General features: G+C 71.9%; 44 protein-coding genes. 31 read left to right on the top strand and 13 right to left on the bottom strand.

The window, feature by feature from the left end; all coding sequences use genetic code 11:
* Nucleotides 1-144 precede the first annotated feature (144 nt).
* From HMPREF9719_RS08260 to HMPREF9719_RS08240, 5 genes are all read right to left on the bottom strand, one after another.
* Nucleotides 145-1,404, bottom strand: coding sequence for a hypothetical protein (locus HMPREF9719_RS08260; RefSeq protein WP_004601541.1), 1,260 nt, complete (start codon nucleotides 1,402-1,404; stop codon nucleotides 145-147).
* A gap of 64 nt (nucleotides 1,405-1,468) precedes the next feature.
* Nucleotides 1,469-1,891, bottom strand: coding sequence for a DUF2304 domain-containing protein (locus tag HMPREF9719_RS08255; protein ID WP_004601540.1), 423 nt, complete (start codon nucleotides 1,889-1,891; stop codon nucleotides 1,469-1,471).
* The gene (locus HMPREF9719_RS08250; protein ID WP_004601539.1) at nucleotides 1,888-2,613 is read right to left on the bottom strand and encodes a glycosyltransferase family 2 protein; all 726 of its coding nucleotides are present in this window, start codon (nucleotides 2,611-2,613) and stop codon (nucleotides 1,888-1,890) included. The genes HMPREF9719_RS08255 and HMPREF9719_RS08250 overlap by 4 nt, the downstream gene beginning before the upstream one ends.
* 9 nt (nucleotides 2,614-2,622) lie before the next feature.
* Nucleotides 2,623-3,495: a glycosyltransferase gene (locus tag HMPREF9719_RS08245; protein WP_004601538.1), complete on the bottom strand. Its 873-nt coding sequence runs from the start codon at nucleotides 3,493-3,495 to the stop codon at nucleotides 2,623-2,625.
* A 44-nt stretch (nucleotides 3,496-3,539) separates the two neighbouring features.
* Nucleotides 3,540-4,790 carry a hypothetical protein gene (locus HMPREF9719_RS08240; RefSeq protein ID WP_004601537.1) on the bottom strand — a complete coding sequence of 417 codons (1,251 nt, stop codon included), beginning with the start codon at nucleotides 4,788-4,790 and terminating at the stop codon, nucleotides 3,540-3,542.
* Nucleotides 4,791-5,000: 210 nt separating this feature from the next.
* Between HMPREF9719_RS08240 and lpdA the strand changes: the two genes are divergently transcribed.
* The 7 genes from lpdA to HMPREF9719_RS08205 all read left to right on the top strand — a co-directional run bounded on the left by lpdA (nucleotide 5,001) and on the right by HMPREF9719_RS08205 (nucleotide 12,797).
* On the top strand, nucleotides 5,001-6,413 hold the full coding sequence (gene lpdA, locus HMPREF9719_RS08235) for a dihydrolipoyl dehydrogenase (RefSeq protein WP_004601536.1): 1,413 nt from the start codon (nucleotides 5,001-5,003) through the stop codon (nucleotides 6,411-6,413).
* Between the two features lie 395 nt (nucleotides 6,414-6,808).
* On the top strand, nucleotides 6,809-7,567 hold the full coding sequence (locus tag HMPREF9719_RS08230) for a succinate dehydrogenase cytochrome b subunit (RefSeq protein WP_004601535.1): 759 nt from the start codon (nucleotides 6,809-6,811) through the stop codon (nucleotides 7,565-7,567).
* Between the two features lie 79 nt (nucleotides 7,568-7,646).
* Nucleotides 7,647-9,674, top strand: a complete 2,028-nt coding sequence (locus tag HMPREF9719_RS08225) for a fumarate reductase/succinate dehydrogenase flavoprotein subunit (RefSeq protein ID WP_004601534.1) — start codon at nucleotides 7,647-7,649, stop codon at nucleotides 9,672-9,674.
* Nucleotides 9,674-10,423, top strand: a complete 750-nt coding sequence (locus HMPREF9719_RS08220; protein WP_004601533.1) for a succinate dehydrogenase/fumarate reductase iron-sulfur subunit — start codon at nucleotides 9,674-9,676, stop codon at nucleotides 10,421-10,423. Before HMPREF9719_RS08225 ends, HMPREF9719_RS08220 begins: the two co-directional genes overlap by 1 nt.
* Before the next feature lie 106 nt (nucleotides 10,424-10,529).
* Entirely contained in the window at nucleotides 10,530-10,916 is a 387-nt protein-coding gene (locus HMPREF9719_RS08215; RefSeq protein WP_004601532.1) for a hypothetical protein, read from the top strand.
* Between the two features lie 187 nt (nucleotides 10,917-11,103).
* On the top strand, nucleotides 11,104-12,378 hold the full coding sequence (locus HMPREF9719_RS08210) for a DUF445 domain-containing protein (protein WP_004601530.1): 1,275 nt from the start codon (nucleotides 11,104-11,106) through the stop codon (nucleotides 12,376-12,378).
* Between the two features lie 110 nt (nucleotides 12,379-12,488).
* Nucleotides 12,489-12,797, top strand: a complete 309-nt coding sequence (locus tag HMPREF9719_RS08205) for a DUF2516 family protein (RefSeq protein ID WP_407636370.1) — start codon at nucleotides 12,489-12,491, stop codon at nucleotides 12,795-12,797.
* Nucleotides 12,798-12,891: 94 nt separating this feature from the next.
* On the opposite strand, the gene HMPREF9719_RS08200 is transcribed toward HMPREF9719_RS08205, so the two are convergent.
* Nucleotides 12,892-13,746, bottom strand: coding sequence for an LmeA family phospholipid-binding protein (locus HMPREF9719_RS08200; RefSeq protein ID WP_004601528.1), 855 nt, complete (start codon nucleotides 13,744-13,746; stop codon nucleotides 12,892-12,894).
* Here HMPREF9719_RS08200 and HMPREF9719_RS08195 point away from each other — a divergent pair.
* Nucleotides 13,745-14,914 (top strand): UDP-N-acetylmuramate dehydrogenase, encoded by a 1,170-nt coding sequence (locus HMPREF9719_RS08195; protein ID WP_004602002.1) that lies wholly within the window; start codon nucleotides 13,745-13,747, stop codon nucleotides 14,912-14,914. The two genes, HMPREF9719_RS08200 and HMPREF9719_RS08195, sit on opposite strands and share 2 nt — an antisense overlap.
* 30 nt (nucleotides 14,915-14,944) lie before the next feature.
* On the opposite strand, the gene HMPREF9719_RS08190 is transcribed toward HMPREF9719_RS08195, so the two are convergent.
* Entirely contained in the window at nucleotides 14,945-15,124 is a 180-nt protein-coding gene (locus HMPREF9719_RS08190; RefSeq protein WP_004601526.1) for an acyl-CoA carboxylase epsilon subunit, read from the bottom strand.
* 57 nt (nucleotides 15,125-15,181) lie between these two features.
* Nucleotides 15,182-16,792, bottom strand: coding sequence for an acyl-CoA carboxylase subunit beta (locus HMPREF9719_RS08185; RefSeq protein ID WP_004602003.1), 1,611 nt, complete (start codon nucleotides 16,790-16,792; stop codon nucleotides 15,182-15,184).
* 170 nt (nucleotides 16,793-16,962) lie between these two features.
* Here HMPREF9719_RS08185 and HMPREF9719_RS08180 point away from each other — a divergent pair, with 170 nt between their 5' ends.
* Entirely contained in the window at nucleotides 16,963-18,747 is a 1,785-nt protein-coding gene (locus HMPREF9719_RS08180) for an acetyl/propionyl/methylcrotonyl-CoA carboxylase subunit alpha (protein WP_004601524.1), read from the top strand.
* 40 nt (nucleotides 18,748-18,787) lie between these two features.
* On the opposite strand, the gene acpS is transcribed toward HMPREF9719_RS08180, so the two are convergent.
* Nucleotides 18,788-19,180: a holo-ACP synthase AcpS gene (acpS, locus tag HMPREF9719_RS08175; RefSeq protein WP_174269541.1), complete on the bottom strand. Its 393-nt coding sequence runs from the start codon at nucleotides 19,178-19,180 to the stop codon at nucleotides 18,788-18,790.
* Between the two features lie 130 nt (nucleotides 19,181-19,310).
* Between acpS and HMPREF9719_RS08170 the strand changes: the two genes are divergently transcribed.
* The 5 genes from HMPREF9719_RS08170 (at nucleotide 19,311) to HMPREF9719_RS08150 (ending at nucleotide 28,471) form a co-directional block, all read left to right on the top strand.
* Nucleotides 19,311-21,494 (top strand): DUF6541 family protein, encoded by a 2,184-nt coding sequence (locus HMPREF9719_RS08170; protein WP_004601522.1) that lies wholly within the window; start codon nucleotides 19,311-19,313, stop codon nucleotides 21,492-21,494.
* Between the two features lie 856 nt (nucleotides 21,495-22,350).
* The gene (locus tag HMPREF9719_RS08165; protein ID WP_118788011.1) at nucleotides 22,351-24,786 is read left to right on the top strand and encodes a DUF6923 family protein; all 2,436 of its coding nucleotides are present in this window, start codon (nucleotides 22,351-22,353) and stop codon (nucleotides 24,784-24,786) included.
* 276 nt (nucleotides 24,787-25,062) lie between these two features.
* Nucleotides 25,063-26,634: a SpaH/EbpB family LPXTG-anchored major pilin gene (locus HMPREF9719_RS08160; RefSeq protein WP_004601520.1), complete on the top strand. Its 1,572-nt coding sequence runs from the start codon at nucleotides 25,063-25,065 to the stop codon at nucleotides 26,632-26,634.
* Between the two features lie 152 nt (nucleotides 26,635-26,786).
* Nucleotides 26,787-27,686, top strand: coding sequence for a class C sortase (locus HMPREF9719_RS08155; RefSeq protein WP_004601519.1), 900 nt, complete (start codon nucleotides 26,787-26,789; stop codon nucleotides 27,684-27,686).
* Nucleotides 27,683-28,471, top strand: coding sequence for a SpaH/EbpB family LPXTG-anchored major pilin (locus HMPREF9719_RS08150; protein ID WP_004601518.1), 789 nt, complete (start codon nucleotides 27,683-27,685; stop codon nucleotides 28,469-28,471). Before HMPREF9719_RS08155 ends, HMPREF9719_RS08150 begins: the two co-directional genes overlap by 4 nt.
* A 293-nt stretch (nucleotides 28,472-28,764) precedes the next feature.
* Here the strand turns inward: HMPREF9719_RS08150 and HMPREF9719_RS08145 are convergent, their stop codons facing one another.
* Nucleotides 28,765-37,857: a type I polyketide synthase gene (locus HMPREF9719_RS08145; protein WP_004601517.1), complete on the bottom strand. Its 9,093-nt coding sequence runs from the start codon at nucleotides 37,855-37,857 to the stop codon at nucleotides 28,765-28,767.
* Between the two features lie 308 nt (nucleotides 37,858-38,165).
* Nucleotides 38,166-39,884, bottom strand: a complete 1,719-nt coding sequence (locus HMPREF9719_RS08140) for a long-chain-fatty-acid--CoA ligase (protein ID WP_004601516.1) — start codon at nucleotides 39,882-39,884, stop codon at nucleotides 38,166-38,168.
* 203 nt (nucleotides 39,885-40,087) lie between these two features.
* Here HMPREF9719_RS08140 and mshA point away from each other — a divergent pair, with 203 nt between their 5' ends.
* The 4 genes from mshA to HMPREF9719_RS08120 are packed head-to-tail and all read left to right on the top strand — an operon-like array spanning nucleotide 40,088 to nucleotide 44,123.
* Nucleotides 40,088-41,362 carry a D-inositol-3-phosphate glycosyltransferase gene (mshA, locus tag HMPREF9719_RS08135; RefSeq protein WP_004601515.1) on the top strand — a complete coding sequence of 425 codons (1,275 nt, stop codon included), beginning with the start codon at nucleotides 40,088-40,090 and terminating at the stop codon, nucleotides 41,360-41,362.
* An 18-nt stretch (nucleotides 41,363-41,380) separates the two neighbouring features.
* Nucleotides 41,381-42,133 (top strand): phosphoglyceromutase, encoded by a 753-nt coding sequence (locus HMPREF9719_RS08130; protein ID WP_004601514.1) that lies wholly within the window; start codon nucleotides 41,381-41,383, stop codon nucleotides 42,131-42,133.
* Entirely contained in the window at nucleotides 42,130-43,431 is a 1,302-nt protein-coding gene (locus HMPREF9719_RS08125; protein WP_004601513.1) for a sensor histidine kinase, read from the top strand. Before HMPREF9719_RS08130 ends, HMPREF9719_RS08125 begins: the two co-directional genes overlap by 4 nt.
* Nucleotides 43,428-44,123: a response regulator transcription factor gene (locus HMPREF9719_RS08120; protein WP_004601512.1), complete on the top strand. Its 696-nt coding sequence runs from the start codon at nucleotides 43,428-43,430 to the stop codon at nucleotides 44,121-44,123. The genes HMPREF9719_RS08125 and HMPREF9719_RS08120 overlap by 4 nt, the downstream gene beginning before the upstream one ends.
* Before the next feature lie 112 nt (nucleotides 44,124-44,235).
* Here the strand turns inward: HMPREF9719_RS08120 and HMPREF9719_RS08115 are convergent, their stop codons facing one another.
* Nucleotides 44,236-45,165, bottom strand: coding sequence for a hypothetical protein (locus HMPREF9719_RS08115; RefSeq protein ID WP_004601511.1), 930 nt, complete (start codon nucleotides 45,163-45,165; stop codon nucleotides 44,236-44,238).
* A gap of 34 nt (nucleotides 45,166-45,199) precedes the next feature.
* Here HMPREF9719_RS08115 and HMPREF9719_RS08110 point away from each other — a divergent pair, with 34 nt between their 5' ends.
* The 5 genes from HMPREF9719_RS08110 (at nucleotide 45,200) to HMPREF9719_RS09455 (ending at nucleotide 48,728) form a co-directional block, all read left to right on the top strand.
* Nucleotides 45,200-46,129 (top strand): Ppx/GppA phosphatase family protein, encoded by a 930-nt coding sequence (locus HMPREF9719_RS08110; protein ID WP_004601510.1) that lies wholly within the window; start codon nucleotides 45,200-45,202, stop codon nucleotides 46,127-46,129.
* Between the two features lie 15 nt (nucleotides 46,130-46,144).
* Entirely contained in the window at nucleotides 46,145-47,098 is a 954-nt protein-coding gene (locus tag HMPREF9719_RS09340; protein ID WP_004601509.1) for a hypothetical protein, read from the top strand.
* 171 nt (nucleotides 47,099-47,269) lie between these two features.
* Nucleotides 47,270-48,097, top strand: a complete 828-nt coding sequence (gene proC, locus HMPREF9719_RS08100; protein WP_174269537.1) for a pyrroline-5-carboxylate reductase — start codon at nucleotides 47,270-47,272, stop codon at nucleotides 48,095-48,097.
* A gap of 184 nt (nucleotides 48,098-48,281) precedes the next feature.
* A complete protein-coding gene (locus HMPREF9719_RS08095) occupies nucleotides 48,282-48,473 on the top strand; it encodes a helix-turn-helix domain-containing protein (RefSeq protein WP_004601507.1) in 192 nt (63 codons plus the stop codon).
* 153 nt (nucleotides 48,474-48,626) lie between these two features.
* Nucleotides 48,627-48,728: a 30S ribosomal protein bS22 gene (locus HMPREF9719_RS09455; RefSeq protein ID WP_004601506.1), complete on the top strand. Its 102-nt coding sequence runs from the start codon at nucleotides 48,627-48,629 to the stop codon at nucleotides 48,726-48,728.
* A 137-nt stretch (nucleotides 48,729-48,865) separates the two neighbouring features.
* Here HMPREF9719_RS09455 and HMPREF9719_RS08090 read toward each other — a convergent pair whose 3' ends face one another.
* Nucleotides 48,866-49,939 (bottom strand): HAD family hydrolase, encoded by a 1,074-nt coding sequence (locus HMPREF9719_RS08090; RefSeq protein ID WP_004601505.1) that lies wholly within the window; start codon nucleotides 49,937-49,939, stop codon nucleotides 48,866-48,868.
* A 231-nt stretch (nucleotides 49,940-50,170) separates the two neighbouring features.
* On the opposite strand from HMPREF9719_RS08090, the gene HMPREF9719_RS08085 reads away from it, so the two are divergent.
* From HMPREF9719_RS08085 to HMPREF9719_RS09675, 8 genes are all read left to right on the top strand, one after another.
* Complete coding sequence (locus HMPREF9719_RS08085; RefSeq protein WP_038076172.1) at nucleotides 50,171-50,386, top strand: glutaredoxin family protein; 216 nt, start codon at nucleotides 50,171-50,173, stop codon at nucleotides 50,384-50,386.
* A 190-nt stretch (nucleotides 50,387-50,576) separates the two neighbouring features.
* The gene (locus tag HMPREF9719_RS08080; protein WP_004601503.1) at nucleotides 50,577-51,953 is read left to right on the top strand and encodes a glutamyl-tRNA reductase; all 1,377 of its coding nucleotides are present in this window, start codon (nucleotides 50,577-50,579) and stop codon (nucleotides 51,951-51,953) included.
* Nucleotides 51,950-52,858 carry a hydroxymethylbilane synthase gene (gene hemC, locus HMPREF9719_RS08075; protein WP_004601502.1) on the top strand — a complete coding sequence of 303 codons (909 nt, stop codon included), beginning with the start codon at nucleotides 51,950-51,952 and terminating at the stop codon, nucleotides 52,856-52,858. Before HMPREF9719_RS08080 ends, hemC begins: the two co-directional genes overlap by 4 nt.
* A 71-nt stretch (nucleotides 52,859-52,929) precedes the next feature.
* Nucleotides 52,930-53,319: a hypothetical protein gene (locus tag HMPREF9719_RS08070; protein WP_004601501.1), complete on the top strand. Its 390-nt coding sequence runs from the start codon at nucleotides 52,930-52,932 to the stop codon at nucleotides 53,317-53,319.
* A gap of 179 nt (nucleotides 53,320-53,498) precedes the next feature.
* Entirely contained in the window at nucleotides 53,499-55,382 is a 1,884-nt protein-coding gene (locus HMPREF9719_RS08065; RefSeq protein WP_004602007.1) for a bifunctional uroporphyrinogen-III C-methyltransferase/uroporphyrinogen-III synthase, read from the top strand.
* 106 nt (nucleotides 55,383-55,488) lie between these two features.
* Nucleotides 55,489-56,481, top strand: coding sequence for a porphobilinogen synthase (hemB, locus tag HMPREF9719_RS08060; protein WP_004601499.1), 993 nt, complete (start codon nucleotides 55,489-55,491; stop codon nucleotides 56,479-56,481).
* Between the two features lie 175 nt (nucleotides 56,482-56,656).
* Complete coding sequence (locus HMPREF9719_RS08055) at nucleotides 56,657-57,208, top strand: hypothetical protein (protein ID WP_004601498.1); 552 nt, start codon at nucleotides 56,657-56,659, stop codon at nucleotides 57,206-57,208.
* Between the two features lie 2 nt (nucleotides 57,209-57,210).
* The coding region (locus HMPREF9719_RS09675; protein ID WP_004601497.1) for a hypothetical protein at nucleotides 57,211-57,414 on the top strand (204 nt) is incomplete at its 3' end.

Genomic DNA, 57,414 nt, shown 5'->3' with positions numbered 1-57,414 from the left:
CGGCGCGCCCGCCGCCGGCGGCCGCGGGGCCGCCCGGGGCGCGGCTCCGGGGTGTTCGAGGTGTCCATCGTTGGGAAAGCTTACGGCACGCTCACCCGCCCGAGGCCGGCAGGGCGGCCCCGGGCGGATTCTGGGCGCTGGGCCCTAGCGGCCGCCGGAGGGGTTCTCGCGGGCGAGGATCACCGCGGCGAGCACGGTGAGCGCCGTGCCCGCGGCGAGCACCGCGATGTCGATCCAGCCGGGCACCCCGAGCTCGGCGAGCGGCTCGGGGTCGACGGCGCGGGCGATCGCCAGGCCCGCGCCCGCGACGAGCGCGACGATGCCGAAGACGAGCGCGGCGATCCAGCCGGGGCTCCGCCTCGGGCGCTCCTCGCCGGAAGCTTCGGGCGCCGCCTTAGGCTCCTCCTCGGCGGGCACGAGCCCCTCGTCGAACTGGGCGGTCTCGGCCTCGGGTCGCTCGGGCTCGCCGCCGGTGCGGCGGCCCGCCTCGAGCACGGTCGTGCCGTCGGGGTTCAAGGCGTAGCGCACCGGGGAGGTGATCGCGCGCAGCCGGCCGGTCTCGGTGGTGGCGATCCCCTCGGAGACGTCCTCGCCGACCAGGGTGAGCTTCCAGTTCCCGTCGGGGAGCTCCGCCAGGTCGGGGGAGTCGGCCTGCTCCTCGTCCCCGGCCGCGGGCCGGGCGTCGGGCAGGGGGCTGATCGGCGGCTCGAGCGCCGAGGGGTCGAGGTCGATCGTCGCCGCGGCGAAGAGGAAGAGCCGCCCCTCGGAGTTGGTCACCGCCCGGCCGACGGCCACGAGGTCGAGAGCCTCGTAGTGGGAGACGATGTCGCGGACGTCCGCGGAGTCCTCCGGGCCGAGCGAGCCGAGGGAGCCCTCCCCGGCGGCGAGCACCGCGATGCCGTCGATGACGGTGACCCTGGCGAGGTATTGCCGGCCCGGCTCGAGCTCGGCGGCGTCGCCGGTTGCGGTGTCGACCTCCCGGGCCGGGCCCTCGGGGAGCAGCGCCCACGGCTCCGCCGGCGGCGGGGTCGCGGGGATGACGAACGAGGGCCGCGGCAGCGCGAGCTCCCCGCGGATCGTGCCGCGCCCCGGCGTCAGCGAGATAAGAGCGCGCGCCTGGGGGCGCAGCTGCTGGCCGGTGAGCGTGTCGAGCTGCGGGTAGGCCTCGCGCAGCGAGGCGGGCAGCTGGCCGAGCTTCGATCGGCCGTGGAACACCTTGAGCCCGCCGCTCGCCGGGTCCGGCACGAGCGTGACGGCCGCCTGGCTAGGGCCGCCCGGGCCCTCCAGGCCGGGGGCGGCGGCGTCGAGGAGGTCGAACAGCGCGCCCTGGGCCGCGCCCTCGATGGCGACGGTCGCGCCGCCGAACGCGGCGCTCGGCAGGAGCGGGTAGGGCTGAAAACTCACTCTGGTGTTCCTTCCCGATGGTCGCGGCGGCGTCTGGCGGGGCGCAGGTGCTGTTTGGTGAAGCTTAGGTCGAGGAACCGGAATCGGTCACGGATTCCCCGCGACCGTTTCCGAGCTCGGGATGGGGAGCACCCGGGACGCGCGGCTCCTCGCCCGGGCGGAGCGCGTTTTGTAGGGCCACGGCCCGCGCCAGCCGCGCGTAGCGCAGCTCGTTCTCCCGGAACCTGATCCACGTCGAGACCGTCGTGAACATAAAGGCGATCGCCAGGGCGTAGAGCAGGAGGTCCGTGCCCCGGGAGACGCCGAGGAAGTTGGCGACGACGGTGAGGTCGTCGGGGCGCAGCACGCACCAGAAGATGACGATGATGAAGAACCCGAAGAGGATCTTCACCCACGCCTTGGCGCGGGCCTTGCGCCGGTTGAGGAGGAAGAACACGGCGAGCGCGACCGCCGCGACAAGGAGTAATGCCTGGATAGCGTTGGTCATGAGAGCCTCCCCGCGATGATCTCGTCGGAGATGATGTTCACCCCGTTGAAGAGCGACTGGCCCTTGGAGCGGGAGTAGTCGGTGTAGAGGATGTCGACGGGCTCCTCGGCGACGCGCCAGCCGTTCTTGTCTATGAGCCGCACGAACTCCGAGGCGTGCGACATGCCGTTCATCCGCAGGTTGAGCTCGCCGGCGACCTTGGCGTTGAAGACGCGCAGCCCGTTGTGCGCGTCGCTCAGCCCCAGGCGCCGCGTCCGCGGGGAGAGCGCCACCACGGTGCGCAGCACGATCCGCTTGAGCAGCGGAACCTGGGTCGGCTCGGTGTGGCCGTCGCCGAAGCGGGTGCCGATGATGATGTCGATGTCCTCGTCCTCGAGGCGGCCGAGCATCCTTTCCACGTCCTTGACCTGGTGCTGGCCGTCCGCGTCATACGTGACGAACCGGCGGGCGCCGTCCTGGGCGCGCGCGTACTCGACGCCAGTCTGCAGGGCTGCGCCCTGGCCGAGGTTCACCGGGTGGCGGACGAGGTGGGCGCCGGCCTTGCGGGCGCGGTCGGCTGAGTCGTCGCTCGAGCCGTCGTCGACGGCGACGATGTTCGGGAACGTCTGGCGGGCCTGGGCGATGACGTCGCCAACGACGGCGTCCTCGTTAAAGCAGGGAACGATGAGCCAGGTGTCGGCGTATGTGTCGCCCGGTCGCGCCGGGGTGGTGCGCTCGGTCACGGTGAAAAATTATACGTCCCTCGGGTCGCGCCGGTGGAATAAGAGTCCGTAGGCCCGCCGCAGCGCCGCCTCGGGCAGCATTCGGTAGCCGTCGCGCAGCGCGAGATTGAGGATCGCCCGAGGTCGGGACACCAGGCCGAGCTCGACGAGGGTGTTCTGGAGCGCCCGCTCGGAGGCCCGCACTTTTTTCCCGGTGCGGCGCTGAAACTGGGAGTCGCTCACCCGCAGCCAGGTGAGCGGCTCGGGGAGATTAGCGAATCGGCTGCCGCGGGCGATCATCCGGACCCACAGGTCGTAATCCTCGAGGAGCGGGACATCCCGATAGCCGCCAGCGGCCGCGACCGCGGCGGCGCGCACCATGACCGAGGGGTGGTTGACCGGCGAGTTGATGCGCGCGTAGCGGGCGATGGCCTCGTGGCTCTCCGGGAGGCGCCGGACCTGGCCGGCGACGCGGTGGAGCGCCTCCGGGTCGGACTCCGCTCCGGTGGGCAGTCGGTCGCCGTCGAATTCCTGGACCGCGGTGCCGACGACGTCGAGCTCTGGGTGGTCGGCGAAGTACGCGAGTTGCCGCTCGAAGCGTTCCGGCTCGGCGAGGTCGTCGGAGTCGAGGTTTGCGACGAACTCGGTGCCGGCCGCCTCGTGGCCGGCACGCAGCGCAAGTCCCAAGCCACGATTCTCTGACAGCGCGACGCGGGTCGCCTCGGAGTGTTCGGCAAGGAACTCGTCGACGACCTCGCGAACCTCTCCGGAGACAGGGCCGTCCTCGATGACGAGGATCCGGTCGGCGGGACGCGTTTGGCGAGCCAGCGACTCGAGCGCACCACGAAGCTCCGGGGCATTGGTCCCTCGGTAGCAGGTCACCAGGGCGGCGAGGCTGGGCACGGCGGCTCCTTAACTACATCGTTGGTCGGGTGGAATCGGGCGGCCTAGGCCGCGGGGCGCGCCGCGTCGGGGGCGGGGCGCATGCGGGCGAGCGCCACGCCGTGGAGCGCCATCCCGCTCAGCGGCCCGGCGATGAGCGCGAGACACACGCCGAGGTCGAGCGGCAGCGGCAGCGCGAGCACGCCGAATCCTACCGCACTGGAGAGCGCCCATCCCCCGACATAGAAGGAGTGGCGCTCCGCGGCGAGCGCCGCGCAGCCGGTGATCATGAGCGTGCTGGTGAACGCTCCGGCGAACGTCAGCGCCGCGAGCACGACGCCCGGGGCCTGCTGGGCGAAGAAAACCTCGAGCAGCCACGGGCCGATGAGCCACGCCAGGGCGGCACCCACCGCGCCGGCGGCGAGCGTCGCGCCGACCGGGAGGGCGAGCGCGCGGCCCGGGGAGCGGCGGCGTTCGACGAACCACACGACGAGCGCCGACTGGAGCCGCTGGAGCGGCATGAGGATCGGTGCGCGTGTCAACGAGACCGCCAGCAGTACCGCTGGCACCGTGAGCCCCGCGGCGAGCGGCTCCTGGGCTGTGTCCTCGGTGGCCTTGATGAACACCGGAAAGCCGGTGATCATCGCCGCGGACGAACCGGTGGCCAGCATCGCCGCGCCGGAGCGTCGCGCGAGCCTGTCGAGCGGAACGTCGCAGACGACACGGAGCGGCCCGCGGGTCTCCCCCGCGGCGAGCACCACGACCCAGGCGAGCGCGCCGACGACGGTCGCGATGAGGAAAGGCACGAGCCCGAGCCCCGCGGCCAACCCGCCGAGCGCGGCAATGACGCGCAGCGCGGCGTCCAGGGCGACGAGCCCCGCGTAGCGCCGCCACCGGCCTAGCCCGGAGAGCACCCCGCTCAGCGCGGCCTGGTAGGCGTAGAGCCCCAGCCCGGCGGCGAGGAGCCCCACCGCTGTGCCGCGATTGTCGTCGAGAAGCAGCGGAGCCCACAGCGGCCCCAGGAGGGCGGCGCCGAGAGCCGCGACCGCCGCCGCCGCGCCGGCGAGCCGCCACGGCGCGCCGGGTCGCCCGGGGTTTCCCTCCACGCCGGTTTCTGCTGTGACGGCGCACGCGGCGGCCACCGAGCGGGTCGTCTCCTGCGTGATCCCGTCGAGGACGCCCGCCAGCGCGAAGAACAGGCCCCAGAACGCCTGAAACTCCGCGAACTCCTCGCCGCTCAGCCCCCGGGACGCGATCATGAGGACGACGAAGCCGGAGAGCCCGGCCGCGATCGTCGCGGCGGTGAGCGCGCGCATGCGGCCACGTCCCTTCCCTGCTGAGCGCGGCCGGCGGGCCGCGGCGTCGTTTATCTGGCCGATTATTTTTCGACCGGCCTCGGAAATGGGGATTGTAGCGCCCCCGGGCTGAGGTTCCGGGCGGGGCGCGGGGACGGGGGTCTTGAATATGGCCGAGGACACGGAAATTGGGGGCGGACAACCCCGCGCGGCGCACGTATCCTGGAGGGCGTGACTGAGCAGCATTTTGATCTCGTAATTCTCGGCGCCGGCCCCGGTGGGTACGTCGCCGCCATCCGCGCCGCCCAGCTCGGCAAGAAGGTCGCTGTGGTGGAGAAGAAGTACTGGGGAGGTGTCTGTCTCAACGTCGGGTGCATCCCCTCGAAGTCGCTCATCAAGAACGCCGAGGTCGCCCACACGGTGACCAAGGAGGCGAAGACCTTCGGCCTCTCCGGCGACGTGTCGCTCGACTTCGGCGTGGCGCACAAGCGCTCCCGGAAGGTCTCCGAGGGCATCGTCAAGGGCGTTCACTTCCTCATGAAGAAGAACGACATCACCGAGGTCAACGGCCGCGGTGAGTTCACCGACGACCACACCATCGAGATCGTCGAGGGCGACGACGAGGGCACGACCCTCACGTTCGACAACGCGATCATCGCGACCGGCTCGGTGGTCAAGACCCTGCCGGGCATCGAGTTCAGCGACAACGTCGTCTCCTACGAGGAGCAGATCCTTAACGACGAGCTGCCGGAGTCCATCGTCATCGTCGGCGCCGGCGCCATCGGCGTGGAGTTCGCCTACGTGCTCGCGAACTACGGCGTGAAGGTGACCATCGTCGAGTTCCTCGACCGGGTGCTGCCCAACGAGGACGAGGAGGTCTCCAAGGCGATCAAGCGCGAGTACAAGAAGCTCGGCGTCAAGCTCCTCACCGGCTACAAGACCACCGCCATCCGCGACAACGGCGACTCTGTCGAGGTCGACGTCGAGCAGAAGGACGGCGACAAGAAGGACACGCTCACCGTCGACCGCGCGATGATCTCCGTGGGCTTCGCCCCGCGCACCGAGGGCTTCGGGCTCGACAAGACCGGCGTGAAGCTCACCGAGCGCGGCGCCATCGACGTCGACGACGACCTGCGCACCAACGTCGAGCACATCTTCGCGATCGGCGACGTCACCGCGAAGCTCCAGCTCGCGCACGTCGCGGAGACCCAGGGCGTCCACGCCGCCGAGGTCATCGCGGGCGCCGAGACCGAGCCGCTCGGCGACTACCAGATGATGCCGCGCGCGACGTTCTGCAACCCGCAGGTCGCGTCCTTCGGCTACACCGAGGCCGCCGCGAAGGAGAAGTGGCCGGACCGCAAGATCAAGACCGCGAGCTTCCCGTTCTCCGCGAACGGCAAGGCCGCCGGCCTCAACGAGACCGCCGGCTTCGCGAAGCTCGTCGCCGACGAGGAGTTCGGCGAGCTCCTCGGCGGGCACCTCGTGGGCTCCAACGTCTCGGAGATGCTCGCCGAGCTCACGCTCGCGCAGCGCTACGATCTCACCGCCACCGAGATCGGGCGCAACGTTCACATCCACCCGACGCTCTCCGAGGCCATCAAGGAGGCCGCCGAGGGCATTGAGGGCCACATGACCAACCTCTAGGTCGAGGCCCAGCTTCCCCCGGGCGGGGGAGCGTAAGGCGACGGCCGGGTCCGGCGCGACGGCGCGCCGGGCCCGGCTTTTCGCTGCCCGGGCCGCCCCCGAAACGGCCGGCCGAGGGGGCGCCTCCGCCACCACCGAAAGAATGACGCCGTTCGGGGCGAGTGGGCTTACGGTTCGCGCAATACGTGTCGCATCACACATTTGGTCGCGGGCCGCCGGCGGGCGCGCGGAGGCGCTGCGTAGCGCCTGGCAAGGCGCGTAAAGAGAGCCGGAAAACCCAGGTCAGGCTGGCCATATGTGGGCGGTTCGGGCCGGTCACGGGCCTGTGGCGCGGCCGGCAAATAGGAGGCCTCGCGGGGCGGGAATACAGTTAGGCACCAACTACTGGAGGTGCGATGACTGTTAGAGACGTGAACGCCGAGGCGCTCCGCCACGGCAAGATCACCGAGGAGCCGCTGCGCGACAAGCCACGGATCCCGTCGTGGGCGCTCAAGCTGGCGATGGCGATCACGGGCCTCATCTTCGGGGGCTTCGTGCTCGTGCACATGGCCGGGAACCTGAAGGTCTTCAACGGCGACGGCGGCGCTGGCGAAGCCGACATCGACGTCTACGGCGAGTTCCTGCGCACCGTCGGCGAGCCGCTTTTGCCCCGCGAGGGGCTCCTGTGGATCGCCCGCCTCGTGCTGCTCGCGAGCCTCGTCATCCACATCTACGGGGCGATCGCGCTGCGCGGCCGCTCGCGGCACTCCCGCGGCAAGTTCAAGCGCACCAACCTCATGGGTGGCCACCACTCGTTCGCGGCGCGCACGATGATGGTCACCGGCGTGGTGCTCCTGCTCTTCATCATCTTCCACATCCTCGACCTCACCCTCGGGGTGCCGCCGGCCGCGACCGACGTGTTCGAGCACGGCGAGGTCTACGCCAACATGATCGCGAGCTTCAGCCGCTGGCCCGTGACGATCTTCTACGTGCTGAGCATGCTCGTGCTCTTCCTCCACCTCTCGCACGGCATCTGGCTCGCGGTGAGCGACCTCGGCATCACCGGCAAGCGCTGGCGCGCGGTGCTCTCCGTCGTGGCCTACCTCGTCCCCGCCGTGGTCATGGTCGGAAATATCCTCATGCCGCTGGCGATCGCCACCGGCCTGCTCGACTAGCCGGGCCGCCCGCCGCCGTTTTAGCGGCGGGTCCGGCCCCGACCACCCCGCCGCGTCGCTAAGCAAAGGATGACAAGCATTGAGTACTGAGACTTCCAGCCACCCCAGGGAGAGCTTCACCGCCCCGCAGTCGAGCGTCGAGGGCGTGAGCGTCGGCTCCGTTCTCGATAGCCACGAGCCCCACGGGGTCCCCATGCGCGAGATGTGGCAGCACCAGAAGGACCACATGGAGCTGGTCTCCCCGCTGAACCGCCGCAAGTTCACCGTGCTCGTCGTGGGCACGGGGCTCTCGGGCGGGGCGGCCGCCGCCGCTCTCGGCGAGCTGGGCTACAACGTCAAGGTCTTCACCTACCACGACGCGCCTCGGCGCGCGCACTCCATCGCCGCGCAGGGCGGCGTGAACTCCGCCCGCGGCAAGAAGGTCGACAACGACAGCGCCTACCGCCACACCAAGGACACCGTCAAGGGCGGCGACTACCGCTGCCGCGAGTCGGATTGTTGGCGCCTGGCGTACGAGTCGGTGCGCGTCATCGACCACATGAACGCCATCGGCGCGCCGTTCGCCCGCGAGTACGGCGGCACGCTCGCGACCCGCTCCTTCGGCGGCGTGCAGGTCTCCCGCACGTACTACACCCGCGGCCAGACGGGCCAGCAGCTGCAGCTCTCCACCGCGTCGGCGCTGCAGCGCCAGATCCACCTCGGCTCGGTGGAGATCTTCACCCACAACGACCTCCAGGACCTCATCGTCACCGAGGAGGAGGACGCCGACGGCAACGCCGCGAAGCGCGTGCGCGGCATCGTCACCCGCAACCTCATCACCGGCGAGCTCAACGCCTTCCGCGGCCACGCGGTCGTGCTGGCCACCGGCGGCTACGGCAACGTCTACGGGATGACGACGCTGGCGATTAACTCCAACGCCTCGGGCATGATGCGCGCCTACGAGCGCGGCGCCTACCTCGCGTCCCCGGCGTTCGTGCAGTTCCACCCGACGGGCCTGCCTGTGAACTCGGACTGGCAGTCGAAGACGATCCTCATGTCGGAGTCGCTGCGCAACGACGGGCGCATCTGGCTGCCGAAGGACAAGGACGACGACCGCGAGCCGAACTCCATCCCGGAGGACGAGCGCGACTACTTCCTCGAGCGCCGCTACCCGGCGTTCGGAAACCTCGTGCCGCGCGACGTCGCCTCGCGCGCGATCTCCCAGCAGATCAACGCCGGCTACGGGGCGGGCCCGAAGCGCAACTCGGCCTACCTCGACTTCCGCGACGCGCTGGAGAACCTCGGCCGCGACACCGTCGACGAGCGCTACTCCAACCTGTTCAAGATGTATCAGGACGCCATCGGCGAGGACCCGCACGAAACCCCGATGCGCATCGCGCCGACGGTGCACTTCACCATGGGCGGGCTGTGGACCGACTTCAACGAGATGACCTCGATCGACGGCCTGTTCGCCGCCGGCGAGTGCTCGTGGACCTACCACGGCGCCAACCGGTTGGGCGCGAACTCGCTGCTCTCGGCGTCGGTGGACGGCTGGTTCACCCTCCCGTTCACGGTGCCCAACTACCTCGCCGGGCACCTCAACGAGGAGCTCATCGACGAGGACGACCCGGCCGTCGGCGAGGCGCTGAAGCGCTCCGAGGAGAAGATCGCCCGGCTCATCGGCAACGAGGGCCCCGACCCGCACGGGCCGGAGTACTACCACCGGCAGCTCGGCGACATCCTCTACCGGCACTGCGGCGTCGCCCGCAACGTCGACGACTTGGCCGAGGGCATCGAGAAGATCCGGAAGCTGCGCGCCGACTTCAAGGAGAACGTGCGCATCCCCGGCGACGCCGACGACATGAACCAGGTCCTCGAGCGCGCCATCCGCGTGGAGGACTACTTGAACCTCGCGGAGCTCATGTGCGTCGACGCGCTCGACCGCGACGAGTCGTGCGGCGCGCACTACCGCGAGGACCACCTCTCCGAGGACGGCGAGGCGGAGCGCGACGACGAGAACTGGTGCTTCGTCTCCGCGTGGGAGCCCGACGGCGAGAACCGGTTCGTGCGCCACGCCGAGCCCCTGTACTTCGATTCGATCCCGCTGATGACAAGGAACTACAAGTAATGAAGCTGCATCTTGAGATCTGGCGTCAGGCTGGCCCGACCCGCGAGGGCCACTTCGAGGGCATCGACGTCGACGACGCCGAGGAGCAGATGTCCATCCTCGAGCTGCTCGATCACATCAACGACAAGCTCATCGAGGACAACAAGGAGCCCTTCGCGTTCGCGTCCGACTGCCGCGAGGGCATCTGCGGCACGTGCGGGCTCATGGTCAACGGCCGGCCGCACGGCGCGGGGCAGAACGCGCCCGCCTGCCAGCAGCGCCTCTTCAACTACAAGGACGGCGACACCTTAGAGATCGAGCCGATGCGCTCGAACGCGTTCCCGGTGGTCAAGGACATGGTCGTCGACCGATCCGCGCTCGACCGCGTCATGCAGCAGGGCGGCTACGTCTCGATTATGGCGGGCACCGCGCCCGACGCGGACACCCTGCACGTCAACCACGAGGCCGCCGAGACGGCGCTCGACCACGCGGCGTGCATCGGCTGCGGCGCGTGCGTCGCGGCCTGCCCGAACGGCGCGGCCCACCTGTTTACCGGCGCGAAGCTCACCCACCTCGCGCACCTGCCGCTCGGCCAGGAGGAGCGCGGCAAGCGCGCCCGCCAGATGGTCGACGAGCTCGAGACGAACTTCGGCAGCTGCTCGCTCTACGGCGAGTGCGCCGACGTCTGCCCGGCGGGCATCCCGCTCACCGCGGTCGCCGCGGTGACCAGGGAGCGGGCGCGTGCCGCGCTGCGCGGCAAGGACGACTAGAATAGCCACGTGAGCGCCTAAAAAGCGCGGCGGCCCAAGGGGGCCGGCCGCGCGGGCGGGCGCCGGATCTCACGTAAAGAACGAGAAAGCGAGCGGAGTTCACGCCATGTCTACCTCCCCGGCGACGGCCGCGGCCCGTGAAGAGGTCGCCGACACCCGCAACGAGTCCTTTCCCGCCTACGACGGGCAGATGCGCTACATCGAGGGCTACGACCCGGTGAGCTACGAGGCCCCGCACTCCTCGCTGCTGCGCGCCGAGACGTGGATCGGCATGGGGCTCGCGCTCATGGTCACGCCGTTCCTCGGAACCCTCATGTGGGTCGGGGGCATGGCCACCATCGACAACGCCGGCGTGAGCGACCTCAACCTCGGGGTGCTGCTTACCATCGGCATCGTCGGCACCGTGTTCTTCGTTGCGGCCGCGGCGCTCGCGATCCGCTTCGGGCGGCGCTACTACTTCAAGTACCGCCGCGAGACCGGCCGGCTAAACTAGGCCACAAGCGCCCCGCGCGCACCGCGCACGCCCCGGTTCCACGCACCACGAGGGAGCCGGGGCGCGGCCGTCTCCGGGGCCGCCGCGCCGTCTAGGGTGGGGGAGCCATGGGCAGGAAAATCATCATCGTGTGCACCGCGCTCATCGCGGCGATCACCGGGATTCAGTTCATTCGCCTGGGGCTGCAGTGGCTGTAGGAGACACCCCGGGGCTCGCTAACGAGGCGGGCCGGCGCCGGGAGCTTAAGCGCCACAAGGCGGGCGTCACGGCGCTTCTCGCGGTCGCCGCCGCCATCTACCTCGCCGCCGAGGTCGCCGAGTCCCGCGGCGCCGGCGGCGCGTGGCTGGGGTATGTCTCCGCGGCCGCGGAGGCCGGCATGGTTGGCGGGCTCGCCGACTGGTTCGCCGTCACCGCGCTGTTTCGCCGCCCGCTGGGCCTACCCATCCCGCACACCGCGCTCATCCCGCGCAAGAAGGACCAGCTCGGCGACGCGCTCACCGGCTTCGTGCGGGACAATTTCCTCAAACCCGACCTCGTGACCAACAAGGTCGAGGCTGCCGGGCTCCCGAGGGAGGCAGGCCGCTGGCTCGCGGAGCGCCCCCACGCCGAGCAGGCCGCAGCCACGATCGCGGCGCTCGCGCGGCGCGCGCTCGCGGCCCTCGACCGGGAGGCCATCGGGGAGGCGGCCTTCGCGCTGGCGAGCCGCAAGGCCGCCGAGCCCACCTGGGCGCCGCCGCTGGGCCGCGGGCTCGAGCAGTTCCACGAGGCCGGCAAGACCGAGCCGCTCATCCAGGCCTTCCTCGACTGGGCGCTCATCCAGGCCCGGGGCTCAAGGGACACGATCGTCTCGCTCGTCGAGGAGCGCCGCCCCTCTTGGGCGCCCCGCTTCCTCGACGGCTTCGTCGGCGACCGCGTCTACCGGGAGGCGGTGCGCTGGCTCGGCGACGTCGCCTCGAACGCCGAGCACCCCGCCCGCGTCGAGCTGCGCCGCCGCATCCGGCAGCTCGCGTGGGACCTGCAGCGCGACCCGGAGACCATCGTCAAGGTCGAGGAGTGGAAGCGCGAGGCGCTCTCGAGCGCGGCGGTGCGCGACGCCTTCGACGACGCCCTCGCGCTCGGCTGGGAGGCCCTCGACGAGGCGCTCGCCGAGCGAGACTCCCCGCTGCGCCGCCGCCTGGCGGATGACCTCGCGCGGCTGGGCGGGCGGCTCGCCGAGGGCGGCGAGCTCTCCGAGTCCGCGAACCGGCGGCTCGCCGGGGCGGTGCGCTACCTCGCGGAGCGCTATGGCGCGCAGCTCACCGGAATCATCTCCGAGACGGTCCGCGGCTGGGACGCCCGGGAGGCCACCGACAAGATGGAACTTTTAGTCGGCAAGGACCTGCAGTTCATCAGGCTCAACGGCACCATCGTCGGCGCCCTGGCTGGCCTGGTGATTTATACTGTCACCCAGATTCTCGTCTAGCTCGCGCGTCCCGCGGGCCGGCGGGACAGACCAGTCAACTGCCGCTTCGCGCCGCGGGTATGACCGCGGCGCCGGGCGGCACCATTCGTGGAGAGGACCGGCCCGGCTTCGTGACGACGACGACCCTGCACGTGCTGACGTTTCTCAACCTCGTCCCGGCGGTGATCTACTTTCTCGTCGGGGTCGCGGCCATCATCGGGGCGATCAGCGCGGCGCGGATCCGTGAGGACGCCTTCGAGGTCGCCGACCGGCTGCCCAAGCACAACTGGGTGCTCATCCTGGGCGGCAGCGCGCTCGTGCTGCTCATCCTCCAGATCATCCCAATCCTGCCGTGGGTCGCGCTCGTCGCGACCGGCGTCTTCTGGTGGGACGTGCGCCCGCAGCTCAAGGAGATCGTCAGCGGCGCGAGCGGCTGGTAGCCGGCGCCGCCGCAGAGACAGAGAAAACGGGGCCGGGCGGGAGACCGCCCGGCCCCGTCGGCGTCCCCGCGGCCGAGGAGCCCGGCGCCCGGCCCTAGGAGGCGGCCGGGGGCTCCTCGCTCTCGTTGAGGAGCGGGACGATGAGCGCGGCGAAGCTGTCCTCGGTGAGCTCGCTGCCGCTGATGGTGACCTCGATGCCGCCCTCGGTGACCCCGATGTCGGTGAGCCCGAGGTGTCCCGGGCCCGGGTCGACGTAGGGTGCCAGCGCCTCCTCTAGGGCCTGGTTGATGTCGTCGAGGAGCGTCTCCGGCAGCGGGATGCCGATGGCGCGCACGTCCCGCACGGAGATGACGTCCTCGCCCGTGGTGTCGAGCACCGCGCGCAGCGCGCCCGGGCCGAAGGCCACCTCGATGGTGCCGGCCTGCGGGTCGGTGGTGAGCTCGCTGGGCTGGGCGAGGAGCTCGACGAGCTGGCTGCTGAGCTCCGCGAGGCCGCCGAAGTCCTGGAGGGCGTCCTCGATCGCGCCGCGCAGCGCGCTGCTGAAGACGTTCTCCGCGATGCCCAGCGCCGCGTCCGAGCCGATCTCGGTGCGCACCGTCGCCTTGCCCATCTCGAGCCCGCCGAAGGGCCTGACGTCCTCCATGTCGATGCTCGTGGCGGGCATGCCGGTGACCTCCGGGGCGGGGCCGTCGCCGCGGGTGACGACCATGGTGTCCGGGGTGCTCATGGTGATCTCCGGGACGGAGCCGGTGAGCGCCGCGAGGAGCAGGGGCGTGGCGCCGAAGGAGACGTCCGCCTTCCCGGGCTCCTCGGCGTCCTCGGCGGCGGCGAGGCCCTGGTAGAACTTGTCGACCTGGCTGCCCGCGTAGGCCCGCGCGCCGAACTCCGCGGCGACGAGCGCCGCGACCACCGCGAGCACACCGATAAGCACCTTCACAGACGTGCGCATGGCTCTTAAACCTCCGCCTTCCCTCGCCTGCCGGTTATCCGCCAGACTACCGTTGGGTGTCGTGAGCGACGATCTCTTCCCCGACCTCGAGAACCTCGAGCCCCTAGAGGGCCAGACGTTCGCGGACCTGACGACCCTAAGGCTCGGCGGGGCGCCCCGCGCCGCCGTGCGCGCCCGCAGCGCCGACGCGCTCGTCGAGGCCGTGCGCCGCCTCGATGACGCGGGCATCCCGCTGCTCGTCGTGGGCGGGGGATCCAACCTCGTCGTCGCCGATGGGCCCCGCGAGGAGGTCGCCGTCGTCGCCGGCAACGACGACGTCGACGTCGACGCCGAGACCGGGCTCGTGCGCGCCGGCGCCGGCGCCGTGTGGGACGAGGTCGTCCACGCCACCGTCGAGGCGGGACTGGGCGGGCTCGAGTGCCTCTCCGGGGTGCCGGGCTCCGCGGGCGCGACACCGGTGCAGAACGTCGGCGCCTACGGCGCGGAGGTCGCCGACGTTCTCACCCGCGTGCGGCTCTACGAGCGCGACACCGGGCGGGTGCGCTGGGTGCCCGTCCCCGCCCTCGAGCTCGGCTACCGCTACTCGAATATCAAGTTCACCCACCGCGCCGTCGTCCTCGAGGTGGAGTTCCAGCTCGACACCTCGGGGCTGTCTGCGCCGCTGCGCTTCGGGCCGCTGGCCAAGAGCCTCGGAGCGAAGGCCGCCGACGAGCGCTTCCCCGCCCCCGAGGTCCGCGAGCACGTCCTCAGGCTCCGCGCGGGCAAGGGCATGGTGCTCGACGATCAGGACCGCGACACGTGGTCGGCCGGCTCGTTCTTCACCAACCCCGTCGTGAGCCCCGAGGCGGCCGAGACCGTCCGCGCGGCGGCCCGCGAGCGCCTCGGCGACGAGGAGACCGCATCGATGCCGGCCTTCGACGTCGACGGCGGGGTGAAGCTCTCGGCGGCGTGGCTCATCGAGCGCGCCGGCTTCCCCCGCGGCTACCCGGGCGAGGGCGCGCCGGTGCGGCTCTCGACGAAGCACACGCTCGCGCTCACCAACCGCGGCGGCGCGACGACCGGGCAGCTCGCCGAGCTCGCCCGCGAGGTCCGCGCCGGGGTGCGCGCGGCCTTCGGGGTGACGCTCCACCCGGAGCCGCTGTGGGTGGGCTGCTCGATCGACGACTAAGCCGTCACGCCCTCGGCGGGCGCGAGGCTTTTACCCGCGGCGGTAGGTGACCCAGCGGCTCGGGCCGCGCTTGGCCCACGCGGGCCGGCGCGTCGCCGGGGAGGAGGGCTGCGCCTCGGGGGCGTCGCCCGCGGCGGAGGCGAGCGCGATGAGCGCGGCGAGCTCCTCGTCGGTGGGGTTGCCGGCGGTGACTGCGATATCGGGGGACAAGGGCGATCTCCTTTTCCTGAAGCGGGAAGCGCTGTAGCTGGGTGGTTCGGGCTCGGGCTAGAGCGGGATGTTGCCGTGCTTGCGGTCGGCGCGGACCTCGGCCTTGTCGCGCAGCAGGTCCAGCGAGGCCGCGACCCGCAGCCGGGTCTCCTCGGGCAGGATGACCTCGTCGATGAGGCCCCGCTCGGCGGCGAGGTAGGGGCTCAACATGTGCTCCGAGTACTCCCGCTCGAGCTCCGCGACGAGCGCGTCGACGTCCTCGCCGGCGTCGCGGGCGGCGGCGATGCGGCGGCGGTGGATGAACGGCACCGCGCCGCTGGCCCCCATGACCGCGATCTCCGCGGTGGGCCACGCGAGGTTGATGTCCGCGCCGAGGCCCTTGGAGCCCATGGCGCAGTAGGCGCCGCCGTAGGCCTTGCGCATCGTCACGGTGATCTTCGGGACGGTGGCCTCCGCGTAGGCGTAGAGCAGCTTCGCGCCGCGGCGCAGGATACCTCCCTTCTCCTGCTCGACGCCGGGCAGGAAGCCGGGTACGTCGACGAGCAGCACGAGCGGGATGTTGAACGCGTCGCACGTGCGCACGAAGCGGGCGGCCTTCTCCGCGGAGTCGATGTCCAGGCAGCCGGCGAGCTCCGTGGGCTGGTTCGCGACGAAGCCGACGACCTCACCGTCGACGCGGGCGAAGGCGGTCACCACGTTCGCGGCGCGGTCCTCCTGGATCTCTAGGTAGACGTCCTCGTCGGCGATGACCGAGATGACGTCGCGCACGTCGTAGGGCACCGACGCGGAGTCCGGGATGATCGAGTTGAGCTCCTCGTCCTGCGCGGTGATGCCATCCTCGGGCTCGGCGGGCTCGCGGGGCGGGAGCTCGCGGTTGTTGCCCGGCAGGTAGGAGACGAGCTCCTTGACCCAGTCGAGGGCGTCCTCGTCGTCCTGGGCGGTGTAGTGCGAGGCCCCCGAGGAGCCCATGTGGATCGACGCGCCGCCGAGCTCCTCCTGGGTGATCTGCTCGCCGGTGACGGTGGTAATGACGTCGGGGCCGGTGACGAACATCTTCGAGGTCTTATTCACCATGACGACGAAGTCCGTGAGCGCCGGGGAGTAGGCATTTCCGCCCGCGCACGAGCCCATGATCACCGAGATCTGCGGCACCACGCCCGAGGCCTGGACGTTCTGGAAGAACGTCTGGGCGATGAGGTCGAGCGAGACGGAGCCGTCCTGGACGCGCGCGCCCGCGCCCTCGTAGAGGCCGATAAGAGGCCGGCCGGTCTTCTGGGCGAGCTCCATGAGCTTGATCATCTTCTCGCCGTAGACCTCGCCGAGCGCGCCGCCGAAGACGGTGCCGTCCTGGGAGAAGACGCACACCCCGCGCCCGTCGATCGTGCCGTAGCCGGTGACGATCCCGTCGGTTAAGGGGCGGCGCGTCTGCATCCCGAAGTCGTGGGTGCGGTGCCTCGCGTCCCGGTCGAGCTCGACGAAGGAGCCCTCGTCTAGGAGGTAGTCGATCCGGTCCCGCGCCGGGAGCCGGCCCGCATCGCGCACCTTGTCGAGGCGGGCCTCCCCCATGGGGGCTGCGGCCTCCGCGCGGCGCTGCTTGAGCTCCTCGAGCCGCGAGGCGGTGGTCGGCGCGGCCGGCGCCGCCCCGGAAGAAGATGAGTCATCCGTCATGTTTGCCGACTCTAGCGCGCCCGGGCCGGCCGCGTCTTGCCGCCCCGCGAAAACGTGAGACTATACTCAGATTCTGCTCGGCGGGCGGGCCGGTACTCGCCCGGCGACCCGCCTTGTCCACCCGCCCGACCACCCGCGCCGAGAAAAACGTCTTGGAGGTTTGAAGAGCCGTGGCCACACCAACCCCGAAGCGCCGCGAGATCCGCACCGTCCTGGTCGCGAACCGCGGCGAGATCGCCGCCCGCCTCATCCGCGGCGCGCGCGACCTGGGCAAGCGGGCGGTCGCCGTCTACGCGGAGCCCGACCGCGACGCCCCGTTCGTCACGCTCGCCGACGAGGCCTTCGTGCTCGGCGGCGAGACCGCCAAGGACAGCTACCTCGACGGGGAGAAGATCATCGCCGCCGCACAGCGCGCCGGCGCCGACGCCGTCCACCCCGGCTACGGCTTCCTCTCCGAGAACGCCGACTTCGCCCGCGCCGTCACTGAGGCCGGACTGGTGTGGATCGGCCCGCCGCCCGAGGCGATCGCCGCGCTCGGCGACAAGGTCACCGCCCGCCACATCGCCGAGCGCGCCGAAGCGCCCATGGCTCCCGGCACCACCGAGCCGGTCGCCACCGCCGAGGAGATCGAGCGCTTCGCCGACGCCGAGGGCCTGCCGATCGCCATCAAGGCCGCGTTCGGCGGCGGCGGGCGCGGCATGAAGATCGTCCACGAGCGCGCGGGCATCCAGGAGGCCTTCGAGTCCGCGACCCGCGAGTCGGTCGCCGCGTTCGGGCGCGGCGAGTGCTTCGTCGAGCGCTACCTCGATCGGGCCCGCCACGTCGAGTGCCAGGTCGTCGCCGACACCCACGGCAACGTCCACGTCGTCGGCACCCGCGACTGCTCCCTGCAGCGCCGCTTCCAGAAGCTCGTCGAGGAGGCCCCCGCGCCCTTCCTCACCGACGAGCAGCGCGGGAGCCTCGCCGCGGCGGCGAAGCGGATCTGCGCCGAGGCCGGCTACGTCGGCGCCGGCACCGTCGAGTTCCTCGTCGGCTCCGACGGGCTCATCTCCTTCCTCGAGGTCAACACCCGCCTCCAGGTCGAGCACCCCGTCACCGAGGAGGCCTACGGCGTCGACCTGGTCGAGGAGCAGTTCCGCATCGCCGAGGGCGAGGAGCTCTCCATCCCGGACAACCCGGAGCCGGTGCGCCACGCCCTCGAGTTCCGGCTCAACGGCGAGGACCCGGCAGCGAACTTCCTCCCCGAGCCCGGGACCGTCACCCGCTACGAGGAGCCCGCCGGGCCCGGCGTGCGCGTCGACAGCGGCGTGCGTACCGGCAGCGTCATCGGCGGGCAGTTCGACTCCATGCTCGGCAAGCTCATCGTCGTCGGCCGCGACCGCGAGCAGGCCCTCGCCCGCGCCAGGCGCGCCCTCGGCGAGCTCGTCATCGAGGGGCTGCCCACCGTCGTGCCCTTCCACCGCGCCATCGTCGACGACCCGGCCTTTAGCGCTCCGGGCGGGACGTTCGGGGTTTATACCCGCTGGACCGACGAGGAGTGGGCCGGCCTGCCCGAGGGCGCGGCCCCCGCCGGAGCGGAGCCCGCCGAGCCCGAGGAGGAACCCGAGCGGCGCCGCCTCGTCGTCGAGGTCAACGGCCGCAGGGTCGAGGTCGCCCTGCCCGGCGGCATCAGCCTCGGCGGCGGCGAGCGGCCGAAGAAGAAGCGCCAGAAGCGCAAGAAGCGCTCCGCGCCGAAGACCGACGCCGGCTCGGTGGTCGCGCCCATGCAGGGCACCGTCGCGAAGGTCAACGTTGCCGACGGCGAGGAGGTCGCCGAGGGCGACGTGCTGCTTGTGCTCGAGGCGATGAAGATGGAAAACCCCGTCAAGGCGCACCGCGCGGGCACGGTCTCGGGGCTGAGCGTCAAGCCCGGAGAGACGGTCGCCAAGCACGCGAGCCTCGCGAGCATCGAGTAGCCGCTGGGGCCCGCGAGGACGGCGCGGGCGCCGGGCGGTCTTAGGGCCGGGCCACGAGGCACTGCGCGATCGCGTAGTCGCCGTCGTGGCTGATGCTCAGGCTGACCTCCCCGAGGCCGGCGGCAGCGCCCGCGACCGGCTCGTGGAGCTCGATCGCCACGCGCCCATAGGCGTCGGCGACGACCTCGATGGCGCTCATCGGGAACGAGTCCCTAGGCAGCAGGGGAGGGGCGCCGTAGCGCGACTGCGCCCACGCCTTGATGAACGCCTCCTTGGCGGCCCATCTGCCGGCCAGGTGCTCGGCCTCGTCGGGGGCGCGCCGGGCGCGGCGGCGCTCCCGGACAGTGAACGCGGAGTCGGCCCACGCGCCCGGCCGCGCGAGCTGCTCGCGCAGGCCGGAGACGTGGACGAGATCGGTGCCGATGCTGATCACAATGTCCACCATTGTCCCACGCGCCCCACGCGGCCGGGGAAAGCTGGCGGGCTCGGCCCCGGGCCTGCGATATACTTTCCGGCGCGTCGAGACCGACCGGCTGGCGCACACATTGATGCGAGGAGGCCCCGTGGGCGAAGTAGTGACCGTCTTGGAGATCGCCGCGGTCGTAAGCATCCCGGGCTTCGTCTTCGGTGCGCTCGCGGGGCTTCGGCTGCCGTGGGCCGCCGCCGCGGCGATGCCCGTGTCCTTCGGGCTCTACGGGCTCGCCGCCTACGTTTTCGGCCAGGCGAGCATCGAGTATCGCCCCGCGACCGTCTCTTTGTTCCTTGTCGCGGCGCTCTCCCTGGCGGCCGGGTGGCGAACCGCATTTCGCGGCTGGCGGCGGCCCAGACCATGGCGCCGCCCCCGCAGCCTGCGCGGATTTCTTAGCGACTATCCGTGGCTCATCCCGGCGCTTGGCGTGGGGGTCGGCTCGATCATCGCCGTGTGCCTCGGCGTCGGCTTCCTGGCCGACACCCAGCACTCCCTCGGCAGCGTGTTCCGCGGCTGGGACGTTCAGTGGCACACGAACATGGTGCGCTTCGGACTCGAGGAGGGGATGCTCGACCCGACACGGATGGGCGAGCTGCGCCACTTCGAGACCCACGCCTTCGAGTATTACCCCTCGGCCTGGCACGCCGGGCTCACGATCGCGGCGTCCCTCTTCGACATCCCCGCGGTTGTCGTGGTGAACGTCGGTTATTTCGTTACGGCCGGGATCGGCTTTCCGCTCGCGCTCGCGGCGCTGGCCTGGGTCATGGTCGACTCGCGCGGTCTCGTCGCACAGATCGGTTCGGGCATCGCCGGCACGATGGCGTTCGGCGCCCCGGTGTTTCTCTGGGTCGGGCACTTCGTCGGCGCCTGGCCGTACACGACGGCCACGGCGTTATCCGGGATCGTCGCAGCGCTGTTCTTTCTCGTTCCCGGAAACCCGATGGCCGTGCTGCCCGTCATCATCGCCTTCGCCGGGGTCGTCCAGATCCAGGCGGCGCCCGCTACGACGGTCGTCCTTGTTGTCGTCCTGTGGTGGGCGACCAGGCTGGTGTTTAAGCCCGCGCAGCGCGCCGCGGGCCCCAACGCCGGTCTTGTGGCCAGACTCAAGGACGTCGGGTTGCTCGCCGCGGCCGGGGGCGGGGCGCTCGTCCTGCTCCTGCCGCAGGTGCTTTCCGGCGGGGAGTTCGTCGATTCCGTGCGCGAGGAGTCGCCCGAGGACCAAGACATCTCCCGGGCGGAGAGCTGGGCGACCGCCCTGGGGATGCGCACCCTCCACGTCGACCAGTTCTTCCCCGACCTGACTCTCTGGCCGGTCTTCGTCGCGGCCGCGGCGGGTGCCGTCTACCTCATCGGGTGGCGCCGCAACGCGTGGGCGCCCCTGTTCTACCTGATCTCCGCGGCACTCACCGCGCACTCGTTGCTCACCTTCGGCGGCGTGCTCGCCTGGCCCATCGACGCCCTCGCGGGGCTGCACTACGGCACGCCGCACCGCCTCGTCATGCCGCTCGGGATGATCACGTTCGCCGCGGCGGGAGTCGGCATCGCAGCGGTCGTGTGCGGCCTGGCCAAACTGGTGACCCCCCGAACTGCGACGACCCTGGCGACGACCGTCTCACTGGTCGGAGGCCTCGGAGCGACGGTGGGCGTGGTCGCCTACCTCGCCGGCCAGGCGCGCCCCGGCATCGAGGACGAGGTGCGTTTACCCTACGACGAGCCGCTCGCCTTCCGGGAGCAGGAGCGCCGGGCCTACGAGTGGCTCTCACACCAGCCCGCGGCGTACGACGGGGTGATCTATGGCGCCGGGCAGGACGGCGAGGGCTGGGCCTACGCGCTCCACGGCCTGCCGACGTTCAACCGCCACTACACCCTGCCCGACACGTCGCCTGGCACCGATGCGGGTATCGTCCACAACGAGGCCGGCCTGCTGGGCGCTGGCGTCGACGGCGACCCCGGGCGGGCCAACCACGTCGACGACGCGGCCCGCCGCCTGGGCATCAACTTCTTCATCCTCGCCCCGCCCTCGTTCTGGGACGACCCGAACATCTACGGCGGCATGATGGGGGGCCTCCACGAGGCGCCGGGCACCACGATGGTCTACAAGGACGGCGGGATCGAGATCTTCGCGCTCAACGCCGCGTTCGGCGACCGCGAGCTCACCCAGATGCGCACCTCGGGCGGATCTCCCGATCCCTTGCCGCCAGTACCCACCCGCGCCGAGATGGGTGCCTTCGACGCCGACGGGAACCTGCCCTACTACCGCCGCCCGCTGATCGGTTAGCGAGTCTGCTCCATTCCTTGCCCCGGGCCTGCTGCGAAGCAGGGCCCGGGGCTTTCGTCGTGCGTGAAGAGGCGCGGCTCCCGGCCCCTCTCGGCGAGTGGTCCTGACCGCCCCAGCGTTCGTTGCTCGTCGGTGCCACCCTCACAGCCATTGATGGGTGAGCAATTGCGTCAAGCTGACGAATGGCGGCCCCGGCGCCCCTGTCGCGCAGCAGGCGCCGGATGCCGACTCGCTGCCGGGAGCGATTAGGGCTGGCGACCCACGGACCGACGTGGCGGTTGTTGTCGCGTGTGATTGGCGTGTCCGTATGGGCGACGCGTTCCTACTTTGGAATAGTGAGGGGGTAGTCGTCGGGGGGGGGGCGAATTTCACGGGGAATATGTCGCCGGTCACAAACACCTTGTTACCCGCGTCTCGTGTTGTTAGTAGTGAAAACCTTCGTCTGGGACTCACCTGGGAAAACGGACGTGAGGATTGAGTAAGTGTATGTAGAGTTCTCATTTTTATTCATTTCGACCGTGAGGGCACCGTTGAGGAAGCTGATAAGTTGCTGTCATCCAACGAAACGCGGGGGCGCTTCCCCGTGGACAGACATCGTTCAGCTCGACGGGAGAGTGACTGCGGATGCGGGCAAACGGGGCGACGAGGCGGGGCGCACGGGCGCTCGTACTTACTGGCGTTCTGGCGCTTGTCGCGGTGCTCGTCCTTGCGGCCTCCGTGGTCGAGGGATTCCTGCCCCGGGCCTCCGCCGCGGGCCCCGCCCCCGCGGGCAGCGACGAGCAGCCGCAGATCGCCTCCACGACGCACCCGACCGAGCACTTTGGCCTCGCCGGCGGGGGGGGGGCGCCCGCAGGGCGTGACGGTCACCGCCACCGCGGACCAGCCCGGCGAGATCGTCGCCATCGATATCCGCGGCAACCAGCCCGACTCCAACCGGAAACCCGCGCGGCAGTCCTGGGAGAAGCCCACCGCGGTCACCGTCGGCGGCCAGCAGGTCGGCGCGCGCGGCAAGATGTATCGGGCTGCCCCGAACGGCAAGGACGACTCCGTGCGCCTTGAGCTCGACGAGCCCCGCCACGTCAACGCCGGCGAGCAGGTCTCCGTGACCGTTATCGCGCCGTACGCGTGGGACCGCCGCGAGTACACCGTCACCCTCATCGGCGAGCCGCAGGGCGACGCCCCCGAGCCGCCCGAGGAGCCGGGCGGCGGCAACGAGGGCGAGCAGCCGGGCGGCGGTGAGGGCAACGACGGTCTCCCGCCGGTCGAGCACACCCCCGAGCAGGAGGCGATCCTCAACAAGGATCCGGGCAAGGAGAACCGCCAGCCTCCGCGCGAGGTCAACACCTGTGAGTTTGGTAGCAAGGTGTGGGTCGCCGCGAGCCGCGACCAGACCCCGAACCGCCAGCACACGAGCCTCTACCTGCAGGTGCAGGGCAGTGAGGAGTTCGAGCCGATCCTCGAGGACAGCCCCTGGGTCTACAACGCCCTGGCCTACAACCACGAGGACAACTGGCTCTACGCGATCAGCCAGCCGCGCATCGCGTGGAACTCCGACCAGGGCCTGGCCGCCGGCCGCGCTGTCGACGACCCCGACTACCCGGCCGGGCACCTGCTGCAGATCAACCCCGAGACCGGCGAGGTGCATAACCTCGGCAAGGTGCGGCGCCCGGGCCTCGGCAACAGCACCGGCTTCGCCGGCGAAAACGCGCCCGGCGGCCCAGTCAGCGACCTGTGGGGCGGCATCTCGACCGGCTTCTTCGACGGTCAGGGCCGCTACTGGGTGGCCAACGGCTCGAGGTCTGGCACGCACCACTTCTACGAGGTGAACCTCGATAACCGGCGCGCCTCGATGAAGCCGGCGGGCTCCAGGCTCGGCGACCTCAGCGGCAACCCGCCGGGGCGCTACGCCGCGCAGGCCAACGACCACGCGGTCCTCGGCGAGGCCCCGCACCTCGCGTGGGGTATCCGCATCCCCTTCGGGGACGCTGAGGACAAGGTCATCATCGAGCGCGTCAACATGGACACCGGCGCGGTCGACGCCTTCGACATCACCGACCTCGAGGTGCCCGGCACCGGCGAGACGATGCCGGTGAGCATCTACGGCACCGCCTGGACCTACGGCAACGGCAACCTCGGCTTCGGCGCCAACGACCGCGGCCGCAACTACCAGATCAAGATCACCGACCCAGAGCGCGGCGGCTCGAACCAGGCCGCCAGCGACGCGGGCGGGATCCTGTCCGGGATCGGCAACCTCATCCCCGGCGTCGTCGGCGACGTCATCGGCGGCATCGGTGACGTGGCCGGGGCCGTGGGCAACGTGAACACCGATTCCCCAACCTTCGAGCTCGTCGCGGCTGCGCCGTCGCCGACCTCGTACAACAACGACGCCGCGAGCAACGCGTTCGCGAACGGCGGCGCCGAGACCGACATGCGGATCGAGAAGACCCAGATCGAGAGCGAGGACGGGCGAGTGGCCTGGCGCATCACCGCCGAGAACAACGGCCCGTGTGGCTCCTCGGGCTTCAGCATCCGCGACGAGATCCCCGAGGGCTACGAGGACGCGACGATCGAGGACGCCGGCGAGGCCGTCGCCTCCAGCGGCGAGGTTGCGGTCGACGAGGGCGGCTTCCTCACCGCGACGTTCGGCCCGCTCGCGGCCGGCGAGTCGCAGTCGATCGTCATCTCGGCTCGGCCCTCGAACCCCGAGGTCTGCGAGGCGAACACCGCGTGGGTCATCGGCAACGAGGCCGACCCCGACGAGGGCAACTCCTCGGCCACCGCGGAGACCAACTGCGACCCGGAGGAGCCTCCCATCGAGGACGTCGGGCTGACGATCGTCAAGGTCGACCCGGACGGCGACGGCGACTTCCTCGACGGCGCGGCCTTCGAGATCGTCCCCGCCGGCCCGGACGGCGAGCCTGTCGGCGAGCCGATCCCCGTCGACGAGCTGGAGGCCGGCCGCTTCGGCGCCGCCCTGGCTCCCGGGAGCTACCTCCTCGTCGAGACCCGCTCCCCGCTGGGCTACGAGCTGCTCGCCCGGCCGGTGGCCTTCACTATCGGCTGGCACGAGGAGGACCCCGAAGCCCCCTTCGTCGAGCTCCTCGACCCCGACAACGACGGCCTCGTCGTCGAGGCGCAGGTCCGCGACGGGCACCCGACGCTCGCGGTCGCCGACGTTCGGCAGGGCACCCTGCCCGCGACCGGCGGGTGCGGGGTGGCCCCGGCCCTGGTGGCGGCGGTGCTGCTCTCCGGCGCCGGCCTGCTGCTCGGCAGAAGGGCGCTGCGCGGCTAGCCGGAAGCGCTAGCCCGCGCCTGGGGCGCGACGCATAAGCTTCACAAATCAATCGAACGGAGAAAATAAATGATTCCTGATAACCGGCCCCGCGCGGGCCCGGATTCCCGGCGGCGCGTTCTCGCCCGCTGAGCTCACAACTACGTACGTTTACCGCCCGCCCCGCGGCACGGCCGCGCGGCGGAATCCCAGGGCCGACGTCCCGAACAATTCGGATGATTCCGTCACACGGAATGCGGTCTTTACGGAAACTAGCTTTAGGAGTCTTTCACCACCATGTCTCGCACCTCTCTCACCCGTCGGCCCGTGGCGCTCGCGGCCGCCGGCCTCATGGCCTTCAGCTCCGTCGCGGTCGGCGCCACCGGCGCGCTCGTCCCGCAGGCCGTGGCCCAGGAGGCCAACGCCTCGACCATCGACGTCGACCGGGAGGGCTCGATCACGCTGCACAAGCGCCTCGACGCCGCCAGCGTCCAGGACGCGACGGGTAACCTCCAGCTCGCCGACGGCTCCCCGCTGCCGGGCGTGGTCTTCTCCATCCAGCAGGTCCAGGCCGATCTGTCGACCAACGACGGGCTGCGCGCCGCCCGCGCGCTGACCCCGGCGACCGCCGAGGACGACCCCGAGGGCGTCTCCGAGCAGAAGATCACCGACGAGAACGGTATCGCGCACTTCGGCGACCTCCCGGTCGGCGTCTACCGCGTCTCCGAGACCATCCCCGAGACCGTCGAGGGCACCATCCTCCCGGCCCGCGACTTCCTCGTGTGGGTCCCGCAGACCAACCCGGAGAACCAGACCGAGTGGAACTACGACGTCCAGGTCTACCCGAAGAACAGCTCCGCGAGCGTGGAGAAGGAGGTCGACGACGCCGACAAGAACGTCGACGACGAGATCGAGTACACGATCACCACGAAGATCCCGCGCGTCGACCAGCTGAGCAAGTACGTCGTCTTCGATGACCTCGACGAGGAGAAGCTCGAGCTCTCCGCCGAGCAGCGCGAGGGCATCACCGCGTCGCTGACCGCGGGCGACGTGGAGCTCGAGAAGGGCGTCCACTACAACGTTGAGGTCTCCGAGGACCTCGAGGTCGAGGTCGTCTTCACCGGCCTGGGCCGCGCCGCGCTGCTTGCCGCCCCGGCCGACGCCGAGGTCGAGACCACCATCCCCGCCACCCTTAAGGAGATCGGCGAGGGCAACGGCCAGGTCCTCAACCAGGCGACCAACATCATCAACAACTCGGGCTCGACCTTCCTGCCCGGCGACCCGGACGACCCGGAGAACCCGGATCCGGGCGACCCGAACGACCCGAACGAGCCGCCGGAGCCCCCGGAGCCCGACGTCGAGATCCCCTCCAACGAGGTGGAGACCCGCCTGGGCAAGCTGAAGATCGAGAAGAGCGGCGAGGACGACCAGCCGCTCCCGGGCGCGACCTTCGAGCTCTACCGCTGCGAGGACCCGCAGAACCTCATCGGCGACAACCTCACCGTTGCCGGCGAGGACTCGTGGACCACCGACCAGAGTGGTGAGGTCACCATCGACGGCCTGCACGTCACCGACTTCGAGAACAACGCCCCGATCGAGGAGAAGTACAAGTACTGCCTCGTCGAGGTTGAGGCCCCGCAGGGCTACCAGCTGCTCTCCACCCCGGTTGAGGTCGAGTTCACCACCGCCGCGGTGGGCAACACCCTCGACGGCACCGACGCGGTCACCCAGGTCGCGAAGATCGAGAACACCCGCTCCGGCTTCCTGCCCAACACCGGTGGCGCCGGCGTGGTGCTGCTGCTCATCGTCGGCGCGCTGCTCGCCGGCTCGGGCGTCTACGCCGCCGCCCGCAACGCGAAGAAGGCCTAACAAGCCCTTCGCTTAACGGCCGGCGCCGCGAGGCGGGCGCCGGCCCCCGGGAGGGGCCCAGCCGGTCCCTCCCGGGCTCCGCGGGGCGCGACGCGCCACGGGAATCAGCCCACATCGTCACTTCTTTAATTGAGGAGGATGGTCTCTCCGCCATGGCCAAGCACGCGATCGCCGCGCCGCCCGCGCCTTCGAGCGCGGACGACGCGCGCTCCCCGGTGCGGCTCGTGCTGCGCGTCGCGCTGCCCATCCTCCTCGTCATCGCGGGCCTGGCGGTCATGCTCTACCCGGTGGTCGCCACGCAGGTGAACAACATGCGCCAGAACGAGGTCGTCAACGACTACCTCACCGAGCTGGAGAACCGCGACCCCGTGGAGAACCTCCGCGCGGTCGCGGACGCCCGCCACTACAACGACACCCGCACCCAGGCGCCGATCCTCGACCCCTGGCTCGCGCGGGTGAGCGAGGACAACCACGACTACCAGGAGTACCTCACTCACCTCGCCGACGGGCCGGCGATGGCACACCTGAAGGTCCCGTCGATCGGCGTGTCGATCCCCGTCTACCACGGCACCACCGAGGAGGTCCTGCAGAAGGGCGTCGGCCACCTCTACGGCTCCTCGCTGCCGGTCGGCGGCGACGGCACCCACGCGGTGCTCACCGGGCACACGGGGCTGTCCACGGCGACGCTCTTCGACAACCTCACCGACGTGCGCGAGGGCGACGAGATCTTCGTCAACACCTACGGGGAGAAACTCAAGTACGTCGTCCACGACATCACCGTCGTCGAGCCCACCGAGGTCGATACCCTCGCCGAGGTGCCCGGCGAGGACCTCCTCACACTGGTGACGTGCACCCCGTACGGCATCAACACCCACCGGCTGCTCGTCACCGGGCACCGGGTCCCCCTCGACGAGGACGAGCGTTCCTTCGACCGGGATGGGCTTCACTGGCAGTGGTGGATGATCCTCGCGATCGCCCTGGCGGTCGCGGTGCTCGCCGCGCTGATCTGGTGGCTGAGAAAGATCGTGAAGAACAACAAGGAGAACCGATGAGCCATCGCTCCCGCACCTCGGCCGCGGCCACGATGATGGCCGGAGCGCTCGCCGCGGCGGCGCTGGCCGCCGCCCCCGCCCAGGCCCGCGTCGTCACCGGCGACACGGAAGGCCTTAACCCGGCGGAGATCTCCTGCGCCGCGGGCTCGCTGACCGTCAGCAAGCCGGCCGCCAACCCGTACGACGACGTTCCCGCCGGGGAGCTCCCGCCGGGCCCGGTCGCCGGCGCGACGTTTAGCCTCCACCCGATCAAGGGCGTGGACCTCTCCACCGAGGACGGTTGGCGGGACCTCGACGGTCTCGAGGCCGAGAGCATCGCCGAGGAGCGCCTCGGCGAGGAGCGCACCGCCGTGACCGGCGAGGCCGGCCAGGCGACGTTCGACGGCCTCGAGCCGGGCGCCTACCTCGTCACCGAGCAGCAGCGCGACAGCGACGAGTTCTCCTTCCGCTCCGCGGCGCCGTTCATCGTCACCGTGCCCACGGGCGCGCCGGATGGCTCTGGCTGGGTGTGCGACGTCACTGTCGTCGCGAAGAACAAGCCCGACACGCCGACCCCGGCCCCCACGCCGCCGGAGGAGACCACCCCGCCCGCGCCCGAGCCCGGCGAGCCGGGCACCCCGGGCGGCGAGGAGCCGCCGAGCCCCGGGGAGGACGGCGAGGGCCAGGGCCCCAGCCGCGAGATCCTCGCCAACACCGGCGTCGGCCTCATCGGCCTGGTGCTGCTCGCCGCCGGCGCGGTCGCCGCGGGCTACCTGCTGCGCTCGGTGAGCCGGCCCCAGTCTTAGCCGGCTCGGCCGCCGCGCGGCCCGGATAACAACAACACAAGGGCCCCGACCACGCTTGTCCTAGCGTGGCCGGGGCCCGTTGCCGTCCGTGTCACCGTGCTCTAGCTGTCGAAGCCCGCCGGCGGGCCGCGGTGCCGCTCGAGGGGTTTCGCGGAGGGGTCGCGCGGTCCGGGCCTGCCGCGGCCGCTCGGCGTCATCCGTGGAGAGACGACCCCGCCCCGCGGGCCCGGTGCGGACCCGCGGGGCGGGGTGGAGAGAGGCGGCGCCGGCTATCGGCGCCCGCCGCGCCGTTGTTACGGGGCGGGGTAGAACCCGTCCCCGCCAAGGCGGCCCTCCTTGTCGAGGAGGAGCGCGATCTCCGCGTCGCGGCCGCCGGCCGCCGGCAGGCGGCGCCCCTCGATGGGCTCGAAGAGCGGGCGCCTACCGATCATGCCCTGCTCGAGGTGCTTCGCGCCCGCCTGGAGGCGCTCCGTGGCGCGGCGCCGCCACGCCTCCGGGTCGCCGCCGGTGTTGGCGAGCGCCCGCTCGAAGACACCCGGGTGTGCGAGCACCACGAGCGCGGCGACGTGCCCGAAGCCCAGGGAGGTGAGCGCCGCGGCCTTCACCGCGCCGGCGCCGAGGTCGAGCGGCGCCTTGAGCCACACCGCCGGGCCCGCGAGATCCTCCAGGGCGGGGTCGACGCAGTCGAGCGACGCGTTCTGCGGCAGCCGGCCGCTGCGCAGCACCTCGACGAGTCCGCCGAGCTGGAAGATCGCCGCGCCGCCCTTCGCGTGGCCGGTGAGCGACTTCTGCGAGATGACGAACAGCGGGTTCTCGGCGCTGCGGCCGAGCGCGCCCCACAGGGTGGCGTGGAGCTCCGCCTCGTTGGGATCGTTCGCGTTGGTCGACGTGTCGTGCTTGGAGACCACGCGCACGTCGTCCGGCGTAAGCCCCAGGCGGCCCAGCGAGCGGGCGAGCTTCGAGTCGCGCCCGCCGCGCGCCGCGCCGAGGGCACCTAGGCCGGGCGCGGGGATCGAGGTGTGCGCCCCGTCCGCGTACGACGCGGCGTGCGCGACGACCGCGTAGACCGGCAGCCCCAGCCGCGCGGCGAGCGAGCCGCGGGCCAGCAGGATCGTGCCGCCGCCCTCGGCCTCGAGGAAGCCGCCGCGGCGCCGGTCGTTCGCCCGGGAGATGAACCGGTCGTCGATGCCCTTGGCGCGCATCGCGGCGGTCTCGGCGGTGGCGTTCATGTCGCCGAAGCCGGTGAGCGACTCCACCGAGACGTCGTCGATGCCGCCGGCGACGACGAGGTCGGCCTTGTTCAGAGCGATCTTGTCGACGCCCTCCTCGACCGAGACCGCCGCGGTGGCGCACGCGCCGACCGGGTGGATCATCGAGCCGTAGCCGCCGACGTAGCTCTGCATGGTGTGCGCGGCGACGATATTGGGCAGCGCCTCCTGGAGGATGTCGCTGGGGCGCTCCTCGCCGAGGAAGCGGGTGACGAACACCTTGTGCAGCGACTCCATGCCGCCAATACCCGTGCCCTGGGTGGAGGCCACGTCGCCGGGGTGCACCGCCTGGAGGAGCTCGATGGGGCTGAAGCCCGCGCCGACGAACGCGTCGACGGCGGTGACGAGGTTCCAGATCGCCATGCGGTCGGCCCCGTCGATGAGCGAGGCGGGAATGCCCCAGCGGGCGGGGTCGAAGTCGTCGGGCATCTGGCCGGCGACGCTGCGCGACAGCGTCGCGCGCCTGGGCACCCGCACGGTCGCGCCCGCGAGCCTGGTGATCGACCACTCGCCGTCCTCGGAGACGGAGATGCGGGTGCGCTCGGGGTCGGCGGCCTTGACGTCCTCGGCGACTTCCTGGGAGGGGACGGGCACGGTGACGTCGTGGTCGAGGAAGACCTCCACCTCGTCGATGGACGCGCCGTCGGTGAGCCGGAACTTGTCGCTTAAGGGCCTAATCCCGGAGCGGGCGACGACCTCGTCGCGGAAGCGCTCGTAGATGTCCTCCTCGGCGACGGGCTCGCCGTCGGCGTCGTACCAGCCCGGGGTGGGGTCCTCGGACCAGTGGACCAGCCCGGTCATCCACGCGAGCTCGAGCACGCCCGCCGGGGTGAGGTCAACGGAGCCGTCGCGGCCGATGCCGTACTCGGCCTCGGAGCGGGTGCGCCCGGAGCCCCAGGTGGACACCTCGCCAAGGCCGACGACGACGATCATGTCGTCGAGGTCGGTGGTGACCTCCCCGACGTCGACGGGCTTCGGCTGCGCGGCCGCAGCGATGGAGGGCAGCGCCTTGATGCGCGGCGCGGACTGCGCCGCGTCCGGCTCTCCGGCCTGCTCCTCGGCGGCGCGCTCCTGGGCGCGCCGGGCGAGCGCGGGAAGCGAGATCTCCGAGCCTCCCAGGCCCCCGGAGAGGTCCGCGGCAACCGGCGCGGTGCGGGCCTTCTCGCGGGTCTCCTCCGAGGCGAGCGCGACGAGCTCGTGGGAGATCTCCTCGGGATCCCAGACGTGGATGCCGGCGCGCTGCGCCTCGGGCACGAGCGCGTCGTTGCCGCCCATGAGGTTGGTGCCCGCGACCCAGCCGATCGTCGCCTGCGCCAGCGTGACGCCCTCGGGCCAGCCGGCCTCGGCGGACCACTTGTTGACGATCGCGTCGAGCGCGGCCTTCACCTCGCCGTAGGCGCCGTCCCCGCCGAAGATGCCCCGGTTCGGGGAGGCGGGCAGGACGACGTGGCAGCGGGTGTCGATCGCGCCGCGCGCCACCTCGCTGAGCGCCCCGATGAGGCGCTCGACGCTCCAGAGCAAGAGCCTGGTCTGGTTCTCGGCGGGCGCTCCTGCGTCCGCGAGCGAGCCGGCGACCGGCGGCGCGGCAAACGGGAAGAGCAGCGTGGGCACGAGCGCGGGCTTGACGACCTTCGTGGTCGCCCCGGCGGTCTCGGTCTGCTCGGTGGCGACCCAGTCGACGAGCGCGTCGACGTCCCGGTAGGACGACAGGTTCGCCGGCGCGAGCCACAGCTTGGCCGAGGGGGAGGCGTGGCGCGCGTAGAGGCGGCGCGCGAACTCCTTACGCTTCGTCGTGACCTTGGAGGCGGTGATGATCACGGTGGCGCCCTGCGAGAGGAGCCGGGCGGTGACCTCCGCGGCAATCGACCCGGGCGCCGCACCCGTCACCAGCGCGACGTCGGCGGCGAGCGGCTCCTCGGCGGGCTCCGCGGCGGCGGTGGCGATGCGGGCGAGCAGCTCCGGGTCGGTGGCGGGGGCGGGGTGCTCGGCCCACCAGCTGGCCTGCCCGGCGAGCCGCTCGCCGGTGCCGCGGAAGCGCGCGACGACCGCGGGCTCCTCGCTTAAGGCGTGGCGGCCCGTGGACTGGGCCTCCTCCCCGGCGAGGCCGGCGGCCTCGCCGCCGAGCAGCGCGAGGCGGGCGAGATCCTCGCGGGCGCCGGCCCAGCGGTCGTCGAAGAGCACCGCGCGGCGCGCGTCGAAGGCCGGCTCGACGAGGCCCGGCCAGTCGGAGCCGAGCTCCGCCTCGATGGTGCGGGCGAGCTCCGCGGCCGCGTCGTCGCCCTCCTCCGGCTCGGGCGTCTGGTCGAGCCCGAGGCGCGCGAGCGTCTCCCGGGCCAGCCCCGCGAGCACGCCGTTGTCGCCGGTGACCTTCTCGGCGAGCTCGTTGAGGGCGGCGGAGTCGACGACCTCGCCGCCGGCGCCGGCCCCGGCGCCGCCGGGGTTAAGGCTCACCTGGGTGCCGTTGGCCTGGGCGACCCGCTCGACGGCCTGGTCGATGATCTCGTCGAGCTCCGCGGCGGAGGAGACGCTCGGGGCGATCCCGCCGAGCTCCCCGCCGCGCACCGACTCGCCCTCGCGGGTGCCGAGCACGAGCTCGGCCTCGACGTGGCCGACCCAGCTCTCCGGCAGCCCGAGGTCCGCGGTGACGCGCTCGGCGACGCGGGCGGGCTTCTTGCCCGCCGCGGCGGTGAGGGTGCGCAGCCTCCCGGAGACCGCCTCGCCGAGCACCGGCCCGAAGGGCTTGTAGGTGGGCGCGGCGCCGCGCACGGTCTGCGACAGGGTCGCCATGTCCGCGTCCGAGGCCCCGTCGATCGCGGAGACCCCCAGCTCGGCGGACATGTCCATGAGTAGCTGGTTGCGCCTCGAGGACACGCCGTTGGTGAGGTCCTCGACGGTGTCGGTGCCGCTGATCTGGTCGACGCGGATCTTGTTCTGCAGCGCGATGAGTGCGTCGATGCCGGCGGCCGCGTCGAAGGGCAGCTCGGGGGCGCCGGCATTCGAGCCGCCGCCCTGCGGCGCCTGGGTGGCGCGCGCCGGCGCGGCCTCGGCCGCGGGCTCGGGCTGCGCGGGGGCGGGCTCGGTCTCGGCGGGCGAGCCGGAGCCGTCGCGGCCCTGGGGCGCGCCCTCCTCGGCGGGGGCCTCGGTGACCTCGGGGGTGGGCGCGGAGCGCTGGTCGCTCAAGGTGACGGCCTCGTGGTCGCGCTGCGCGTTGTAGACCGGCAGGGACTTACCCAGCACCTTGAGGGTGCGCCCGGCCATGGAGGTGAGCGTCGGCGAGTTCTCCAGGCCCACCTCGACGAGCTCCTCGACGGAGCCGATGAGCAGCTCCTGGGTCTCGATCCAGCGCACCGGGGAGGCGAACTGCCAGCTCAGGAGCTCGATCATGAGGAGGCGGGCGAGCCGGTGGGGCTCGTAGTCGGCGGCGTTGACCCCGGCGAGGCGCTCGGTGGGGACGGTCTCGCGGATCGCGTCGAGGAACTCGTCGGTGAGCTCGAAGGGGCGGGCCACGAGGTTGGGCACGTAGCGGCCGACGAGCGCGTCGAGGTCGAGGCGCTCGGGCAGCAGCTCGTCGAGCTTCGCCGCGAAGTCCGCCACACCCGGGCGCAGGACCCTGGAGTGGAAGGGCACGTCGATCCCGGAGAGCCGCACGAACGCGCGCGGGTTGGCGGCGTTGGCCTTCGCCTCGAGCGCGTCGAGGCCCGCCTTCGTGCCGGCCACGGAGTACTGCTGGCCGGGGATGTTGAGGTTGACGATCTCTAAGAACTCGCCGGTGTCCTCCGCGACGGAGGCGACGAAGCCCTGCACCTCGGCGGCGGACACGCCGATCATGTTCGGCCGCAGCGCGCCGAGCCCGTAGTTCGTGTTGCCCGCCTCGTCGCGGGGCACGAGCGAGTCCATCGCCGTGCCGCGCGAGTAGACGACGTCGATGATGTCCTCGAGGCCGAAGATCCCGCCCATGGAGGCGAGCGCGGTGTACTCGCCGAGCGAGTGGCCGGCGTACATCGCGCCGCTCGCGACGGCGCCCTCCTCGCGGAGCCGCTCGGTCTGGGCGTAAGCCACGACCGCGAGCGCCACCTGGGTGAACTGGGTGAGGTTGAGCACCCCGTCCGGGTGCTTGAACACGCGGCCGCGCACGTCCAGCTCGGTGGGATTCTCGTCGACGACCCTCCTGATCGAGAAGCCCAGCTTGGTGCGGGTGTGCTCCTCGGCGCGGCGCCACGCGTCGCGCGCCGCGGGGGAGGCGGCCCGGTCGGCCTCGCCCATGCCGGTCTCCTGGATGCCCTGGCCGGGGTAGACGTAGGCGACCTTCGGCTCGGCGACGATGCCGCGGCCGCGGGAGACGACGACGTCGTCGATGCGGCAGGTGACCTCGAGCGCGGCGTTAAGCCCGGCGCGCCCGGTGCGCTCGACGGTGATCTCCACCTCGTCGCCCAGCTGCACCATGCCGTACATCTCGTAGGTCCAGCCGATCACGCGGCCGGACTCGGCGGCGAGGTGCTGCGCCGTGGCGGAGAGCCACATGCCGTGGACGAGCGGGGCGTCGAGCCCGACGAGGCCGGCGGCGTTGGTGGAGGTGTGGATGGGGTTGTAGTCCCCGGAGACGATCGCGAAGGGCGTCATGTCGCCGGGCGCGGTGACGGTGCGCCGGTCGACAAACGAGCGTGGCGTCTCGGCGATCTCATCGGCGAGCCGCCCGCCGCCGAAGGGTGCTGCGGGGTCGGGGAGCGCCTCGCCCTCGGCGCGGCCGCGGATCGCGAAGCGCTCGGTGAGGTTCGCGACCGTCTCGCCGTTATCGGAGAGCGTGAGGGTGAGGGTGACGATCCGCCCGGAGCTCGACTCGTCGATGCCGATGCAGCGGCCCTCGACGTCGAGCTTGCGGCCGTCGGCGATCTCGGCAAGCGGCCGCTCGAGGCTCACCGTGTGGTCGAAGTGCACGGCGTTGAGGAGGCCCTCGATGACGGGGTAGTCGCCGGCGATGCGGCCGGTGCCGAGCGTGGCGTAGATCGCGGGCCACAGCGGGCCGACGAGCACGTCGGGCACGCCGGAGGCGTTGTCGGTGATGGCCGCGCCGCTGACGGTGGTGTGCTTCGCGAGCAGCGCCGCGGGGATCCGGACGCGGTCGCGCACCACCCCGAACGGCGAGCCCGCCTCGGGGGCGGCCTCGGGGAGCGCGGTGATCTCGCGCTCGGACTGGGAGGTCGAGCCCACGCCCGCGACGCCGGCGAGCAGCTCGTAGACCGCGCCGACGAGGCGCTCGGGGTCGACGACGGGGCTCGCGCCGGTCTCGGTGGCGGGCCCGAGGATGAGCGGGATGGAGACGCGCTCGACGTGGTAGGGGCGCTGCTCCTTCGGCAGGTTGTCCCACGCGGAGTCGGCGTTGACGACGACGTCGATGCGGCCCTCGCCGCGCTCGACGAGATCGAACGCGTCTCTCGGCAGCTCGTGGGCGGGGTTGGGGATGAGCCGGCCGTGCCAGAGGATCGTCGGCGCGGCGACGGCGAGCTCCTCGAGGCTCGTGGCGCTGTCGAGCCTGGAGACGAGCCGGAGCTCCTCCGGGTCGTCGAGGCGCTCGAGGGCGTGGGACTCGTAGCGGGCCAGCAGGTCGGCGACGGGCTCGTCGACGCGGTCGATGCCTGCCACGGACACGGGCCCGGGGATGACGCGCACCGCGTCGGCGGGGTAGCGCTCGTCCTGGGACTGCCACAGCACATCCAGCCCGAACCAGCGCTCGAGGTCCTGGTCGATGGCCGTGACCCACGGCATGGGCTTGTGGTGCTTGAGGTTGAGGCCCACCCACCAGGCGGCGTCCCGGGCGAGCACGCGGGTGGTCTCGGCCTCGGGGTAGGCGGCGGTGAGCTTCTCGACGACGGCGGGGCCGTCGAGGATGGACTCCTCGGTAGGGAAGAGGGTCTCGATCTCGCCGTGGCCCTCAGGCGCGAGGCGCGCCTCGATGCGGTGCACGAGGTCTAAGAACCGGTCGGTCCACGTGGGGTCCTGCCACGGGTAGGCGAGCTCCACGAAGTGGCGGATCCACTCGGCGTAGGTCATCTCGTCGACGTCGCCGAAGTAGGGCTTCGCCGTGCCGGCGAGCATCTCGACGATCTCGTCCTTGTGGTCGACGAACTCGGCCGGGTCCATGGCGGTGAGGTACTGGCTCACCCGGGAGAACGCGTTGTCCGCCTCGTGGAGGTCGGCGAGCAGGTGCGACTGGCTCGACGCCACGCCGCCGTCCGCGCCAAGCCTGGCGACCCAGCCGTCGTTGTGGGAGCGCGGGATGCCCGGGGTGTTCTTTAAGAGCTCCTTGACCTGCGGGGAGGTCTTCGCCTCCTTGGTGGTCATCGCCGCGGTGCCGACGAGCACGCCGTCGACGGGCATGGCGGGCAGCCCGTAGTCGGCGGCCCACTCGCCGGTGAGGTAGCGCGCCGCGACCTCGGGCACGCCGAGCCCGCCGCCCACGGTGAGCGACACGTTGCCGCGCCGCCGGATCTCCGGGTAGGTGGCGAGCAGCATCTCGTCGAGGTCGACCCACGAGTGGTGGCCGCCGGCGTGTCCGTCCTCGACCTGCATGACGATCGGGAGGCCGGGGTGGTGGTCGGCGATGTCGAGGGTCGCGCGGATCTGCTCGACGGTGCCGGGCTTGAACGAGATGTAGGTGTAGCCGTCGTCCTGAAGCTGGGTGACGAGCTCCTCGGCCTCCTCGGGCTCGGGCACGCCCGCCGAGACCGTCACACCGTTGATCGGCGCGCCCGCGGCGCGCGCCTTGGAGACGATGCGCTGCTGGCCGAACTGCAGGGCCCACAGGTGCCGGTCGAAGTACATGGAGTTGAACTGCGCGGCGCGGCCCGGCTCGAGCTGGCGGAGCAGCGAGTCCTTGTTGCGGTTGAAGACCTCCTCGGAGTACTGGCCGCCGCCGGCGAGCTCCGTCCAGTGCCCGGCGTTCGCCGCGGCGGCGACGATGTCCGCGTCCACGGTCGTCGGGGTCATGCCGGCGAGCATGATCGGGGAGAGCCCGGTGGTCTCCGAGAACTTGGTGTGCAGCACGCGCCTGCCGCTCGGCAGGGTCGCGACCCGAGGCGCGAAGCGCTCCCACGTCTCCGCCTCGGGGAGGCTCTGCCCCGGGGTGGCGAGCCGGTCGCGCTCGTCCGCGGTGGAGGCGTCGATGACGCGGGCGCCGGTGCCCGCGACGAGCGGCTCGGTGAGCCTGGCCAGCGAGCGGTCGAGGACGACGAGGTCGCGCGCGCCCGACTCGATGAGCGAGCGGACCTTCGCCGGCCAGTCCTCGGGCTCGACGAGGATCTCCTCGATAAGAGATGCGCGCGCCGCGGCGTCGAAGCCGGCGGCCGCGAACCACTCGCGGGTGAGCTCGGCGGCGGCGGCTGAGTCGGGGTGGTGGAAGGCGCCGGCGACGGGCAGCGGGTCGATCGCGAGCTCGATCGCGGAGCCGCCGATGCGCCGCTCCTCGAGCGCGTCGTTGTGCTCCTTTGCGGCGGCCTCGAGGCGGGACTGCGCCTCGGCGAGCTGCTCCGGGCTGCCAGACAGCGTCGCCTGGAGGCGGCCGTTGGCCACGGCGAGCGCCGCGTCCCCGCGGTGGGCGTCGATGAACTCGCGGGTCGCGCCGCCCACGGCGAGCATCCGCGGGCGGCGGTCCGTGCCGCCCGCCGTCTTAGCGGAGAGCGCCGCGCCGAGGACGATCGCGAGGCTGAGCGCCTCGAGCGGCTCGTCTGCTGCGAGCGCGCCGAGCGAGCCCTGCGAATACCCCACCAGCGGGGTCGAGCCGCCGAGCTCGAGCCCCAGCTCGCGGAGCTCGCGGTGGGCAGCGATCTGGCCGAGCACGATGCCCGGCACGGACACCGCGGGGCGCACGTCGCCGGGCCGGGAGGCGGGCGGCTCGCCCCCGGCGAGCAGCTCGTCGAGGCGCTCGCCCGCGCCGGGCGCGGCGATGGCGATCTCGCGGCCGACCGGGGCGGTGCGCTCCCGAGCGGCGGCGAGCAGGGTGGTGAGCTCGAGCGCGACGTCCGGGTTGGACGCCGCCTCGATGAGCGACTCCTGCCACCGCGAGGCCTGACCGGCGAAGACGAGCGCCGGCGCGGGAAGGGACTGCAAGGGGTTGGTAGCCATGTCTAGAGGTCTCGAGCCTTTCCACTGTGACCGGGATTCGGTGAGAGACCCCTCGCGCGGCAGGTCCGCCCCGGCCCCGCGGCGGCCGCGCGGCCGGCCGGGAACCGAAACAGAGAGATCCCTCATCTTCAACATGAGGATACACTCGGAAACGCTGCGCCCGGCAACCGCGGCGCCGGCGCGCCGGGGTGCGGATACGCGAAGGCCGGGGCGGGGAGGATCGGGGCCAAAGCGACGGTCGCGTTCGGGCCCCGGCAGCCTCCCCGCCCCGGCCGTGAAGACGGTGGGCGGGCCGCGCCGGGCGGGCTCTACTTGGAGCGCTCGCGCTGGAGCTTCTCGCGCAGCTCCTCGCGGACCTTGCGGCGCGAGATCTTGCCCGCGAAGTCCCGGTTGAGCTCCTCGAAGTGGTAGAAGGTGCGCGGCACCTTGTAGCGGGTGAGCCGCTCGCGGGCGTAGGCCTTGAGCCCCTCCGGGTCGAGCGCCGCGCCCTCGCGAAGCGTCACGCACGCGACGACGGACTCGGAGCCGTCCTTGCGGGGCAGCCCGACGACGGTGATGTCGTCGATGTCGGGGTGCTCGCCGATCGCGGCCTCCACCTCGGCGGGGTAGACGTTGAACCCGCCGGTGATGATGACCTCCTTGATGCGGGCGATGAGCTTGACGAAGCCGTCCTCCTCCATGACGCCCACGTCGCCGGTGCGGTACCAGCCGTCCTGGAAGGACGCCTCGGTGGCCTTCGGGTTGTTGAGGTAGCCCTTGAAGACCTGCGGGCCCTTCGCCTGGACCTCGCCCTCCTCGCCGAAGCCCAGCTCGCGCGACGGGTCCTCCGGGTCGGCGATGCGGATCTCCGTGTCGGGGAAGGGGATGCCGACATACCCCGGGCGGCGCTGCTCGGTCATGGGGTTGCCGCAGATGATCGGGGCGGTCTCGGTGAGCCCGTAGCCCTCGACGAGCAGCCCGTGGGTCATCGACTCCCAGCGCTTCACCGTGCTCACCGGCAGCGTCGAGGCCCCCGAGAAGGAGTTGCGCACCCCGGTGATGTCCACGCCCGCCTCGTCGGCGGCGCTGGCGATCTTCTCGTAGAGCGTCGGCACGCCCGGCACCCAGGTCGGCGTGTGCTTCTTCATGATCCTCAGCAGCAGCCCCATGTTCGGCGCGGGCACGAGGATGAGCTCCCCGCCGATCAAGAACGCCAGCGTGAAGTTCATCGTCATGCCGTAGGCGTGGAACGCCGGGATCGCCGCGAGCATCCGCTCGTCGCGCTCGCCCAGACCCGGCACCCAGTACTTGCCCTGGAGGATGTTCGCGAACAGGTTCCCGTGGCTGAGCTGCGCGCCCTTCGGCGCGCCCGTCGTGCCCGACGTGTAGAGCACGAGGGCGATGCTGTCGCGGGTGACAGACTCTTCCGAGACGATGTCCGAGCCGTCGCCGCCCAGCGAGGAGGACAGCAGCACCTCCCACGGCAGGGTGTTCGGCGCGGGCTCGGTGATCTTCGAGCGCAGCGAGCGGATCTTCGGCAGCGGCAGCTTGAGCGCCAGCCGGTAGGCCCTAGGCATCGCGTCGAGCATGTTCACCGCGACGATGGTCTCCAGCTCGGAGCGCTCCCTAATCGCCTCCGCGACGCCGGAGGCCTTGTCCCACACGATCGCGACCCGCGCGCCGTGGTCCTTGAACGGGCCGACGAGCTCGTGGGCGGTGTAGAGCGGGTTGTGCTCCACGACCGTGGCGCCCAGCTTGAGCACCGCGTAGAACGCGACGACGTGCTGCGGGCAGTTCGGCAGCGCGATCGCCACCCGGTCGCCCGCGCGCACCCCGAGGGCGCGCAGCCCCGCGGCCGCGGCGCGCACCTGGCTATCGACCTCCTGGAAGGTCTGCGTGCGCCCGAAGAACCACGTCGCCGGCTTGTTCGGGTTGCGCGCCAGGTTGTTGTCGTAAACGTCGAGCAGCGTCGTCTCGCCGTAGTCGAGCGCGTGCGGCGTCCACTCCGGGTAGTGCTGGAGCCACACCGCGTCCTTGCTTACCGCCATGGTCTTCTCCTTTATTTACGCCGCATAAAAGGACGTGTCCTCGTCGAGTTCTTTTCGGGTGCCGGCGGGCGAGGCCGGGCGACCGGCCTCGCCGGCTAGGCGCCGGGGACGCGGGCGCGCCGCGACCGCCATCGTAGCGGGCGCATAATAACATGAGCCCTCGGTCATATTCTCCCGGCGCGCCGGGCGGATAGCATGAGGCCATGCGCGTCGCGATGATCTCCATGCACACCTCCCCGGTCGCCCAGCCCGGCGCCGGGGACGCCGGCGGCATGAACGTCTACGTGCTCTCCAGCGCCAGGGAGCTCGCCCGCCGGGGTGTGGCGGTCGACGTGTTCACCCGCGCGACCCGCCCCAGCCAGGGCGAGGTCATCGAGCTTTCCGAGAACCTCCGGGTGATCAACATCGTCGCCGGGCCCTTCGAGGGGCTCACCAAGGAGGAGCTGCCCACCCAGCTCGCCGCGTTCGCCGGCGGGATCGTCATGTTCGCGCGCTACAACGACCTGTCTTACGACGTGGTGCACTCCCACTACTGGCTCTCCGGGCAGGTGGGCTGGCTGCTGCGCGACCTGTGGGAGGTGCCGCTCGTGCACACCGCGCACACGCTCGCGGCGGTGAAGAACGCGCACCGCTCCGCGGGCGATGCCGCCGAGTCGAATGCGCGGCGCATCTGCGAGCAGCAGCTTGTCGACAACGCCGACCGGCTCGTCGTCAACACCGCCGAGGAGGTCGGCGACCTGCGCCACCACTACGACGCCGACCCAGGGGTTATCGACATCGTCGCGCCGGGCGCGGATGTTGAGACGTTCAGCCCGGGCTCGGGGCGTTCCACGGAGCGCGCGCGCCGCGAGCTCGGCGTGCCGCTCAACGCGCGGGCGGTGGCGTTCGTCGGGCGGATGCAGCAGTTCAAGGGGCCGCAGGTGCTCATCCGCGCGGTCGCGCGCATCGCCGCCGAGCGCCCGGAGCTGCCCGTCGTGGCTCTTATCTGCGGGGGCGCGTCGGGTGCGGCGGCGACCGCCTCGTGGTGCCAAGACCTCGCCGCCGAGCTGGGCGTGAGCTCTAGGGTGCGGTTCTTCGAGCCGCGCCCCCCGGAGGAGCTCGCCGAGGTCTACCGTGCCGCGGACCTTGTTGCGGTGCCGAGCTACAACGAGTCCTTCGGGCTCGTCGCCTTAGAGGCCCAGGCCACCGGCACGCCGGTGGTCGCAGCACGGGTGGGCGGGCTTCCCACCGCGGTCGCGGACGGGGAGTCGGGCGTGCTCGTCGACGGCCACGACCCAGAGGACTGGGCGGCGGCGATCGGCGGGCTGCTCGCCGCGGACTCGACGCGCGCCGCGATGGGCAGGCGCGCCCGCGCGCATGCGAAGCGCTTCTCGTGGGCGGCGACGGCCGCGGGGCTCGAGGAGACCTACCGCCGCGTGCTCGATCGCCGGCGCCCCTCGTTCACCGACCGGCGGGCCAGCGGGTCGGCCGGCGCGTAGCGTGGCATGCTTGGTACCATGACTACTTCGAAGCCCGGCACGCTCGTCCTGCTGCGCCACGGGCAGAGCCAGTGGAACGCCACGAACCGGTTCACCGGCTGGGTGGACGTCGACCTCACCGAGAAGGGCGAGGCCGAGGCCGCCCGCGGCGGCACGCTGCTCGCCGCGGCGGGCATTAGGCCCGAGCGGGTGTTCACCTCGGTGCTGCGCCGCGCCATCAAGACCGCGAACATCGCCTTGGATGCTGCCGACCGGCTGTGGATCCCCGTGGAGCGCAGCTGGCGGCTCAACGAGCGCCACTACGGCGCCCTCCAGGGGCTCAACAAGGCCGAGACCAAGGAGAAGTACGGCGAGGAGCAGTTCATGGCCTGGCGCCGCAGCTTCGACACCCCGCCGAACCCCATCGACGAGGCCAGCGAGTACGCCCAGACCGACGACCCGCGCTACGCCGGCCTCGATGAGGTGCCCGCCACCGAGTGCCTGAAGGACGTCGTCGCCAGGCTCGTGCCCTACTACGAGAAGGCCATCGCCCCCAGGCTTTCCGCCGGCGAGACGGTGCTCGTCGCCGCACACGGCAACTCGCTGCGCGCGCTGGTCAAGCACCTCGAGGGCATCGGCGACGACGAGATCGCCGGGCTTAACATCCCCACCGGCATCCCGCGGGTCTACGAGATCGGCAGCGACGGCAAGCCCCAGGGCGAGGGCCGCTACCTCGACCCCGAGGCCGCCGAGGCGGGCGCCGCGGCCGTCGCCGCGCAGGGCGGCCAGTGATCCTCGCCCTGGCGAGCGCCTTCATCCTGGGCGTCGTCGCGGCCGGCGCGCTGGCCCCGGCGCTGCGGCGCGCGCGTCGCACCCTCTCCGGCGGCGTCGACCGCGTGGACGTCAACCGGGTCACGACGATCAGCCAGGTGCTCCACCTCGTCGTCCAGGGCTCGCCCACCGGCGTCGCGGTCGTCGGGCGCGACGGCTCGATCCTGCTGTCCAACCCGCGCGCCCACGAGACCGGAATCATCCACGGCTCCGAGATCCACCCGGAGATGTGGGACTACGCGGAGCTCGCGTGGGAGGACCACGACGAGCACGTCCTCAACGTGAAGATGGACGGCAGACGCGCCGGCTCCCGGGTCGTCGCGGTGCGCGCCGTCGTCAAGCCGCTCACCCCGGTCGACGACCGCTTCGCGGTGATCTACTCCACCGACGAGTCGGAGAACACGCGCATGGAGGCCGCGCGCCGGGACTTTGTTGCCAACGTCTCCCACGAGCTCAAGACGCCCGTGGGCGGCATGGCGCTGCTCGCGGAGGCGCTCACCGGCGCGGCCGAGGACCCCGAGCAGGTCGACTACTTCGGCCAGCGGCTCCACCGGGAGGCGCTTAGGCTCTCCGACCTTATTACCGAGCTCATCTCCCTCTCTAAGCTGCAGGGCGCGGAGGCGCTGCCCGACATGCAGCCGGTGCGCGCCGACGACCTCGTCGAGGAGGCCATCGCCCGCAACCAGCTCGCCGCGGAGAGCCAAGGAGTCTCGCTCGTCTCGGGCGACGAGTCGGGCGCCTGGGTCAAGGGCGACAAGTCGCTGCTCGTCACGGCGATCTCGAACCTCATCTCGAACGCGCTGCACTACTCGAAGGACGCGCTGCCGGTCTCCATCACCCAGGAGGTCGTGCCCAACCCCGAGCGCGCCGAGGGCCGCGGCGCGGCGGAGCCCGCCCGCGAGGGGATCCTCGACACCACCATCGACTCGGACGAGATCGTGCGCATCAGGGTCACCGACCGGGGCATGGGCATCGCCCCGGAGAACAAGCGCCGCGTCTTCGAGCGCTTCTTCCGCGTCGACAAGGCCCGCTCCCGCTCCACGGGCGGCACCGGGCTGGGCCTGGCGATAGTCAAGCACGTCGTCGCGAACCACGGCGGTAACATAACCGTGTGGTCGAAACTGGGCACAGGGTCGACCTTCACCATCGAGCTTCCGATTTACCACCCGGAGGGCTCGGGCGAGGAGCGCCAGCTCGAGCCGGCCACCGGCGCGCCGGCGCGCCGGTCGGGGATACGTCGAAAGGACACAACCGAATGACCACGATTCTCATCGTCGAGGACGAGGAGTCACTCGCCGATCCGCTCGCCTTCCTGCTCGGCAAGGAGGGCTTCGAGACGGTGCTCGCGCCCGACGGACCCACCGCGCTAGAGAAGTTCGCCGCCGAGGACATCGACATCGTCCTGCTCGACCTCATGCTGCCGGGCATGTCCGGCACGGACGTGTGCAAGCGGATCCGCGCGACCTCGGACGTGCCGGTCATCATGGTCACCGCCCGCGACTCGGAGATCGACAAGGTCGTCGGCCTCGAGCTCGGCGCCGACGACTACGTCACCAAGCCCTACTCCTCCCGCGAGCTCATCGCCCGCATCCGCGCGGTGCTGCGCCGCCGCCAGGCGCCCGCCCCCGTCGAGGACGAGGGCGACTACGAGGAGGTCCTCGAGGTCGGCCGCGTCGCCATGGACATCGACCGCCACACCGTCACCGTCGACGGGGAGGCGGTGAACATGCCGCTCAAGGAGTTCGACCTCCTCGAGTACCTGCTGCGCAACCCCGACCGGGTGCTCACCCGCAGCCAGATCATCGACCGGGTGTGGGGGCCGGGCTACCTCGGCGACTCGAAGACCCTCGACGTGCACGTCAAGCGCCTGCGCTCGAAGATCGAGGCCGACCCCAAGCACCCCGCCCAGCTGCTCACCGTGCGCGGCCTGGGCTACAAGTTCGAGAGCTAACAAACCGGCGGCGCCGCCCCGGGGCGCGGGCGAGCCCCTGGGCGGCGCATATATATAGGTATCCCCGCGTCGGCGCGGCGCGCGCCCGGGCAGAGAGGGAAAGCGGGGCCCGCTAGCCCGCCTGTCGGCGGCGCAGCGCCTCGCGGGTCGCGGGGTGGCCGGGCACAAGCTCCTCGGGGTCCGCGCCGCCGGCGATCGCCTGGCGGCGGCGCCGCTCCCGGCCCTCAAGCCGCCCGGCGAGCAGCTCGAAGGCGTCCTCGCCCATGAGCGCGCGCAGCTCGTTTTCCTGGCTGCGCCACACCGGCTCCTCCCCGACGTGGCAGGCGGGGTCCGCGGTGCAGTACCAGTCGAAGTCCTCCCCGCCGTCGCCCCACGAGCGGCGGTCGTACTCGCCGATCGTCGTGCGCAGCACCTCCCGGCCGGCGAGGTCCTCCCACTCCTCGGTGCGGCGCAGCGGCAGCTGCCAGCACACCTCGGGCTTCTCGACGGTGATGTCGAGGCCCTCCTCGAGGCACCACTGGTGCAGCGCGCAGCCGGCGCCCGTTCCCCAGCCGGCGCGGTTCGCGAAGATGCACGCGCCGCCGACGACCCTGGTCTTCAGGGCCGGCTCGGGCTCGCCGTCGTCCCCGTCGAGCTCGTCCCACTCGAGCCACGGCTCGAGCTCCGGGCCGCGGCCCGCGAGGAACTCGTCGGTCTCGGCGGGGCGGTTCTGCCAGAATTTCTTCGGCATCCGCCGCACCGAGTCCGCGAGCTGCTCCCGGTCGGCCTCGTCGGCCATGAACGCGCCGTGCACGCAGCAGCCCGCGTCGGGCTGCGCGGCGTCGATGCCGGGGCAGGCGGGCGTGCCGAACTGGCACTGCCAGTGCGACTCCAGCCAGGTGAGGTCGACGCTGAAGAGGTGGTCCTCGTCGGCGGGGTCGGTGAACTCGAACCACTCGCGCTCCACGTCGGGGTGGGTCTCCCGGCCCGCCTCGACGGCGCGGGCGGCACGAGTGCCGGCCGGGAAGCCGAGGAATACGGTGTGCGGGCGTGGCGGATTCACACCCCGAAAGGGTAGACCGTCTAGGCTGATACGCGTGCGACTGGGTGTAGTGGATGTGGGCAGCAATACTGTCCACTTCGTGGCGGTGGACGCCGAGCCGGGCGGCCGGCCGACGCCGATGAACGACTGGAAGACGTCGCTTCGGCTCGTCGAGCTCCAGGACAAGCAGGGCCGCATCAGCCAGAAGGGTATCAAGAAGCTCTGCCGGGCGGTCAAGGACGCCAAGGGCCTGTCCGAGGAGACCGAGTGCGGCGAGTTCCTCCCGTTCGCGACCTCGGCGATCCGTTCGGCGAAGAACTCCGCGGAGATCCTCGACGAGGTCGAGGAGCAGACCGGGGTGCGGCTGCAGATCATCTCCGGGGTCGAGGAGGCCCGCCTGACGTTCCTCGCCGCCCGGCGCTGGTACGGCTGGTCGGCCGGCCGGATACTAGGAATCGACATCGGCGGCGGCTCCCTGGAGATCGCCTCCGGCTCCGAGGAGCTGCCCGACGCCGCGTTCTCCCTCGACCTCGGGGCCTCGAGGCTCACCCACGAGTGGTTCGACACCGACCCGCCCGAGCGCAAGCGCGTCAACGAGCTGCGCGACTACATCGACGAGCAGCTCGCCGGGCCGGCGAAGGAGCTCGCTAAGGTCGGCCGGCCGCGTGTGGCGACCGGCACATCGAAGACGATCCGCACGCTCGCGCGCCTCATGGGCGCGGCGCCCTCCTCGGCGGGCCCGTTTGTTGCCCGGGAGCTCACCGCGCCGGGGTTGCGGCAGCTCATCGCCTTCCTGTCCCGGATGTCGGCCGCGGACCGCGCCGAGCTCGAGGGGGTGAGCTCGAACCGCTCGCACCAGATCGTCGCGGGCGCGCTGGTTGCCGAGGCGACGATGCGGGCGCTACACCTAGATAAGATCGACATCTGCCCGTGGGCTCTGCGCGAAGGCGTCATCCTGCGACGCATCGACAAGGGTCTGGAATAAGGAGGAAAGGACTCCATGAGCGACGACAAACAGCTCACCGTCGCCGAACTCCTGGCGAAGTCCGGGAAGTCGGAGGGCTCGTCCTCGCGTTCGCGGCGCCGCCGCCGCGCCGAGGACGGGGGCGTCTCCGTCGCCGAGCTCACCGGATCGCTGCGGGCGGTCGACAAGAAGCCCGCCGAGTCGCGCCACTCCTCCCGGCCGATCGACGAGGAAAACCCCGACCAGCCGGCCGCCCCGGCCGGCCACGAGCGCGCCGAGTCCCCCGAGCCCGAGGCCGAGCAGCGCCCCGACGAGGCTGCCGAGCGGGAGCCCGCCCAGGCCGAGCCCGCCGAGCTGCGGGACGAGCCCCAGGCGGGCGCCGCCGAGCGCGAGGCGGAGCCGGAGGCCGAGGAGCCGGCCGCGCCGACCCCGGCCGGGGACGAGCAGACCGAGGCCGACGAGCCCGAGGACGCGGCCGCCCCGAGCGAGGACGAGACCGCGGTCATCCCCGCCGTGCCGGCGGACGCCGAGGGCGCCGCCGGCGAGGCCCCCGAGGACGAGGCGCAGCAGGAGCCCGCCGAGGAGGAGCCCCGGGTCGAGGACGAGCCCGCCGACCGGAGCCCCGAGGACACCGAGACCGGCGTCATGCCCGCGGTCGACGCGCCCGCCCCGGAGCGCCGCCGGGGCCAGCGCCCCGCGTCCCCCGAGGCCGACACGGACGACAAGGACGACCAGCCCGCCGGCGGGCCGTGGGGGGCGTTGCTCCTCACCGTCGCGTTCGTCGCCGTCGCCGTCGCCGTGTTCTTCGGCTTCGAGCAGCTCTGGCAGACCGACCTCCACAACGCGATCATCGCCTCGCTCGGGCTCGTGGTCTCCGCGGGCTTCGTCGCGGTCGTGCACTTCCTGCGCACCTCCCGCGACGGGGTGGCGATGCTCTTGGCAGGCGTCGTCGGCCTCGCGGCGACGTTCCTGCCGCTCGTCTTCGTCTAGCCCCGCGAACTCCACTCGAGGCCCACACCGAGGCCCCGCCCGCCGCTTCCGGCTGGCGGGGCCTCGGCGCGTCTGGGGTCGCGCTCTCCCCGCGCTGCTCGCCGCGTCCGGGCCTGAGCTGCTGGGCTTCGCCCTCGACGGGGGCGGGCGGGTTTCGGCAAGATGGGTGCCATGACTTCTATCGCAGTGCTAGGTGGCGGAAAGATCGGCGAGTCGCTCATCTCCGGGCTCGTGAAGAGCTCCGAGGTGAACGCCGGCGACATTAAGGTCTCCAACCGGCGGCAGGAGCGCGCCGACGAGCTCTCGGAGGCCTACGGCGTGACCACGACCCTCGACAACGCCGAGGCTGTCGCGGGCGCGGACGTCGTCTTCGTCGCCGTGAAGCCCCCGAAGGTCGCCGGCGTCCTCGAGGAGGTTGCCGGCGCCCTGAAGGAGGCAGGCAACCCGGTGGTCGTCTCCCTGGCGGCGGGCATCGGCCTCGACGCGCTCCAGGAGCCCGTGGCGGAGGGCACCCCGGTCGTGCGCGTGATGCCCAACACCCCCATGATGGTGGGCCGCGGCGTGTGCGCGGTCTCCCGGGCAGACAACGTCAGCGACGAGCAGCTGACGCTCGTCGAGGACCTCCTCTCGACCGTCGGGCGGGTCGTCGCGGTCGACGAGGCGAACATGGATGCCGTCACCGCGCTGTCGGGCTCGTCGCCCGCGTACATCTACTTGGTCGCCGAGTCGCTCATCGACGCGGGCGTGCAGCTCGGCGTGCCGCGCGCGCAGGCCGTCGAGCTCGTCACCGGCGCCGTTGCCGGCGCGGGCGACATGCTCACCGGCTCCGGCGACGGTCCCGCCCAGCTGCGGATCAACGTCTCCTCCCCGGGCGGCACGACGGTGCACGCGCTGCGCGAGCTCGAGGAGTCGGGTATCCGCGGCGCGTTCTTCCGCGCCGCCGAGGCCTGCGCGGAGCGCTCCGCGGAGCTCGGGAAGCCGGCCGGCAAGGACGACTAGCCCGCGCCCCGCGAGGCCCCCGGGCCCCACGGGCCGCGGGGGTGCTCGCGCGTCACTCTGGCCCCTCGCGCCGGCCGTGGCGGCCGCGATGGGCTATCGTTATGGTTGTTAAAGAATGAGTGCGCGTGAGTCTGCGGGAGGGGAAGCCTGCAGCGCGCCGCCACCCGGATGGTTAGGAAGCTCTATGGCAAGTGAAGACAAGGGAACGTTCCTCACGGTCGCCGAGGTCGCCGAGATCATGCGCGTCTCGAAGATGACCGTCTACCGGCTCGTCCACGCGGGCGACCTGCCCGCGGTGCGGGTGGGGCGGTCGTTCCGCGTGCACGAGAAGGCGGTCAGCGACTACCTCGACTCGTCGTTCTACGAGGCGGGCTAAAAGCTAGGCTTTTAAGGAGCGATCCCCACCGGGGGCGGGTTGTCGGCACTGCCGGCAGCCCGCTAAGCTTATAGTTCGTTTCTCGCCCGGCGCCGCCGCGCGGCAGCGGGGCGAAGGTGCAAGCCCTAGTCGAGAGTGAAGCGAGGACATTCCATGGGTTCCGTGATCAAGAAGCGCCGCAAGCGCATGGCGAAGAAGAAGCACCGCAAGATGCTGCGCCGCACGCGCGTGCAGCGTCGCAAGCTGGGCAAGTAAGCCCCACACGCCCTGGACGCCGCCGAGGATCCACTCCGGCGGCGTTTTTCGCGTCTCTAAGGCCCAGGCCCGGGGAGGCGTCGCTGCGCAGACCCGCGCCCCGGCGGCGGGCCGTGGGGCGGGGGAGCGCGCCTAACCTAGCGGTGGCGCCGGGACGCGGCCCGGGCGAGGCGGCCCGCCGCGCCGCGTAAGACCCCGCGCGCCCGCCAGCCCGCGATGCTCAACGTCGCGCCGGCGAGGCCCACCGGGCCCCAGGTGCGCAAAGCCTTGCGGACGTTGCGGTAGTCGCGCACGAGCCAGTCGTTTTCCCCGGCGAGGCGGCGCAGCTTCTTATCCGGGTTGACCGCGACGGCGGTGCCGACCATGGAGAGCATCGGCACGTCGTTGATGGAGTCGGAGTAGGCGGTGCACTCGTCGAGGTCGAGCTGCAGCGCGTCGGCGAGCGCGGCGATCGCGTGCCGCTTGCCGGATCCGTGGAGGATGTCGCCCTCGAGCCGGCCGGTGAACCGGCCGTCCTTGACCTCCGCGACGGTGCCGAGCGCCCCGGTGAACCCGAAGGTGCGCGCGAGGATCTGGCCGAGCTGCACGGGCGTGGCGGAGACGAGCCACACCTGCTCGCCGGCCTCGATGTGGCGCTCGCCGAGCTCCTTGGTGCCGGGGAAGGCCTTGTACTGCATGTGCTCCTCGACGATCTCCTCGCACAGGGAGACGAGGTCGTCGACCTTGAGGCCCTCGATGAGGCGCAGCGCCATCTCGCGGCCGTCGGCGACGTCGCGGGCGATCTCCTTGCCGGCGATCTGGTAGCGGGCGTTCTTGATCGCCATGGGGATGATGTCGCGCAGCTTGAAGTAGCCGCGGTGGTAGAGCCCGTAGGCGAGGCGGGTGAGCGAGGAGCCGTGGATGAGGGTGTTGTCGATGTCGAAGAACGCCGCCCTCGTGCCGCCGTCTGTGGGCGGGCTCCAGTCGCCGGCGGCGCGCAGCGCGCCGTGCACGGAGCGCGCGCCGGCGCGGAACTCGTGGAAGTCCACGCCGTAGAGGTAGGTGAGCGCCTCGTCGGCGGCGGCGAGCCCGGCCTCTTCCTGGGATTCCTCGTCGATGGGCGGCAGCGCGTTGGAGCTTAAGTAGCGGCGCAGGTGCCCGCGGCTCGGCGACCACCAGGCCACGAACTCCTCGGGGGAGTCCGGGAACGGCTGCGGTTCGGGTCTGGTCACCGGGGCATCAGAGCTTCCTATAAGGGGTCGCGGGCGGGCCGGCCGCCCGCCGCGGGGGTGGGGATAGATCGACCCCGATTCTAGGCCGCGGGCGCGCCCGCCGCCGCCGGATCGGGCCGCCCGCGGCGCTAGGCTTTAGAGGCGATGAGCAACCACGACGACGCCGCCCAGGTCCCCGCCGGCTGGCCCGAGGAGCGCCGGGCGAGGCCCGGGGCCCGCGAGGTCGAGCTCATGGTGCGCGAGTCGTGCGGCTCCTGCCACCGCGTCGCCCACCAGATCGCGCCCGTCGTCGCGGCCGCGGGCGCGGGCCTCACCATCACCGACGTCGATAGCGATGCTGCGCTCGAGGTGGAGTTCGGCGACCGCGTGCCCGTCGTCCTCGTCGACGACGAGGAGTTCGCGTGCTGGGAGGTTGACAATGATGAGTTAGCGCTGGCTTTGTTGTAGGCCCAGGTGGGCGCCATTAAGCTGGCGGCAACCCGGCGGGCGGCTACATCGCGGGACGGATCGCGTGGTCAACCACAGGATGGAATGCCCGCCCGCGCCCCGGCCGGTTCGGGGCCAGACGACCACGCCGACTTTTTAGGCACCCCGGTCCCGCGCACCTGCCTAGGCAGAAAGCGGTGAGCTGACAGTCGTGAACGTCCTTCTCGTGGGAATGTCCTACAAGACGGCGCCGGTGACCCTGCTCGAGGACGTGAGCCTCACCGAGGACGAGGTGCGCCTCGTCTCGGAGCGGCTCAAGGAGAGCGGCGCCGCCGCGGAGGCGATGATCGTCTCCACGTGCAACCGCATGGAGGTCTACGCCGTGGTCAACGGCTTCCACCGCGGCGTGCAGGGCACCGTCCAGGAGCTCTCCGAGGTCTCTGGCTTGAGCCCCGAGACGCTCCGGGACTACCTCTACGTGCGCTACGGCGACGAGGCGGCCCGCCACCTCATGACGGTGTGCGCCGGGCTCGACTCCATGGTCGTGGGCGAGCAGCAGATCATCGGCCAGATCCGGCAGGCCTACCAGGCCGCCGACGGCAACGGCTCGGTGGGCCGCACCCTGCACAGCCTGCTGCAGGCCGCGCTGCGCGCCGGCAAGCGCGTCCACGCGGAGACCGCCATCGACGAGGCGGGCGCCTCCATGGTGAGCTACGCGCTCGGCGAGGCCGCGAGCCTCACCGGCGACGGCGGGGAGCGCCCGTTTAGGGGCCGCAACGCGCTCGTGCTCGGCGCGGGCGCGATGGCCTCGCTCGCGGCGAGCCACCTCGGCAAGATGGGCGTCGAGCGGCTCTACATCGCCAACCGCACCCGCGAGCGCGCCGACCGCCTCGCCGAGCACTCGAGGCAGGCCGGGGTGCCGGCCACGGCCGTGGACTTCGAGCGCCGCCACGAGGCGCTAGGTCCGGTGGACCTCGCGGTCTCCGCGACGGGCGCGGGCCGCTACACGATCACCGCGGGCGACATCCCCGCCGCCCGCTCGAGGGACCTCACGCTCGTCGACCTGTCGCTGCCGCGCGACATCGACGAGGCGGCCGCCCGCATCAGGGGCGTGCACCTGATCAACATCGAGTGGCTGCGCCGCAACGAGGACGGCCGCGACCTGGAGAAGCGCCCCGCCTCGGGGGAGGCGAGGAGGCTGGCCGAGCAGATCGTCGAGGGCCAGGTCCAGGAGTTCTTAGCTAGCCAGCGGGTCCGCGCCATCGGCCCGACGGTCGCGGCGCTGCGCAGCAAGGCCGCGGAGATCTCCCGCGGGGAGCTCGAGCGCCTCCAGCGCCGCGCCCCCGGGCTCGAGGGCGACGAGCTCTCCGAGGTGACGCGCACCGTGCAGCGCGTCGTCGATAAGCTGCTCCACGAGCCGACCGTGCGCATCAAGCAGCTGGCCGCCGAGTCCGGGAGCGTGAGCTACGACACGGCGATCCAGGACCTCTTCGGGCTCGCCCCGGAGGACGCGCCCGGCGGCGTGGCGGTCAGCGCCAGCGAGCTGCCCGCCAGCGACTTTCAGGCCAGGGAGAGGAGCGCCAAGTGACCGAGACCCTCAAGGTGGGCACCCGAGGCAGCGAGCTGGCCCGCACCCAGGCCGGCACGATCCGCGACGCGCTCATCGCCGCGGGCCGCGCCGCCGAGCTCGAGATCGTCACCACGCCGGGCGACGTCAACCACTCCCCGGTGGAGCGCATCGGGGTGGGCGTGTTCACCGAGCGGCTCCGCGAGGCGCTCGTTAACGGCGAGTGCGACGTCGCGGTCCACTCGAACAAGGACCTGCCCACCGCCCCCGACGAGCGCGTCTTCGGCGTCACCCCGACGCGCGCCGACCCCCGCGAGGCGCTCGTCGCGCGCGACGGGCTCACCCTCGAGACGCTGCCTAAAGGAGCGAAGGTGGGCACCTCCGCGCCGCGGCGCGTGGGGCAGCTCGCGGCGCTGCGCCCGGATCTTGAGATCCGCCCGCTGCGCGGCAACATCGACACCCGTATGGGCAAGGTCGACTCCGGCGAGCTCGACGCGGTGATCCTCGCCTACGCGGGGCTCACCCGCGTCGGCCGCGGGGACCGCGCCACCGAGGTGTTGGACCCGCGCCGCTTCGTGCCCGCGCCCGCGCAGGGCGCGCTCGCCGTCGAGTGCCGCTCGGACGACGAGGACACCAAGGAGCTGCTTCGCGGGCTCGTCGACGAGGGCGACGCCGCGCGCGTTCGTGCGGAGCGCGCCGTGCTCGCCCGCCTCGAGGCCGGCTGCACCGCGCCGGTCGGGGCGCTCGCCGTCGCGGATCCGGCCGGGCTTCGGCTGCGCGCCGTCGTCGCCGCGACCGACGGCTCCACCCGCCTCGTCGAGGAGCTCACCGGCCCGCCGGAGCGGGCCGCGGAGATCGGCGTCGCGCTCGCGGAGAAGCTGCTCGACGCGGGCGCGGCCGGTATTATGGCCCCGGCCGGCGACTAGCCGGCGGGCGCGCCCGCCCCGGCGACGAGCGGGGCGCGGGCGGTGTCTATTCGACGATTAAGGGAGCCTCGATGGCGACGGTGCAGCTCACCGAACGGGAACTCACCATCCACCTCGGCTGGTGGGAGAAGCTCGCCGCTAGGCGCTCGCATCTTACGGTGCCGACGAGGAAGATCACCGGGGTGCGCGTCATCGACGACGGCCTGCATCTCCCGGAGGTCGCCACCGCGCACCGCCGCGCCGCGACCCGCATCAAGGGGCTGACCGCGACCGGAACCGTGGTGACCGGCCCCGACCACCGGCGCATCATCTTCGTCGCGTGCCACAAGCGCAGCCCCCGCCGCGCGCTCATCGTCGAGCTCACCAACGCGACCGTCGACGCGATCATCGTCACCGTCGACGACGCCGCGGGCGTGGCGCGCGCCATCTGCGCGGCCGCCGGCCGCGCGCGTGGAGGTTAGGACCGCCGCGGTTTTTCATTTCCCTTTCGCTCTTTTAAAGTGTGGATACCACACCGTGAGGAAGGCGGTTGTATTCGGGTGCCCGGATTCGGGGCGCGCGAATACGGCATCCGGACGAAGCCACGGGCCGCCGCGAGACCACGGCCGTCCCGCCCCGCGCCCGGTAAGCGGCCGGCGCTATGAGGCGGCCTCGCGCGCCCCGGCCGGCGGGCCGGGCCGCCCCCAAGCATGGGCGGCGCCCGCGCCCCGGGCGCCGGGCCACGGCCCCGCGGGCCGCGCGAGTGTCAAAGGAGTTCGAGATAAACAAGCAGATAAGTACGGCACAGACTAGCACCGATGCCCCCCGCCCCGCCGGCAAGGTGGCGTTCGTCGGTGCCGGGCCAGGGAACCCCGATCTGCTCACCGTCCGGGCCCGGGAGATCCTCGCGAACACCGCCATAGCCGTCGTTGACGGAGACGTGCTCGACAGCGTCACGGAGATCATCGCCTCCGCGGTGCCCGTGCCCGAGGAGAAGCTCGAGGCCGCGCGCCGCGACTACGAGCGCTTAGTCGAGGAGGCGAAGGCCTCCGGGGCGCGCCGCAAGCCGCCGCGCCCGCCGGCGCCCACCGCCGCGGAGATCACCGCCGCCGACGCCGCGGAGCCGCCCGAGGAGCGCGCAGCACGCCTCATCGAGACCGCGCGGGCCGGGGAGACGGTCGTGCGCCTCGTCTCCGGGAACCCGCTCACCCGCGAGGCGATCCTCGCGGAGATCAACGCCGTCGCCGCGAGCGGCGTGGACTTCCAGGTCGTGCCGGGCATGTCGCTGCCCTCCACGGTGCCGTCGTACGCGGGCATCGCGCTCGGGCCGACCTACACCGAGACGGACGTCTCCACCGAGAAGGTCGACTGGGCCCGCCTCGTCTCCGCGCCGCAGCCGCTCGTGCTGCAGGCGTTCAAGGAGGACCTCGCCACCATCGCCGGCGAGCTCGTCTCCCACGGCATGCCCGAGGAGACGCCCGCGTCGGTGACGACGCACGGCACGACCCGCCTGCAGCGCACCTTTGATGTCACGCTGGGAACGCTCGCGCAGCTCGACGCGGAGCTCGCGGGCAAGCTCGTCGTGACGATCGGCAGTGCGGTCGACTCGCGCTCGAAGTACTCGTGGTGGGAGAACCGGCCGCTCTACGGCTGGCGGGTGCTCGTGCCGCGCGCGAAGTCGCAGGCCGGCCCCATGAGCGCGCGCCTCGCGGCGCACGGCGCGATCCCCCAGGAGGTGCCCACCATCTCCTTGGAGCCGCCGCGCACGCCCGCGCAGATGGAGCGCTCCGTCAAGGGCATCGTCGAGGGCCGCTACCGCTGGATCGTGTTCACCTCCGTCAACGGGGTGCACGCGGTGCGCGACAAGCTCGCCGAGTTCGGGCTCGACGCCCGCGCTTTTGCCGGGGTGAACATCGCCGCCGTCGGCCAGAAGACCGCCGACGAGGTCCGCTCCTTGGGTCTTAGCCCGGAGCTCACCCCGCCGAGTGACAAGCAGAACCTCCGCGGGCTGCTCGAGGTGTTTCCCACCTTCGTCGAGGACATCGACGCCGTGGGCCGGGTGCTCCTGCCGCGCGCGGACATCGGCAGCGACGCGCTCGTCGCGGGTCTCAAGGAGCTCGGCTGGGAGGTCGACGACATCGTCGCCTATCGCACGGTGCGCGCCGCCCCGCCGAGCGCGGACATCCGCTCGATGATCAAGACCGGCGGCTTCGACGCGGTGGCGTTCACCTCCCCGTCGACGGTGAAGAACTTGGTCGGCATCGCGGGCAAGCCGCACCAGCGCACGATCATCGCCGCGATCGGCCCGTCCACCGAGCAGGCCGCCCGCGACCTGGGCCTTCGGGTCGACGTCGTGCCGCAGGTCGCGGACATGCCCTCGCTTGTCGACGCGCTCGCCGCGCACGTCGCGGCGCTGCGCGCCGCGGGGCAGCTCCCGCCGCCGAAGAAGAAGCGCCGCGCCCGTAAGAAGGCCGAGACCGCCGCGCCGGCCGCGGGGACGAAGACCCCGCAGCCCTCGGGCGGGAAGCCCGCCGCCGGCGCTTAAGTAAGGCCCGCGCGCGGGCGGGCCGCCCGCTACGTTTGATTTGAGGGCCGGCGCCCGCAACAGAGCCCGACCCGGCACGCGTCCCGAGGAGAGGATCGAGGAACTTATGTCGAAGATCATCCGCCGCCGGCCGCGGCGCCTGCGCCAGTCGCCCGCGATGCGCGGGCTCGTCAGCGAGACGAGGCTGCACCAAAGCGACCTCATCCTGCCGATGTTCGTCGCCGACGGGATCGACGAGCCCCGGGAGATCACCTCCATGCCCGGGGTGTACCAGCACACCATCGACTCGCTCCTTAGCGAGGTGGAGCGCGCCGCCGAGGCCGGCGTGCGCTGCGTCGATCTCTTCGGCGTGCCCCGCCCCGAGGACAAGGACGCCACCGGGTCCGCGGGCCTCGACCCCGAGGGCATCCTCAACCGGGGGCTCGCCGCGGTGCGGGAGCGCTTCGGCGACGACGTCGTGCTCATCGCCGATACCTGCCTCGACGAGTTCACCGACCACGGCCACTGCGGGGTTCTTACCGTCGACCGGCTCGGCCGCGAGGTCGTCGACAACGACGCGACCCTCGACCTCTACCGGGCGATGGCGGTGGAGCAGGCCCGCTCGGGCGCGCACGTCGTCTCGCCGTCGGGGATGATGGACGGCCAGGTCGCGGAGATCCGCGCCGCGCTCGACGAGGACGGCGCCGAGGACGTCGCGATCATGGCGTACTCCGCGAAGTTCGCCTCCGCGTTTTTCGGCCCCTTCCGCGAGGCCGTGGGCTCCTCGCTCAAGGGCGACCGGCGCGCCTACCAGCAGGACCCGGCCAACGCCCGCGAGGCGGCCCTCGAGGTGAACCTCGACGTCGAGGAGGGCGCCGACTTCGTTATGGTCAAGCCCGCGCTGCCGTACCTCGACGTTTTGCGCGACACCGCGGCGAACTCCCCGGTGCCGGTCGCGGCCTACCAGGTCTCCGGCGAGTACGCGATGATCAAGGCCGCCGGCGAGCGCGGCTGGATCGACGCCGAGCGGGTCATGGCCGAGGCGGTGCTCTCCATCAAGCGCGCCGGCGCCGACCAGATCCTCACCTACGCCGCGATCGACCTCGCCAAGGAACTCTAGCGGAGTACCACCGGGGCGCCGGGGCCCGGTCGGCTAGGCTGGGCACCCGGCGGGGGCCGATAGCGCCGGCCCCCTTTTTCGTAGCGCCCTCGGCGCGGCGCCGGCTGAGCACGCGGGCCCGCGCGAAGGGGGCGCATTGGCAAGTTTTGTCGTCGACCGTGGGGATGGATCGGACGTGAGCGCCACTCAAGCGACCTCGACCCGGCAGGGCTCGGGACCCCAGGCCCCGGAGGCGGTGTGCCTCGCGGCGCGCCTGTGGGTCGTCATCCTCGTCGTCGAGGTCGCCCACCAGATCGTGCAGGCCACCATGGCGCTGCTCGACATGTCCGGGCCGATCGCCGCGGCCCGCAGCCAGCTCGAGGACGCCGGCGCCGACGTGCCCGGCGACGGGCTGCTGCGCGCCGCCGTCGTCGCCGCGACGCTTATCGGCGCCCTGTTAAGCCTCGTCATCGTCGCCGTCGTCGCGGTCATGCTGCGCATGTACCTCCGCCGCTCGAAGTCCGCCGGCGGCGCGCGCGTCGCGCTGCTCGTCTTCGGGATCTTCTTCGCCGTGCGGCTCGCCGTGCCGCTCGGCGGGGGCGGGGGAGCAAGCGACCTGCACGTGGCGTGGTTCCTCGCCGACGGCGCCCTCATCATCGCCGTGGGGGTGCTCGCCATCGTCGCGACGATCCTCCTGTTCAAGAAGGAGTCCGCCGACTGGGCGCGCCCGGACAGGGCGCGGCGCTAACCGTGGCCGACCCCAAGCCCGCCTCGCTCATCTGGGCGTACCGCCTGCTGCTGGCGACGGCCGTGGCGTTCCTCTTCGCCGCGCTGCAGTTCCTGCTCGCCGGCAGCCAGCCCGCCGGCGCCCCGCGCCGCGACGAGATCATCGTCGGCGTCGCCGCCGCGGCCGGCGGCGCGGTCCTCGCGCTCGTCGCCGGCGGCGTGCGCGCC

Source organism: Corynebacterium otitidis ATCC 51513 (assembly GCF_000296405.1).
GTDB lineage: Bacteria > Actinomycetota > Actinomycetes > Mycobacteriales > Mycobacteriaceae > Corynebacterium > Corynebacterium otitidis.
The sequence above is the reverse complement of the archived record's forward strand: the minus strand, read 5'-3'. Positions and strand labels throughout refer to the sequence as shown.

Bases quoted from the DNA above. Each gene is read 5' to 3' on its own strand.
- HMPREF9719_RS08230 (WP_004601535.1), top strand. From the start codon at position 6,809: ATGACTGTTAGAGACGTGAACGCCGAGGCGCTCCGCCACGGCAAGATC.
- HMPREF9719_RS09340 (WP_004601509.1), top strand. From the start codon at position 46,145: ATGAGCGACGACAAACAGCTCACCGTCGCCGAACTCCTGGCGAAGTCC.
- HMPREF9719_RS09455 (WP_004601506.1), top strand. From the start codon at position 48,627: ATGGGTTCCGTGATCAAGAAGCGCCGCAAGCGCATGGCGAAGAAGAAG.
- HMPREF9719_RS08130 (WP_004601514.1), top strand. From the start codon at position 41,381: ATGACTACTTCGAAGCCCGGCACGCTCGTCCTGCTGCGCCACGGGCAG.
- HMPREF9719_RS08160 (WP_004601520.1), top strand. From the start codon at position 25,063: ATGTCTCGCACCTCTCTCACCCGTCGGCCCGTGGCGCTCGCGGCCGCC.
- mshA (WP_004601515.1), top strand. From the start codon at position 40,088: ATGCGCGTCGCGATGATCTCCATGCACACCTCCCCGGTCGCCCAGCCC.
- HMPREF9719_RS08195 (WP_004602002.1), top strand. From the start codon at position 13,745: ATGGCTCTTAAACCTCCGCCTTCCCTCGCCTGCCGGTTATCCGCCAGA.
- HMPREF9719_RS08220 (WP_004601533.1), top strand. From the start codon at position 9,674: ATGAAGCTGCATCTTGAGATCTGGCGTCAGGCTGGCCCGACCCGCGAG.
- HMPREF9719_RS08085 (WP_038076172.1), top strand. From the start codon at position 50,171: ATGGTGCGCGAGTCGTGCGGCTCCTGCCACCGCGTCGCCCACCAGATC.
- HMPREF9719_RS08200 (WP_004601528.1), bottom strand. From the start codon at position 13,746: ATGCGCACGTCTGTGAAGGTGCTTATCGGTGTGCTCGCGGTGGTCGCG.
- HMPREF9719_RS08255 (WP_004601540.1), bottom strand. From the start codon at position 1,891: ATGACCAACGCTATCCAGGCATTACTCCTTGTCGCGGCGGTCGCGCTC.
- HMPREF9719_RS08240 (WP_004601537.1), bottom strand. From the start codon at position 4,790: ATGCGCGCGCTCACCGCCGCGACGATCGCGGCCGGGCTCTCCGGCTTC.
- HMPREF9719_RS08070 (WP_004601501.1), top strand. From the start codon at position 52,930: ATGGCGACGGTGCAGCTCACCGAACGGGAACTCACCATCCACCTCGGC.
- HMPREF9719_RS08185 (WP_004602003.1), bottom strand. From the start codon at position 16,792: ATGACGGATGACTCATCTTCTTCCGGGGCGGCGCCGGCCGCGCCGACC.
- HMPREF9719_RS08215 (WP_004601532.1), top strand. From the start codon at position 10,530: ATGTCTACCTCCCCGGCGACGGCCGCGGCCCGTGAAGAGGTCGCCGAC.
- HMPREF9719_RS08145 (WP_004601517.1), bottom strand. From the start codon at position 37,857: ATGGCTACCAACCCCTTGCAGTCCCTTCCCGCGCCGGCGCTCGTCTTC.
- proC (WP_174269537.1), top strand. From the start codon at position 47,270: ATGACTTCTATCGCAGTGCTAGGTGGCGGAAAGATCGGCGAGTCGCTC.
- HMPREF9719_RS08155 (WP_004601519.1), top strand. From the start codon at position 26,787: ATGGCCAAGCACGCGATCGCCGCGCCGCCCGCGCCTTCGAGCGCGGAC.
- HMPREF9719_RS08120 (WP_004601512.1), top strand. From the start codon at position 43,428: ATGACCACGATTCTCATCGTCGAGGACGAGGAGTCACTCGCCGATCCG.
- HMPREF9719_RS08095 (WP_004601507.1), top strand. From the start codon at position 48,282: ATGGCAAGTGAAGACAAGGGAACGTTCCTCACGGTCGCCGAGGTCGCC.
- HMPREF9719_RS08140 (WP_004601516.1), bottom strand. From the start codon at position 39,884: ATGGCGGTAAGCAAGGACGCGGTGTGGCTCCAGCACTACCCGGAGTGG.
- hemB (WP_004601499.1), top strand. From the start codon at position 55,489: ATGTCGAAGATCATCCGCCGCCGGCCGCGGCGCCTGCGCCAGTCGCCC.
- HMPREF9719_RS08065 (WP_004602007.1), top strand. From the start codon at position 53,499: ATGAGGCGGCCTCGCGCGCCCCGGCCGGCGGGCCGGGCCGCCCCCAAG.
- HMPREF9719_RS08150 (WP_004601518.1), top strand. From the start codon at position 27,683: ATGAGCCATCGCTCCCGCACCTCGGCCGCGGCCACGATGATGGCCGGA.